At 41.4% G+C, this 56,991-nt stretch carries 63 protein-coding genes, 1 other RNA gene and 1 riboswitch (2 of these 65 only partly in view); of the genes, 16 read left to right on the forward strand and 48 right to left on the reverse strand.

Going from position 1 to position 56,991, the window contains the following annotated elements; all coding sequences use genetic code 11:
• The 3 genes in view from ACN6NB_RS15345 to ACN6NB_RS15355 are tightly spaced (at most 20 nt apart) and all read right to left on the reverse strand, a layout consistent with a single transcriptional unit that may run on beyond the window.
• Positions 1-592: the 5' portion of an ABC transporter ATP-binding protein gene (locus ACN6NB_RS15345; RefSeq protein WP_268502986.1), read on the reverse strand. The gene continues 224 nt to the left of window position 1, outside the view; the window shows 592 of its 816 coding nt (coding positions 1-592); the start codon lies at positions 590-592; the stop codon falls past the left edge of the window.
• A gap of 20 nt (positions 593-612) precedes the next feature.
• The gene (locus ACN6NB_RS15350; protein WP_052196534.1) at positions 613-1,635 is read right to left on the reverse strand and encodes a FecCD family ABC transporter permease; all 1,023 of its coding nucleotides are present in this window, start codon (positions 1,633-1,635) and stop codon (positions 613-615) included.
• Positions 1,636-2,688, reverse strand: a complete 1,053-nt coding sequence (locus ACN6NB_RS15355) for a FecCD family ABC transporter permease (protein WP_039181376.1) — start codon at positions 2,686-2,688, stop codon at positions 1,636-1,638.
• Between the two features lie 259 nt (positions 2,689-2,947).
• On the opposite strand from ACN6NB_RS15355, the gene ACN6NB_RS15360 reads away from it, so the two are divergent.
• Positions 2,948-3,886, forward strand: a complete 939-nt coding sequence (locus ACN6NB_RS15360) for an iron-hydroxamate ABC transporter substrate-binding protein (protein WP_039181380.1) — start codon at positions 2,948-2,950, stop codon at positions 3,884-3,886.
• 35 nt (positions 3,887-3,921) lie between these two features.
• Here the strand turns inward: ACN6NB_RS15360 and ACN6NB_RS15365 are convergent, their stop codons facing one another.
• The 3 genes from ACN6NB_RS15365 to ACN6NB_RS15375 form a co-directional block, all read right to left on the reverse strand.
• On the reverse strand, positions 3,922-5,328 hold the full coding sequence (locus ACN6NB_RS15365) for an amino acid permease (protein ID WP_099663700.1): 1,407 nt from the start codon (positions 5,326-5,328) through the stop codon (positions 3,922-3,924).
• Between the two features lie 191 nt (positions 5,329-5,519).
• Positions 5,520-5,698, reverse strand: a riboswitch (Lysine riboswitch).
• A gap of 122 nt (positions 5,699-5,820) precedes the next feature.
• Positions 5,821-5,964 carry a small acid-soluble spore protein SspJ gene (sspJ, locus tag ACN6NB_RS15370; RefSeq protein WP_041088277.1) on the reverse strand — a complete coding sequence of 48 codons (144 nt, stop codon included), beginning with the start codon at positions 5,962-5,964 and terminating at the stop codon, positions 5,821-5,823.
• Between the two features lie 81 nt (positions 5,965-6,045).
• Positions 6,046-6,474, reverse strand: coding sequence for a MarR family winged helix-turn-helix transcriptional regulator (locus ACN6NB_RS15375; RefSeq protein ID WP_024423455.1), 429 nt, complete (start codon positions 6,472-6,474; stop codon positions 6,046-6,048).
• A gap of 171 nt (positions 6,475-6,645) precedes the next feature.
• Here ACN6NB_RS15375 and ACN6NB_RS15380 point away from each other — a divergent pair, with 171 nt between their 5' ends.
• The 4 genes from ACN6NB_RS15380 (at position 6,646) to modB (ending at position 10,663) form a co-directional block, all read left to right on the forward strand.
• Entirely contained in the window at positions 6,646-7,131 is a 486-nt protein-coding gene (locus ACN6NB_RS15380; RefSeq protein ID WP_047202394.1) for a metal-dependent hydrolase, read from the forward strand.
• A 123-nt stretch (positions 7,132-7,254) separates the two neighbouring features.
• Positions 7,255-9,105 carry an LTA synthase family protein gene (locus ACN6NB_RS15385; RefSeq protein WP_126682309.1) on the forward strand — a complete coding sequence of 617 codons (1,851 nt, stop codon included), beginning with the start codon at positions 7,255-7,257 and terminating at the stop codon, positions 9,103-9,105.
• Between the two features lie 116 nt (positions 9,106-9,221).
• On the forward strand, positions 9,222-9,998 hold the full coding sequence (gene modA / locus ACN6NB_RS15390) for a molybdate ABC transporter substrate-binding protein (RefSeq protein ID WP_474253423.1): 777 nt from the start codon (positions 9,222-9,224) through the stop codon (positions 9,996-9,998).
• Positions 9,998-10,663, forward strand: coding sequence for a molybdate ABC transporter permease subunit (modB, locus tag ACN6NB_RS15395; RefSeq protein WP_058838157.1), 666 nt, complete (start codon positions 9,998-10,000; stop codon positions 10,661-10,663). Before modA ends, modB begins: the two co-directional genes overlap by 1 nt.
• Before the next feature lie 29 nt (positions 10,664-10,692).
• On the opposite strand, the gene ACN6NB_RS15400 is transcribed toward modB, so the two are convergent.
• The 10 genes from ACN6NB_RS15400 to ACN6NB_RS15445 all read right to left on the reverse strand — a co-directional run bounded on the left by ACN6NB_RS15400 (position 10,693) and on the right by ACN6NB_RS15445 (position 21,616).
• Positions 10,693-11,655, reverse strand: coding sequence for an ABC transporter permease (locus tag ACN6NB_RS15400; protein ID WP_126682311.1), 963 nt, complete (start codon positions 11,653-11,655; stop codon positions 10,693-10,695).
• Positions 11,630-12,292 (reverse strand): ATP-binding cassette domain-containing protein, encoded by a 663-nt coding sequence (locus ACN6NB_RS15405; RefSeq protein ID WP_058838159.1) that lies wholly within the window; start codon positions 12,290-12,292, stop codon positions 11,630-11,632. The genes ACN6NB_RS15400 and ACN6NB_RS15405 overlap by 26 nt, the downstream gene beginning before the upstream one ends.
• A gap of 110 nt (positions 12,293-12,402) precedes the next feature.
• On the reverse strand, positions 12,403-12,906 hold the full coding sequence (locus tag ACN6NB_RS15410; RefSeq protein WP_126682312.1) for a hypothetical protein: 504 nt from the start codon (positions 12,904-12,906) through the stop codon (positions 12,403-12,405).
• 237 nt (positions 12,907-13,143) lie between these two features.
• A complete protein-coding gene (locus tag ACN6NB_RS15415; RefSeq protein ID WP_039181397.1) occupies positions 13,144-13,989 on the reverse strand; it encodes an aldo/keto reductase in 846 nt (281 codons plus the stop codon).
• A 69-nt stretch (positions 13,990-14,058) separates the two neighbouring features.
• Positions 14,059-14,928: an ROK family protein gene (locus ACN6NB_RS15420; protein ID WP_058838161.1), complete on the reverse strand. Its 870-nt coding sequence runs from the start codon at positions 14,926-14,928 to the stop codon at positions 14,059-14,061.
• 63 nt (positions 14,929-14,991) lie between these two features.
• The gene (locus tag ACN6NB_RS15425; RefSeq protein ID WP_058838162.1) at positions 14,992-17,007 is read right to left on the reverse strand and encodes a Na+/H+ antiporter; all 2,016 of its coding nucleotides are present in this window, start codon (positions 17,005-17,007) and stop codon (positions 14,992-14,994) included.
• Between the two features lie 312 nt (positions 17,008-17,319).
• On the reverse strand, positions 17,320-17,931 hold the full coding sequence (locus ACN6NB_RS15430; protein ID WP_058838163.1) for a trimeric intracellular cation channel family protein: 612 nt from the start codon (positions 17,929-17,931) through the stop codon (positions 17,320-17,322).
• Between the two features lie 347 nt (positions 17,932-18,278).
• A complete protein-coding gene (locus tag ACN6NB_RS15435; protein ID WP_047202387.1) occupies positions 18,279-18,692 on the reverse strand; it encodes a disulfide oxidoreductase in 414 nt (137 codons plus the stop codon).
• Positions 18,689-19,375 (reverse strand): DsbA family protein, encoded by a 687-nt coding sequence (locus ACN6NB_RS15440; protein WP_058838164.1) that lies wholly within the window; start codon positions 19,373-19,375, stop codon positions 18,689-18,691. The genes ACN6NB_RS15435 and ACN6NB_RS15440 overlap by 4 nt, the downstream gene beginning before the upstream one ends.
• 141 nt (positions 19,376-19,516) lie before the next feature.
• The gene (locus tag ACN6NB_RS15445; protein ID WP_058838165.1) at positions 19,517-21,616 is read right to left on the reverse strand and encodes a heavy metal translocating P-type ATPase; all 2,100 of its coding nucleotides are present in this window, start codon (positions 21,614-21,616) and stop codon (positions 19,517-19,519) included.
• Between the two features lie 413 nt (positions 21,617-22,029).
• On the opposite strand from ACN6NB_RS15445, the gene ACN6NB_RS15450 reads away from it, so the two are divergent.
• Genes ACN6NB_RS15450 through ACN6NB_RS15460 form a run of 3 tightly spaced genes read left to right on the forward strand, consistent with a single transcriptional unit; the run spans position 22,030 to position 24,597 of the window.
• Positions 22,030-22,773: a metal ABC transporter ATP-binding protein gene (locus tag ACN6NB_RS15450; RefSeq protein ID WP_058838166.1), complete on the forward strand. Its 744-nt coding sequence runs from the start codon at positions 22,030-22,032 to the stop codon at positions 22,771-22,773.
• Positions 22,773-23,645 (forward strand): metal ABC transporter permease, encoded by an 873-nt coding sequence (locus tag ACN6NB_RS15455; protein WP_058838167.1) that lies wholly within the window; start codon positions 22,773-22,775, stop codon positions 23,643-23,645. Before ACN6NB_RS15450 ends, ACN6NB_RS15455 begins: the two co-directional genes overlap by 1 nt.
• A gap of 13 nt (positions 23,646-23,658) precedes the next feature.
• Positions 23,659-24,597: a metal ABC transporter substrate-binding protein gene (locus ACN6NB_RS15460; RefSeq protein ID WP_039181414.1), complete on the forward strand. Its 939-nt coding sequence runs from the start codon at positions 23,659-23,661 to the stop codon at positions 24,595-24,597.
• Positions 24,598-24,634: 37 nt separating this feature from the next.
• Here ACN6NB_RS15460 and ACN6NB_RS15465 read toward each other — a convergent pair whose 3' ends face one another.
• A complete protein-coding gene (locus ACN6NB_RS15465; protein ID WP_039181417.1) occupies positions 24,635-25,183 on the reverse strand; it encodes a hypothetical protein in 549 nt (182 codons plus the stop codon).
• Positions 25,184-25,271: 88 nt separating this feature from the next.
• On the opposite strand from ACN6NB_RS15465, the gene ACN6NB_RS15470 reads away from it, so the two are divergent.
• Positions 25,272-25,877 carry a TetR/AcrR family transcriptional regulator gene (locus ACN6NB_RS15470; protein WP_058838168.1) on the forward strand — a complete coding sequence of 202 codons (606 nt, stop codon included), beginning with the start codon at positions 25,272-25,274 and terminating at the stop codon, positions 25,875-25,877.
• 19 nt (positions 25,878-25,896) lie between these two features.
• Here the strand turns inward: ACN6NB_RS15470 and ACN6NB_RS15475 are convergent, their stop codons facing one another.
• From ACN6NB_RS15475 to ACN6NB_RS15520, 10 genes are all read right to left on the reverse strand, one after another.
• Positions 25,897-26,829, reverse strand: coding sequence for a response regulator (locus tag ACN6NB_RS15475; protein ID WP_034280916.1), 933 nt, complete (start codon positions 26,827-26,829; stop codon positions 25,897-25,899).
• Positions 26,826-28,142: a sensor histidine kinase gene (locus tag ACN6NB_RS15480; RefSeq protein WP_144490081.1), complete on the reverse strand. Its 1,317-nt coding sequence runs from the start codon at positions 28,140-28,142 to the stop codon at positions 26,826-26,828. Before ACN6NB_RS15480 ends, ACN6NB_RS15475 begins: the two co-directional genes overlap by 4 nt.
• Before the next feature lie 116 nt (positions 28,143-28,258).
• The gene (gene aspA / locus ACN6NB_RS15485) at positions 28,259-29,704 is read right to left on the reverse strand and encodes an aspartate ammonia-lyase (protein ID WP_039181426.1); all 1,446 of its coding nucleotides are present in this window, start codon (positions 29,702-29,704) and stop codon (positions 28,259-28,261) included.
• An 18-nt stretch (positions 29,705-29,722) separates the two neighbouring features.
• Positions 29,723-31,000 (reverse strand): cation:dicarboxylate symporter family transporter, encoded by a 1,278-nt coding sequence (locus tag ACN6NB_RS15490; protein ID WP_039181428.1) that lies wholly within the window; start codon positions 30,998-31,000, stop codon positions 29,723-29,725.
• Positions 31,001-31,175: 175 nt separating this feature from the next.
• Positions 31,176-31,310 (reverse strand): hypothetical protein, encoded by a 135-nt coding sequence (locus ACN6NB_RS15495; RefSeq protein ID WP_257218418.1) that lies wholly within the window; start codon positions 31,308-31,310, stop codon positions 31,176-31,178.
• Complete coding sequence (locus ACN6NB_RS15500) at positions 31,307-33,742, reverse strand: heavy metal translocating P-type ATPase (protein ID WP_059377605.1); 2,436 nt, start codon at positions 33,740-33,742, stop codon at positions 31,307-31,309. The genes ACN6NB_RS15495 and ACN6NB_RS15500 overlap by 4 nt, the downstream gene beginning before the upstream one ends.
• Before the next feature lie 80 nt (positions 33,743-33,822).
• Positions 33,823-34,029, reverse strand: a complete 207-nt coding sequence (copZ, locus tag ACN6NB_RS15505; RefSeq protein WP_024423475.1) for a copper chaperone CopZ — start codon at positions 34,027-34,029, stop codon at positions 33,823-33,825.
• 72 nt (positions 34,030-34,101) lie between these two features.
• Positions 34,102-34,407 carry a metal-sensing transcriptional repressor gene (locus ACN6NB_RS15510; protein ID WP_012011272.1) on the reverse strand — a complete coding sequence of 102 codons (306 nt, stop codon included), beginning with the start codon at positions 34,405-34,407 and terminating at the stop codon, positions 34,102-34,104.
• Positions 34,408-34,514: 107 nt separating this feature from the next.
• On the reverse strand, positions 34,515-34,970 hold the full coding sequence (locus ACN6NB_RS15515; protein WP_144490077.1) for a DUF6376 family protein: 456 nt from the start codon (positions 34,968-34,970) through the stop codon (positions 34,515-34,517).
• 261 nt (positions 34,971-35,231) lie between these two features.
• A complete protein-coding gene (locus ACN6NB_RS15520; RefSeq protein ID WP_039181438.1) occupies positions 35,232-36,833 on the reverse strand; it encodes a histidine kinase N-terminal 7TM domain-containing diguanylate cyclase in 1,602 nt (533 codons plus the stop codon).
• 245 nt (positions 36,834-37,078) lie between these two features.
• Here ACN6NB_RS15520 and ACN6NB_RS15525 point away from each other — a divergent pair, with 245 nt between their 5' ends.
• A complete protein-coding gene (locus ACN6NB_RS15525; RefSeq protein WP_099663688.1) occupies positions 37,079-37,318 on the forward strand; it encodes a hypothetical protein in 240 nt (79 codons plus the stop codon).
• 91 nt (positions 37,319-37,409) lie between these two features.
• Here the strand turns inward: ACN6NB_RS15525 and ACN6NB_RS15530 are convergent, their stop codons facing one another.
• The 9 genes from ACN6NB_RS15530 to ACN6NB_RS15570 all read right to left on the reverse strand — a co-directional run bounded on the left by ACN6NB_RS15530 (position 37,410) and on the right by ACN6NB_RS15570 (position 44,116).
• Complete coding sequence (locus tag ACN6NB_RS15530; protein ID WP_039181445.1) at positions 37,410-37,979, reverse strand: hypothetical protein; 570 nt, start codon at positions 37,977-37,979, stop codon at positions 37,410-37,412.
• Between the two features lie 7 nt (positions 37,980-37,986).
• Positions 37,987-38,460: a hypothetical protein gene (locus ACN6NB_RS15535; RefSeq protein WP_039181448.1), complete on the reverse strand. Its 474-nt coding sequence runs from the start codon at positions 38,458-38,460 to the stop codon at positions 37,987-37,989.
• 298 nt (positions 38,461-38,758) lie between these two features.
• Positions 38,759-39,122: a transfer-messenger RNA gene (ssrA, locus tag ACN6NB_RS15540) on the reverse strand.
• A gap of 174 nt (positions 39,123-39,296) precedes the next feature.
• On the reverse strand, positions 39,297-39,767 hold the full coding sequence (gene smpB / locus ACN6NB_RS15545) for an SsrA-binding protein SmpB (protein WP_012011279.1): 471 nt from the start codon (positions 39,765-39,767) through the stop codon (positions 39,297-39,299).
• A 139-nt stretch (positions 39,768-39,906) separates the two neighbouring features.
• A complete protein-coding gene (rnr, locus tag ACN6NB_RS15550) occupies positions 39,907-42,249 on the reverse strand; it encodes a ribonuclease R (protein ID WP_025094047.1) in 2,343 nt (780 codons plus the stop codon).
• 19 nt (positions 42,250-42,268) lie between these two features.
• Positions 42,269-43,015 (reverse strand): alpha/beta hydrolase, encoded by a 747-nt coding sequence (locus ACN6NB_RS15555; RefSeq protein WP_039181462.1) that lies wholly within the window; start codon positions 43,013-43,015, stop codon positions 42,269-42,271.
• Between the two features lie 127 nt (positions 43,016-43,142).
• Entirely contained in the window at positions 43,143-43,376 is a 234-nt protein-coding gene (gene secG / locus ACN6NB_RS15560) for a preprotein translocase subunit SecG (RefSeq protein ID WP_003212746.1), read from the reverse strand.
• A 186-nt stretch (positions 43,377-43,562) separates the two neighbouring features.
• Positions 43,563-43,853 (reverse strand): AbrB/MazE/SpoVT family DNA-binding domain-containing protein, encoded by a 291-nt coding sequence (locus ACN6NB_RS15565; RefSeq protein WP_047202977.1) that lies wholly within the window; start codon positions 43,851-43,853, stop codon positions 43,563-43,565.
• Positions 43,854-43,882: 29 nt separating this feature from the next.
• Entirely contained in the window at positions 43,883-44,116 is a 234-nt protein-coding gene (locus ACN6NB_RS15570) for a helix-turn-helix domain-containing protein (protein WP_024719830.1), read from the reverse strand.
• A 154-nt stretch (positions 44,117-44,270) separates the two neighbouring features.
• Here ACN6NB_RS15570 and ACN6NB_RS15575 point away from each other — a divergent pair, with 154 nt between their 5' ends.
• From ACN6NB_RS15575 to ACN6NB_RS15585, 3 genes are all read left to right on the forward strand, one after another.
• Positions 44,271-44,675, forward strand: a complete 405-nt coding sequence (locus ACN6NB_RS15575; protein WP_034660010.1) for a helix-turn-helix domain-containing protein — start codon at positions 44,271-44,273, stop codon at positions 44,673-44,675.
• 130 nt (positions 44,676-44,805) lie between these two features.
• The gene (locus ACN6NB_RS15580) at positions 44,806-45,207 is read left to right on the forward strand and encodes a helix-turn-helix domain-containing protein (protein ID WP_126682592.1); all 402 of its coding nucleotides are present in this window, start codon (positions 44,806-44,808) and stop codon (positions 45,205-45,207) included.
• An 81-nt stretch (positions 45,208-45,288) separates the two neighbouring features.
• Positions 45,289-45,609, forward strand: coding sequence for a winged helix-turn-helix transcriptional regulator (locus ACN6NB_RS15585; protein WP_024423485.1), 321 nt, complete (start codon positions 45,289-45,291; stop codon positions 45,607-45,609).
• 80 nt (positions 45,610-45,689) lie between these two features.
• Here ACN6NB_RS15585 and ACN6NB_RS15590 read toward each other — a convergent pair whose 3' ends face one another.
• Genes ACN6NB_RS15590 through ACN6NB_RS15605 form a run of 4 tightly spaced genes read right to left on the reverse strand, consistent with a single transcriptional unit; the run spans position 45,690 to position 49,147 of the window.
• Positions 45,690-46,379: an ABC transporter permease gene (locus ACN6NB_RS15590; protein ID WP_034280931.1), complete on the reverse strand. Its 690-nt coding sequence runs from the start codon at positions 46,377-46,379 to the stop codon at positions 45,690-45,692.
• A 21-nt stretch (positions 46,380-46,400) separates the two neighbouring features.
• Positions 46,401-47,318, reverse strand: coding sequence for an osmoprotectant ABC transporter substrate-binding protein (locus tag ACN6NB_RS15595; protein ID WP_039181479.1), 918 nt, complete (start codon positions 47,316-47,318; stop codon positions 46,401-46,403).
• Positions 47,319-47,331: 13 nt separating this feature from the next.
• A complete protein-coding gene (locus tag ACN6NB_RS15600) occupies positions 47,332-47,985 on the reverse strand; it encodes an ABC transporter permease (protein WP_025094045.1) in 654 nt (217 codons plus the stop codon).
• 13 nt (positions 47,986-47,998) lie between these two features.
• A complete protein-coding gene (locus ACN6NB_RS15605; protein ID WP_039181485.1) occupies positions 47,999-49,147 on the reverse strand; it encodes a betaine/proline/choline family ABC transporter ATP-binding protein in 1,149 nt (382 codons plus the stop codon).
• A gap of 269 nt (positions 49,148-49,416) precedes the next feature.
• On the opposite strand from ACN6NB_RS15605, the gene ACN6NB_RS15610 reads away from it, so the two are divergent.
• Positions 49,417-49,953 (forward strand): GbsR/MarR family transcriptional regulator, encoded by a 537-nt coding sequence (locus ACN6NB_RS15610; RefSeq protein ID WP_024426065.1) that lies wholly within the window; start codon positions 49,417-49,419, stop codon positions 49,951-49,953.
• Between the two features lie 55 nt (positions 49,954-50,008).
• Here the strand turns inward: ACN6NB_RS15610 and ACN6NB_RS15615 are convergent, their stop codons facing one another.
• Positions 50,009-50,641: a MarC family protein gene (locus ACN6NB_RS15615; protein WP_058837609.1), complete on the reverse strand. Its 633-nt coding sequence runs from the start codon at positions 50,639-50,641 to the stop codon at positions 50,009-50,011.
• 118 nt (positions 50,642-50,759) lie between these two features.
• On the opposite strand from ACN6NB_RS15615, the gene ACN6NB_RS15620 reads away from it, so the two are divergent.
• Positions 50,760-51,224, forward strand: a complete 465-nt coding sequence (locus tag ACN6NB_RS15620) for a hypothetical protein (protein ID WP_126682317.1) — start codon at positions 50,760-50,762, stop codon at positions 51,222-51,224.
• A gap of 14 nt (positions 51,225-51,238) precedes the next feature.
• Positions 51,239-51,703 (forward strand): GNAT family N-acetyltransferase, encoded by a 465-nt coding sequence (locus ACN6NB_RS15625; RefSeq protein WP_251181283.1) that lies wholly within the window; start codon positions 51,239-51,241, stop codon positions 51,701-51,703.
• A gap of 22 nt (positions 51,704-51,725) precedes the next feature.
• On the opposite strand, the gene ACN6NB_RS15630 is transcribed toward ACN6NB_RS15625, so the two are convergent.
• The 7 genes from ACN6NB_RS15630 to gpmI all read right to left on the reverse strand — a co-directional run.
• Positions 51,726-52,007, reverse strand: coding sequence for a hypothetical protein (locus ACN6NB_RS15630; RefSeq protein WP_039181498.1), 282 nt, complete (start codon positions 52,005-52,007; stop codon positions 51,726-51,728).
• Positions 52,004-52,372: a hypothetical protein gene (locus tag ACN6NB_RS15635; RefSeq protein ID WP_126682319.1), complete on the reverse strand. Its 369-nt coding sequence runs from the start codon at positions 52,370-52,372 to the stop codon at positions 52,004-52,006. Before ACN6NB_RS15635 ends, ACN6NB_RS15630 begins: the two co-directional genes overlap by 4 nt.
• The gene (locus tag ACN6NB_RS15640; RefSeq protein ID WP_126682320.1) at positions 52,369-53,766 is read right to left on the reverse strand and encodes a hypothetical protein; all 1,398 of its coding nucleotides are present in this window, start codon (positions 53,764-53,766) and stop codon (positions 52,369-52,371) included. Before ACN6NB_RS15640 ends, ACN6NB_RS15635 begins: the two co-directional genes overlap by 4 nt.
• Positions 53,738-54,505 carry an ATP-binding cassette domain-containing protein gene (locus tag ACN6NB_RS15645; protein WP_047202985.1) on the reverse strand — a complete coding sequence of 256 codons (768 nt, stop codon included), beginning with the start codon at positions 54,503-54,505 and terminating at the stop codon, positions 53,738-53,740. Before ACN6NB_RS15645 ends, ACN6NB_RS15640 begins: the two co-directional genes overlap by 29 nt.
• A gap of 58 nt (positions 54,506-54,563) precedes the next feature.
• Entirely contained in the window at positions 54,564-54,833 is a 270-nt protein-coding gene (locus ACN6NB_RS15650) for a hypothetical protein (protein WP_041107838.1), read from the reverse strand.
• A 256-nt stretch (positions 54,834-55,089) separates the two neighbouring features.
• Positions 55,090-56,382: a phosphopyruvate hydratase gene (gene eno / locus ACN6NB_RS15655; RefSeq protein ID WP_474253424.1), complete on the reverse strand. Its 1,293-nt coding sequence runs from the start codon at positions 56,380-56,382 to the stop codon at positions 55,090-55,092.
• Positions 56,383-56,412: 30 nt separating this feature from the next.
• Positions 56,413-56,991, reverse strand: the 3' portion of a protein-coding gene (gene gpmI, locus ACN6NB_RS15660) for a 2,3-bisphosphoglycerate-independent phosphoglycerate mutase (RefSeq protein WP_059377572.1). It continues 957 nt past the right edge of the window; only the last 579 of its 1,536 coding nucleotides appear in the window; its start codon lies beyond the right edge, outside the window — the gene reads right to left on this strand; it ends in the stop codon at positions 56,413-56,415.

Raw genomic sequence — 56,991 nt, forward strand, 5'->3', positions numbered from 1 at the left:
GGATGACCATCAACACAGTTCGCCCCTGCTCTCTATTTAAGCGTTCTAACAGCTGAAGAATCTCGAGCTGATGTGCAAGATCCAAATACGTCGTAGGTTCATCCAATAGGAGCAGCTCTGTTTCCTGGGCAAGTGCCATCGCAATCCATACTCGCTGGCGCTGTCCGCCGGAAAGTGCTTCAATTGGTCGATCATGAAAAGCGATCATTCCCGTTTCCTCAAGTGCCCATCTGATGATTCGTTTATCTTCATTTGATAAGCGACCAAACCCATTTTGATGTGGGAAACGTCCATATGACACAAGCTCATACACTGTCAGTCCACTAGGTGCTTCGGGTGTTTGCGGTAAGATCGCCATTTGTTTTGAAATTTCTTTTGTCGGCGTCTCATGGATAGCCTGGCCATTTAAATAAACAGCTCCTCGATTGGCCTTCATAATACGAGACATCGTTTTTAAAATGGTTGATTTCCCGCAGCCATTCGGTCCAATCAGTGTTGTCACCTTGCCTTTTGGGATACTGACATTCAAATCTTCTACAATCAAACGGTCTTGATAACCGATACAAAGCTTTTCTGTTTCGAGCGATTTCATATGTTGTCTCTCCTTCCTCATTAGTTCGATTTCATCAATAAGTAAATGAAGTAAGGTGCGCCTAAAGCAGAAACGACAAGGCCAACTGGCACTTCTGATGGTGCAAGTATGACGCGGCCAAGTGTATCCGCCAATAATAATAACAGCGCCCCAATTAACGCGGAGGCCGGTATCATTCCTTGATGCTTTGGCCCAACAAGCTTTCTCGCCAAGTGCGGTGCGGCTAACCCTAGGAAAGAAATACTCCCTGCAACAGCAACACTCGCACCAGCTAATGCAACGGCAATCAGCATGAACAAGCTTCTTTCTTTATGAACTGAAATACCCAATCCATAGGACAGCTGATCACCCAAATTCATGATATTTAAATAGCGTGATCTGACAATCGCGAATATAAGGAAAATCACCATCCATGGTAGAACAGACAGGACATACGTCCAGCTTGAGCCATAAATACTTCCAGATAACCACACGATGGCTTGGTTAAAATCATTTGGGCTCATTTTCAATTGAATGACCACAATCGCTGCTGAAAACGCAGCATTCACACCAATACCAGTTAAAATCAATCGAACAGGTGTGATGCCTTTTTTCCACGCTAACACATAGATGAGAAATGCAGCAAAGGCTGCACCTACGAACGCGAAAAGCGGCAGTACAAAAATCGTGAAATCACCTAAATTCGTCATCGTGCCTTGAAATGCAAAGATAAATAGCACAACGGCAAAGCCAGCGCCGGCATTGACGCCGAGAATACCTGGGTCAGCTAAACCATTTTGAGAAACGCCTTGCCAAATCGCGCCTGATACAGCGATAGAAGCACCGACAAGTAAAGCGATGACCATTCTTGGAAGTCGGAATTCGAATAATACGAGCTCATCCATCTCACTTCCGAATCCAAAAAGTGTTTTCAATGTATCCATCGGAGAGATCCGAATTTCTCCGGTATTTAAACTAATAAGGAACACAGCTACGATCGCGAAAAAGATCATGAGCATCGTTCGTTGATATTTCTTTTTCTTTGCTTGCTGCACCATTTCCATTTAGATTCCGCTCCTTTCACGTCTAGCTAAATATAAGAAGAAAGGAACGCCTATAATCGCCGTGATGGCACCGACTGGCGTTTCAAACGGAGCGTTGACCAGCCTCGCAGCAATGTCTGCATAAATTAACAAAGTGGCCCCTAAAATAGCGGAGCATGGGATAATCCAGCGGTAGTCCACTCCAACCAAGAATCGAGTGACATGAGGGATCACAAGCCCGATAAAACCAATAGAGCCCGCTACCGACACGGCAGCACCCGTTAAAAGAATAACAACCAATACGCCAAGCACCTTGACCGTTTTCGTATACTGTCCAAGTCCTTTCGCCAATTCTTCACCTAAGCTCAGAACCGTGATCGAACGGGCAAGGATCATTGCAATGATTAGTCCTGCAATGGCAACTGGAATGATGATATGAATGTTGCTCCAATTCACACCTGCCACTCCGCCAGCATACCAAAAGCTCATATCTTGAGCGACGTCAAAACGAATGGCAATGGCTGAAGAAATTGAGCTCAAAAGTGCTCCAACCGCTGTACCAGCTAGTGCGAGTTTAACCGGAGTCAGTCCCCCTTTTGACATAGTACCGACACCAAATACAATAGAGGCACCGAGTGCGGCTCCAACAAATGACCAAAGAATTAATGTGAAAGAAGATTGGCCAGGGAAAAATGCTAATGCAATGGCAATCGCAAATGCGGAGCCATTTGTCACACCCATAATCTCCGGTGACGCCAGCGCATTTCTTGTCATTCCTTGCATAATGGCACCTGATACGGCTAAAAAGGCACCGACGAGCGCGGCTCCAACTGTGCGCGGCAGCCTCAATTCCCGAATGATTTGATGTGAAGTTTCTTGTGGATCAAAATGAAAAACGGCTTCCCATACAGTCTGTAGATGAATGTTTGCCGCTCCTAATGATACCGATAAAAAAAGACCAAATGATAAAGCGATGATTCCTATGATGATAACAGCTGCTGTTCCAAAAGGCTTCGTGACAATATCGATCGTATCATCGCTGGCTGGCAGCTGTTTATTCGATTGTGAGCCCAAAACCAGTCTCTTCCTTTCCGTTCATGTTTATTCTTTATTAGTGATAATGATTATCAATCTCGAAGTCTAGTATATCACTTTCTTTTCTTTTTGAAATCATTGTTCTGATAAATTTCTTTATTTTCATCAAAAAACTGTGAGAATTTCATCATTTTTCTTTAGGCCTAAATTAGCCAATGCATTTTTGTTCCTATCATGTTACGATAAAAAATGAAATTGAGAATCATTATCAAGGAAAAATGAATAGGAGAGAACTTTTGTGAAAAAACGAACTGGATTTCTTTTGATTTCTTTATCGATTCTTATGATCTTTACAGCCGCTTGCGGCAGCACTTCAAATAAACAATCTGCAGCGAAAAAGAATGACATGATGACATATCAGGATGCAAAAGGTGAAGTGAAGCTTCCGAAAAATCCGAAACGAATAGTGCTTCTTGCAGAAAGCTATTACGGGGACCTCGTCACACTCGGCAAAACTCCGGTTGCTACAACATCACCCATCTTTAAAAACCCTTTTTATAAAGGGAAAACAGATGGAGTGGAAAATCTCGGAAGGACCCCATCGGTCGAAAAAGTAGCCGCTTCGAAGCCAGATATGATTATTGCTTGGGGGGAAGATGAGAAGTTTGATCAATACAAAAAAATCGCCCCAACTGTAGCGGTAAAATACAATCAATATTCTTTCAAAGACCAGCTAAAAGAATTCGGTAAAATGACAGGTACACCAAAAAAAGCAACAGAATGGATCACAAAATGGGATACCAAAATTGCTGAGGTGAAACCAAAGGTAACCAAAGCTGTTGGCAGCAAAACGGTCTCGATCGTATCGCCATTTGATAAAGGCATTTATATCTTCGGAAACACCTTTGCCCGCGGGGGCGAAATCATTTATGACGAGCTGAAATTAAAAGCACCGAAGGCTGTCAAAAAAGAAGCGATCGACAGCGGTGTTGGCTATGCGAATATTTCTCTTGAGAAGTTGCCAGAATTCGCAGGCGACTATATTTTCACAGGTCCATGGAGCGGCTCAAAAAGTAAAGGTGACCAAGTGTATCAAAGCAGCATTTGGACATCACTTCCTGCCGTCAAAAATAAACATGTATTCGAAATAGATCCAGTCGGTTTCTTCTTTAATGACCCAGTGTCACTAGAAGGTCAGCTAGAGTTTATTGTGGATCGATTGACATCTGCATCATAAAAAAACGTTTCTCCAGAGATGGAGAAACGTCTTCCTTATACCGTTCCTTTGGCAAATCCTTTTGACATGAATGGATAAAGCAAAATACCTACTAAGAATAGACCGATTCCAAGACCAAAAGTTTTCAAGTCGGCTGTTCCTGAAATAATGACCCAAGCTGAATACCCCATGGCAACAAGTGCAATGATGCCGTCTCTCGTTCGATTTCCTTTTTGAAGCTCATACGTGTCACCTTGCATAATGACCTTAAAGCTGTAGATGGAAGACACAATATACGGAATAAGATACGCAAGTGTCGCTGATGTAGTTAAAAAGGTAAAAGCTTCATTAATCGTACGTGACATCACAGAGAAGATAAACAGCTGTGACATAATATTTGTAACAGTCAAAGCGAAAGCAGGGCTTCCTTTTTTGTTTGTTTTTGCAAATACTGCTGGAAAATCACCAGCCTTTGCTGCTTGATACGGTACTTCTGAACCAAGTAAAATCCACCCAAGCATCGAACCAAACAAGCAAATAATCGCCAGCAGAGCCATGACAATTCCGCCAGCTGGCCCAATTATAAGCTGAAGCACGTCTACAAATGGTTTGTCAGAGCCTTGCAATTGATCGTGCGGCAGAACGCCCATCGTAATCAATGTGATAATCATGTAGATCGATAGTGCGATTAAAAGACCTGTAATGGTCGCACGTTTCACATCACGCTGTGAGGATGCTCTTCCTGATAAAATGACAGCTGATTCAATTCCAATAAATGCCCATAGTGTGGAAATAGCCGCATGATGAATTTGACCTCCAAGGCCAAGCACTCCTTCGCTGCCTGTTTCAACCGGGAAGTAGTAATGTTCAAATAATGCCGTTTGAAATGCAAATAATCCCGCAACAATAAAAAGGACGAATCCAAGCACCTTTGAAAAGGTCGTAATAAAATTCAATTTACTTGCAGCACTTAAGCTTGTAATTAAAATGGTATGTGTTCCCCATAGAAGAAGGGTACATACGATAAACGTCATGAGCTGACCAAGCGTGACCGCTTCTTTTCCAAAGGTAAAAACTTCAGTCTTCACTGTGAGAACCGGGAAAAAAGTCGTTAAATAACCAGCAAGACTTGTAATAATTGCGACATTACTAATCCAACTTGCCACCCAATATCCCCACACCATTGTAAATCCAGCTGCTTTCCCTTTTTTCGGATCTTTAAAAAGCGCCCTTGCATAACTTTGTGGTCCAGCTGTCAGCTGCGGCTTATGAATGGACAAATGCCCAAATACAAGCGCAATCATCAGCACACCGCCGCCTGTGACAAGCCATGCCATCGTCACACCTAAAGGACTTGCGTGCTGGGCAAGCGTACTTGGCAGCATAAAGATGCCTGAACCTACCATATTTCCGACGACAAAAGCCGTCAATAACCAAAAACCCCATTTTTTTGTCTGTTCCATTTCCGTACCTCCGTTTTATTCACTTTGGACCAGACCCGGCAGTATCTTCATTGATATATTTGTGAAGCAATGACTTGCATTCTTTATGTTCATAATGGATTACTTTTTAACAGCATACCCTTATTTTTGTGACTCAGAACATAAAAAAAAGCCTGAACAAAAGTCCATGCTTTTCAAAACATACACCTTGATCTCCGGATAGCCCTCCACGCTTCAAAGACGTGGCAGTCCTGCATTTATTCAATGCAGACCCAGCATAAAGAAAGTTGGAGCTCTCTCTACACTTCGGCGCTGATGCCTTTTTTCTCATGATCTACGATTCCATCTCTCCTATGAGTGACTCATCATCCGCGCAACCTCTACCTCACTGAGACATAGCGTGAGGATTTCTATTCATTTTTACTACACGAAGGTTATCAAACATTCTCACATCTGTCAAAGGTAAAAACATAGAAAAAAGGCAGAGAACTGTTTCTCTGCCCTATACCTTGCTTATTGATCGTTGTTTTTCTTCTTTTGTACAGCTTCCTGAAGCGGATCGCCTGCTAGCTCTTTACTTGCTTCCTCTAACAGCTGATCTACCTGCTGATGGTTTTTCTCACTTTTCGCTTTTTTATCCTTTTGGAAAAATGACATCGCTGTTTCCTCCCTTTTCATATAATGCGGTTGCCTGTTTAATTTGTGCTACAGCGCTCAGCATTATACAAGGGAAGAGGCTCAATCATCATGAAAGGTCTGCCTCATTTTTTGCAAGTACGACAGAAAGGTTTTTAAATCATCCTTTGTGAAGTCTGACATCATATGCTGAATCACCTTTCCGAAAAGACGAGTATGCTTTTCATAAATGGCCATCCCTTTTTCCGTGACTTCTAAACGGACAAGTGACGAATCGTCCTTGTCCCGTTCTCTTTGAATATAACCCTGCTCACATAATTTATTGAGTGCAATAGAGGCTGCACCAGGGTTTAAAGAGAGTCTTTGCTTCAGCTCTTCGGCATGTGATACTTTGCCTTGTATCAAAATAGAAAGAGCATATATCTGTGGGGGCGTGATGTCTTTCTCTAACTCAAGTAACTTGCGGTTTAATTTACGGCTGACTTCATAATGTACAAGAACAATTTCTTTTAAAATGTCTGCATTACCCATCCGAATCGCATCCTTATCGTTAGTATCAACATGACTTCCCCCTTATTATAGAATGTTTTTCCATTCAGCCAACCCTTTTGGCCTCTTTTTCTTTAGAAATAAGCCTTGCTGAATGAATCTACCCTTGATATAGTGAGTACTTGAACTAAAGATAGAACAGGAGTACGCATCATGACAGGAAAAACACACATCATGGGCGGAATTGCCGCCTCCACAGCCGTTGCCTACTATTATGGATTCGACCCAGTGACGATGGCTGCTGCTGGATCAGCAGGTGCTCTGATCCCTGATCTTTGCCATACAAAAAGTAAAATCGGCAGAAAATTCCCGCTGCTCTCGACACTGATCAGCAGTGTGTTCGGTCATCGCACATTTACACACAGTTTATTATTTTTGCTGATCATTTATTTTCTAGCAACAACATACATTCCAAATGACAGCCTAAGTATCGGTTTACTAGTCGGGATGGCAAGCCATCTCATTCTGGATGCAGGAACAGTGAATGGGATTAAATTTTTATTTCCGGCTTCCATTAAAGTGCGTCTTCCCTTCTATGTCAAAACAGGCAGCACAGGAGAACAAGTCGTACTAGCTGCTCTCACCGTCGTTACCTGCTATTACATCGCTGTCCTCTGCGGCATCTCCATCCCATTCTAATGAATCAGAAAGAGTTTTCCGAAAAACACAGGATATGAATTGATCATTCCTCATTTTTTTAGTAGGTTTAAGATAAGTGTTTTTGCCTTGCAGCTGAATACAGAATGGTGAGGAGCTACATAAATGAAAGCGTTTTTCAAAAATCACTGGTTTTTAGTGTACTCCATCCTCTTCATGTGGATGAAAACATACATCATTTATCAATTCGGATTTCACATACGAACGGCCAATCTGTTTCATGAATGGCTGCTTTTGATCAATCCACTTAGCTTTTTGCTCCCTTTGTTTGGGATTGCTCTTTTTTTAAATGAAACGAAACAAAAAGTATTTTTATTAACCGCAAATTTGATTTTGACGGCGATTCTCATATCGAATACGATCTTTTATGGATTTTATATTGATTTCATTACAATCCCTGTCTTATTTCAAGCGAAAAACATGGGAGATATGGGCAGCAGTATGACAGAATTGTTCCACCCGCTGTTTTTACTGATGCTCATTGATTTCGTGGTGCTGGCGTGGCTGTTAAAGCGCAAACCTTTAGCGCCAAAAGCCTCCTTTAAAACGATCAAAACATATTATGCGGTGTGCTGCAGCTTTCTATTGTTTCATGTCAGTTCAGCCATGATGGATCACCCTCGCTTTCTGACAAGCTCTTATGATCGAGAAGTGATTGTACGAAACCTTGGGCTGTTCCAGTTCCACCTGTATGACGGCGCTGCCCAAACAGCGCGTATTGGACAAAAAGCCTTTGCAGATGAAGATACACTTTCAACCGTAGCAAACTACACAAAGGCTGATTACAGTGCACCAAACGAAGAGTACTTTGGACTTGCTAAAGGCAGGAACGTTGTGTTCATTTCACTAGAATCAACACAGCAATTTGTCGTTGATCAAAAGGTGAATGGACAATACATCACCCCCTTTTTAAATCAACTTGCTAAAAAGAGTTTTTATTTTGATGAATTTTATCAGCAGACTGAGCAAGGAAAGACATCGGATTCAGAGTTTATTGTCGCAAATTCCCTCTACCCATCTAGCAGCGGCGCTGTCTTTTTCACAGCGAGTGACAACGAATACGACACGTTATACAAGCAGTTGAAAAAAGAGAACTATCAATCCGTCCAATTTCATGCGAATAATAAAACGTTTTGGAATCGTGATGTGATGTATGAGTCGTTTGGGATTGACCGCTTTTATGATGTCGATTCGTATCAGGTCAATGAACAGAATTCAACTGGCTGGGGCTTAAAGGATATTGACTTCTTTGACCAATCCATTGATTATTTAAAAAAGTTGAAGGCGCCTTATTACAGCACGTTTATTACCTTGACCAATCACTTTCCATTTGAAATCGATCCAAAGGATCAATTGATTGATGAATATGATTCGTCCAGCGCCATTTTAAACCGCTATGTGACGACCGTCCGCTATCAGGATGAAGCCATTAAGACATTTTTTGACCGCATGAAAGAAGAAGGACTGTATGAAAATACAATGTTTGTCCTCATGGGGGATCACTATGGTATCTCCGAGGCACATCATCAGGCAATGGCAGAGCTGCTCAAAAAAGATGAAATCACACCGTTTGATGCTGTGAAATTGCAGCGGGTGCCCTTTTTAATTTACATTCCGGGGGTCACAGATCAAGCACCGCAGACAATTTCTGAAACAGCTGGGCAAATCGACGTGAAACCGACACTCCTGCACTTACTCGGTATTGAAACGAAGGATGCCATTCAATTTGGCAATGACTTATTTTCAAACGAACGGACGCCTTTTGCTGTTTTGAGAAACGGGAACTTTATTACAGATGATTATCTCTATACAAAGAACACCTGCTATGATCAAAAAACAAAAGAACCTGTTGAACAGGATGAGGTGTGTCAGCCTTATATCGAAAAAGCCAATAAAGAACTTTCCTTATCAGACAAAGTGATCAATGGGAATTTGCTGCGTTTTTATCAGCATTAAAAAGTCGCCATCTGGCGGCTTTTTCTTTTCTCTTTTTACTGAAAGCCTATGAATGGTCAAATAAGTTTGCTTATAATATAGGATACATATGATATTGAATAATAAGAGGTGTGAACATGAAGTATGCGTTCTTCCCCATCATCGCCATCTGCTTGCTCCTGAGCGGGTGTCAAACAGAGATGAAGTCATCGGATACAAGCAAAAAAACAGAGCTTGTCATTTCAGCAGCGGCAAGTCTTCAAGATGCACTAAAGGAAATCGAATCCGCCTTTAATGATGAGCATCCGAATGTGACATTAACAAATAATTTCGGGTCATCCGGCGCATTGAAGCAGCAAATCGCACAAGGGGCAAAAGCAGATCTCTTTTTCTCAGCAGCTGAAGCGCCCTTTGATGAGCTTGTGCAATCTGGAGATATCGATCAACATTTTATCAAGGATGCCATCCAAAATGAGCTTGTACTCATTGTGCCAAATGATCATTCTTCCTCTATTAAAAGCTTTCAAGACGCCCAGCACATAAAAGGGAAGATTGCTCTTGGCACACCAGAATCCGTTCCTGCTGGTACATACGGCAAAGAGATTTTCACAAAGCTGAACATCTGGGATCAAGTGAAAAAGAACGCTGTGTACGGCAAGGATGTGCGGCAAGTTTTAAGCTACGTAGAAACAGGAAATGTGGAGGCTGGTGTTGTGTATAAGACAGATGCCCTCGTTTCCAAAAAAGTAAAAATTGCGGATGAAGCCAATCAGGACATGCATTCCCCGATCATTTATCCAGTAGGAATCGTCAAAGGGACAGAACATATAGAGGAAGCCAAGTCCTTTTTTCAATTTCTTCAATCAGAAACAGCCAAATCAATTTTTAAAAAGTACGGCTTTCAAGTGAATTAATGCCTATGATGACTGAAGAATTCCTATCTCCCATTTGGCTGTCCGTGCAGGTTGCCGTTGTAAGCGGGCTGCTGGCAACTGTTTTTGGTACATTGATTGGCTATTGGATGGCGCGAACATCATTTAAGGGAAAAATGATCGTAGAAACGCTCTTGATGATGCCGCTTGTCCTTCCGCCAACGGTTGTAGGTTTTTTATTGCTCGTCATATTCGGAAGGCATAGCATGATCGGGGGCGCGATTGAATGGATCTTTCACCAGCCGGTCATTTTCACTTGGTGGGCGGCAGTTATTGCATCAACAGTTGTGGCATTCCCGCTTATGTATCAATCTGCAAAGGCTGGATTTTCTACGATTGAGTCAGACATTGAAGGGGCTGCAAAAGTAGATGGTGCTCATTCATTCCAAGTCTTCGCCTATATTACAGTACCACTTGCCCTGCCTTCCCTCTTATCAGGCAGCATCCTCAGCTTTGCAAGAGCCCTTGGAGAATTTGGGGCGACCTTAATGTTTGCCGGCAACATCCCAGGAAAAACGCAAACACTCCCAACCGCTATCTATGTGGCGATTGATTCCGGACGAATGGAGCTTGCTTGGGCTTGGACGATTTGTATTGTGATTCTATCTTTTATCATGCTGTTGGCTGTACGCCGAAGCAGTACGTAAAAAATCCCTCTATGTGAGAATAGGGGGATTTATACTACATATTTACTTTGCCGTTTTGCTATAGTATAAGTCAGCAAGGACGACAAACAGATAAGCAATGAAATGCAGATCAGAATTGTGGTTATATTCATGGAAATAGGCATAAATAATTGATAGTTCCCTTTAAAAGAAAACAGGTGCAAAGCTAAGTTGGCAATCATATTTTTTAAATCAAATGCACCTAAGTTAGGGATCAATAAAAAATAGACCATATAGATAACCAAAGATAAAATAAAACTTCGACATATACTACCTAAATAAAAAACAAGTGTACTAAATAACCAGCTTGTACATACAACAAACATTAATTGAAGCAGTATAGAATGTTCGGTACTATCTTTATATGTAAACAATTGAACAGATATATCTTTTGATATGACATAATAAAAGATATGACTAGCCATGTATGAAATAAGAGAAAGAATAGGAATTAAACATAGAATGATTACATAAAGAGACAGTTGCTTTGAAAACATAATATCGTTCCACCGATATTGAACCGCTTTAATTTTCATCGTTTTATATTTCACATCATATGTCGCTAAATAGATCGCATATAAACCAAATACAAGTGGATAAAAGATAAAACCCATCCATTCTAAATTAGTTGAAATGGCTTGAGTTGGCTCCATCAAATGAAGTGATTGAATAAACTTCTCGTAATCATATTTTAAGACATTTTCTACGACTTCTCCTTCAGCACCTGATAATTCTCCTTCTTCTATGTTAACTGGCATCGTCAAAGCCTTTTTTATATCAATACCTAGCTCCTTATATTCACTTTCTGTTTTTACATATTGGGCATAGTTTGATTTTGTCGTTTCATATTGAGAATATACATTCCATAACGAAATCAGCATCAATGGAATAAACAAGATAAGAAATGTTTTAGCATAATATTGATATAAAAACTCTTTTTTCACTAACTTAAAGATATGCTTGATAAATGTCACCCAAATCCTCTCCTTTTTCCTGAAAGTCATGGATTTGAATCATTGATTTGTCTTTTAAAATAAACAATTCATCAACAATTGATGAATAAAATTCAAACTGATGACCTGTAGCTATAATGGTCATGTCTTTAGACCACTTCTTAATCATTGCTTTTAATTCCATCATTGTTCCATAATCTAAACCATTTGATATCTCATCTAAGAACAAATAAGTTGGTTTTGTTAATGCAATCAATATGAAACTTAATTTCTTTTTTTGGCCATAAGAGTAATGTTTGACCTTCTTCTTGAGGATCTCATGTGGTAGATATTCCTTTGCCAGTGTATCACATCTTTTTTGGTCAAAAGGGCTATTTAACAATAATCGTATATTTTGATAACCGTTTAGATTCAAATAGAGTGGTGAATCATCGTACATTACCTGAATTTCATTCCTTACTTGATCAATTGGCTGATGATTATACAAGATCTCCCCTTCATACTGTTCTAACTGAAGTAAACATTTCATAAAAGTTGTTTTGCCAGATCCATTTTTCCCCATGATGAAATTTATTTTTTGATGTTGTATTTGAATATGTAAATCTTCAAATACAGGCTGCTGTCGATATGTTTTTGTCAATCCTTTTACTTGGATCATTTTCCAAAAACTCCTCTTACTATTTTTTGAGATTATTTATAATATTTAAACAGCGCTACTATGATTTGTAAATAGATCTTAAGTAGCGCCTTTTCTATTAATCTATACTATTAATCCCAACCATGTTTTCCTTTTCCATTAACCCAAACTCGATCTGTAAAAGAGTTACTCACAAAGGTAACATCTCCCCACGGAGTAGGTGTTCCAAATTTAAGGGTTGTTTTATGTGCCCATTTATGAAGATTGGCTCCCTTATAGTATCTTTTAGAACCATTTTTCACCACTTTGTTAGGGAAGACGTAACCCGCATCTTGAGAACCAGAACTCGATTTAACTTTACCCGAAGAATATTTCCAATCAACATATGATTTTGACCACGCCATAAAGCTCCCTCTAGATGTGGTTAACCTTTTCGCATACACTTTCGAAGCACTTGTAGACATCTCACCTTTATTCGTTTCCTTTATTGTTTGTACATACATGGTACTACTAGAATAATCTTCTTGAATTACTTTTTGCTCATTACTCAAATCAACATTTGTTGCTCCGGCAAATGTCGTAGGTAGGATCGTAGCACCCAAAGTTAACGACAAGCCTAGTATGACTTTTTTCATATAATAAACCTCCTTTTATTTACAATTAGTAATTTACCATAAAATTCATTATAGTTCCATAAATTTCATGATATTTAAGCTAGATTTAAGGAATTCTTCTCGTTTTTCAAGATAACTTAGTAGCATAGAATGTCTTCAATGTCTTTTATTCATAGAAAAAACACCTATTCATTAGTCATGGAAGTGTATCACTTCTACGCCTATCGAAAGGTGTTCTATAATTATTCAATTTCTTTATTATTCAAACCCAACCGTCATCGTCTCTGGATTCGAGCCGACACGTTCGTTATTGTTTAATGCATCGATTTTTTCCATGTCTTCTTTAGAAAGCTCGAAGTCAAAGATGTCTGCATTTTGTTTAATACGTTCTTCATTGATAGATTTAGGAATTGTCACGACACCGCTTTGCAGATCCCAGCGCAAGATAACTTGAGCAACAGATTTATTGTAGCGTGCAGCAATGTCTTTCAAAACGTCATGATCTAATAGCTTCCCTTGCATCAGAGGAGACCATGCCTCAATTTGAATGCCTTTTTCCTTTGCATATTGACGCAGTTCAACAAGTGTCAGTTTCGGGTGAAACTCCACTTGGTTCACAGCTGGAACAACCTCAGCATCTTTTAACAGCTCTTCTAAATGCTGAATATAGAAGTTGCTGACTCCAATGGCTCTGACTTTCCCGTCTTTATAAAGCTTCTCAAGTGCGCGCCATGTGTCTTTAAATGTATCTGCATTTGGTCCAGGCCAATGAATCAAATAGAGGTCTAAGTAATCAAGACCTAATCGGTTTAAGCTTGCGTCAAACGCCTCAAGCGCTTTATCATAGCCTTGATCTGTGTTCCATACTTTAGACGTAATGAATAAGTCTTCTCGTTTCACGCCAGATTCTTTAATCGCTTTTCCTACGCCTGTCTCATTTTTATAAACAGCTGCCGTATCAATGCTGCGATATCCGTTCCGTATGGCTGCTTTTACGGCATCTACCACTTGATTGCCGTCCTCCACTTTGAATACACCTAAACCAAACCAAGGCATTTCTACTCCGTTATTCAGTGTTACGGTATCATTCAAGCTTTTGACCATTTTAACAACCACCTTTTTTATAGATTCCATCTCTTTCATTATCTCATGTTGTGCTTCAAAACTCTATTATCAGGCGTTTCTCTTCGCTTCGATGGCTAAGAGCAGCGCACCAGTCATGCCAGCCTTGTCCTCAAGTTTAGGGGAGACAATGTATGTATCAAGCGGCGGCAGGTCTACATAATCATTGACATAAGCAGCTAGCTTCTCTCGAATGAGTGGGAATAGTTGCTTTTGCTTCATGACACCTCCGCCCATGATGATGCGCTCTGGGCTTAAAATGAGCGAGTATTGCATAAGCGCTTGCGCTAAATAATCCGCTTCAAGTGCCCAAACCGCTTCATCCTGCGTCAGCTCTTTGGCAGGTTTCCCCCACCTTTTCTCAATCGCTGGTCCAGCTGCCAGTCCTTCTAAGCAATTTCCATGTGTCGGGCAGACACCTGCAAATGGATCAGATTCATGCTGCCTGACAAGGATATGCCCCATCTCAGGATGTGAATGACCGTGTAGAAGCTCATTTTTCACAACAGCCCCCGCACCAATGCCTGTACCGACCGTGATATACAAACAGCTGCTTAGCCCTTTGGCTGCCCCTTTTGTTAATTCACCTAGTGCTGCGGCATTGACATCAGTTGTAAAAGATACGGGGACACCTAATTGCTTCTCAAGCTCAGGAATGAACGGGTATTGCTTCCACTCCACTTTCGGTGTGTTCATGATATAACCGTATGAAGGATCGTCCTGTTGAACACAAATGGGTCCAAAGGAGCCAACCCCTAATGCTGCAATGTCATGCTGCTTGAAAAATGGAATGAGCTTTTGTATTGTTTGATCCGGGTGCTCTGTTGGAATCGTCATTTCCTCTAAGATGTCTCCATGCTCATTACCGATTGCACAACAAAATTTTGTACCACCAGCTTCAATTGCTCCATAATAGGCCATCATTGATCTCCCCCTGCTCGTTCTCTTTCTTCATCATAAAACATGGGGGAGAAGATGACAACATCACGTATTGGTGAGCAGAACAGCTTCCATGTCATTAATATACTCTCTTAAATGATGGGCAATATCACGATTGATCTCACCATCTTCATATAAGGTTTGTATTTCATTTCGAATCGTCTGTACAGCTTGGAAGTTAAGCTCTTTTTTCTTTCGGTCAAATGAACGGTCTTTTTGCTGGAAGAAGCTTGGACCGTGTTCACAGCGGAAAATGACTTGGTTGTAAAAACCAATGACTTGGTGGCACGTTTGCTGGTTTTCATCTGTCATATGCTGTTTGATCGAGTCTACCGCAGCCTCAGCCGTTTTCTTACGGATTTGTTTATACGAGTCCTCTTTTTCTAAAATACCGTTTGAAATGTGCTGATTCGGCCGCCATAATTGCAGCCATTGAAGCAAGCGGAGAAACTTCACCTTTGAAAAACGAATTTTGAATGAGTTTGAGTACAGCATTTCCAGCTCATGAAATCTCTCTTGCAGCTCATAAGCTTCTTCCTTGTCAATTTTCTCATCATCAATTAATTGTTGAAGTTTCATCTGTTCTGCTTTGATACCATGCAGTCTGATTTTTTTCTCTTGTCTTCTCATCCCGAATTGGTATGGTTCACGCTGGATATTTCTCAGCTTCATTCGGTAATCATTGATGAGTGCAAGGGATACTTCCCTGTTGTCCTCATTCATCCCTTCTTTTAACGTTTTAATAGCACTTCTGAGCAGCTTCCGTTTTGCATGCTGAATCTTTGTATCCAAGTCCACGTCGACCTGCTTGTCTTTTTTCTCAGATAAAAGAGGCAGTAACACACTAGCTAAAATGAGTGTACATAAGATCACGCCTGCTGCGAGGAAAATAATCAAGTGCCGCTCTGGAAATGGTGATCCGTCCGCAAGCGTAAATGGGATAGAGAAGGCACCGGCTAATGTCACAGCCCCGCGGACACCAGAGAATGTCATCAGCATCGAGGCGCGAAACTTCGGCTTTTTCACATTTTGCTTTTTTGTTGCACTCCATTTTCCTGCCCAGAACAGCCATACCCATAAGAACCGCAGCACCATGAGACATAGTGTAATAATTAAGATGTAGCCAATCACCTGCATGTTGTTAAAGGATTCATCTTGGAAAATGACTGTAGAAACATCCGGAATCTGCAACCCAAGTAAGACGAAAACAAGTCCGTTTAAAATAAATAAAATAATATTCCATGTGTTTGATGAAGCAATTTGCAGTTTGGCTAAATTCGCTTCCATTCGATCTTGCTCAATAGCATGCGTCACACCACCGGCCACAACGGCTAAAATTCCGGATACACCAATTTCTTCTGCTGCTAAATAAATCACAAATGGTGTAAGGATTTGCAGGATGATATGCATCGTGACATCGTCCATTCCTAAACGGCGGAGAAAATAGCGAAAACGAATGATAAAGAAGGATAGAATAAATCCAGTTAATAAACCACCTGCGGCAATGAGTACAAAGCTAAAGGATGCCTGAGCAATTGAAAAGGCTCCCGTCACTGTTGCGGCAATGGCAAATTTAAAGGCGACAAGTCCTGATGCATCGTTCATCAGCCCTTCGCCTTCCAGCAGTCTCATGATGCCCTTTGGCATATTCACACGGCTGGATAAAGCACTTACTGCCACCACATCTGTCGGTGATAAAATCGCTGCAAGCGCAAATGCGGCTGGAAGCGGTATGCTTGGAATCATCCAATGAATGGTATATCCCGCTACAACGACAGTCGCAAACACTAAACCGAGCGCTAAAAGAAGAATAGGTGCTCTTAATTTCCATAGCTCGTCCCTTGGGGTACGCTTCCCGTCATTAAATAACAGCGGCGCAATAAATAGAACGAAGAAGAGTTCAGGATTTAAAGAAATATGTAAACCTGAAGGAAAAGCTGCCACCAATATTCCTAAGCCCACTTGAATTAACGGAACAGGAATAAAGGGGACAAAACGATTGATAATATTAGATGCTGCAATGAGTGCCAGTAGTACGAGCACTGCCAAAAAAATCTCCACTAGTACATGTCCCTCCTCTGTATATTTTTCGTCAAGTTTTGCTTACATGCAAAGATGTGTTCATTTCATCCATCCGTCCGATCAGAAGTGCTTCTTTAGTATTCCGCAAAAAGTGAAACCAACACATAACAATCCATCTAGGCAAAAAAAGGCTGAATCCAGATATTCAGCCTGCTGACAAAATTTTCATCATATGTATTGTTCAAATGATGAACAATAGACCTTTTTTTATTTTACACGAAAACTCCAACATCTGCTGACATTGAGCTCTTAATAAACAAAAAAAAAGAGCGGAATCGCCCTTTTTTCGTTTCACCCTTTATTTAAAAAATAAGACCTGGCGGGAAGACGCCATTTGAATAAGTAGGAACAAACCCTGCATACGACGAGGATGACAAACAGCAGATATAAAGCAAGCTCGCCTTGCGCTAAGCCGAGTCCGACGAATAAGCCGCCAAGTGCTGCCCATACGGCGTAAATTTCTGCTTTTAGCACAAGCGGCTTTCGTCCTGCTAATAAATCACGCACAATTCCGCCGCCGCTTCCAGTCAAAACGGCTGCCACAATGACCGCACTGAGCGGAAGTTCTCTTTGCACAGCAAATAGTGCGCCTTGAATCGCAAACGCTGCTAAACCGATCGCATCCGAGAAATTTCCCCATGTGCTCCAGTGCTTAAGCAAAAGCTTTGGAAAAAGAAACACAATCGTAATAGATACAAGGGCAATGGTAAACATTTTGCCCTGTGACCATAAAGCAGACACCGGAAGACCAATTAATAGATTCCGAATCGCTCCACCGCCAAATGCTGTCACAATCCCTAAAATGTACACACCAAGAATATCGTACTCTTCCTCCATTGCCACAATCGCACCACTAATGGCGAATGCGACAATGCCAATGATACTTAAGACTTCCCATGCCATTTTCCGCTTATCTCCTTACCATTATCTAATCATCTAATACTACTCCCTTAATGTATATCTGACACAGGCGAAAAGCAATACAAATTTTCTTTAAATTTTATCTTTTTGCAAAAATAAAAAATAGCCCGCTTATAAGCAGACTACAGATTGTTGACAAAGGGCTAAAATGATCTTTATTTTAGCTCTTTGTCTTCTTTTCAGCGTGATAGAAAACCTTTGAAGTCTAGGAAGGACGAGTACTGGAGCGGAGCGAATTTGACATTCGTGAGCACCAGCGCGCAGGACTGACAACGAATGCGAGGGTTTGTCTACACGCTGATAGCCCGCTTATAAGCAGGCTATCTCCTTCAATCTTCTTTTGCATTTAACAGCAGCATACTAATGATGATGAGAATAAATGCAATAAGGGCTAGTAGTGGAATGGTGATAAAACCAAACCAGTTCAAATAATCAACAGAACAAGGAATACCGCTCAGGCAAGGGCGAATCGATGCAAAGCCAGGTATCTTTTGTTCCATATAATGATAGATAGAAAAACAAGCGCCAATCACAGCCAAAGGCAGGACATAATATTTTATTTTGACATCGCCTCTGAATGTCGCAATTCCAAGTAAAAGCACAAGCGGGTACATGAAAATGCGCTGAAACCAGCACATATCGCATGGGATAAACTTTTTTACTTCACTTAAATACAGGCTGCTCATCGTCGCAACGATAGAGACGATCCAAGCACTGTATAAGTAAACAAGCTTATTCTTCATGATTTTTTCCCTTTGAGCTCTTGATCAATTAATTCTTTGATTTCATCATAGTCATAAAAGTTTTGGACTTGTTTATTGTTAATGAAAAGAGTTGGTGTTGCATTCACTTTATATTGGTTCACAAGCTGATCGTCTGTGTTCAGCTGCGGCTGATATGTTTTCTTCGATAGGTTATCTTTAAGCTTGTCCGTATCTACTTTTGTTGTCTTTTTCGCTAGCTCCGTCAGCTTAGCAGGCGTGACCCATTCTGCTTCACTATCTGGCTGTGCTTGATAGACAGCTTCATGAAATGCCCAAAAGTTTTTCGGATCTTCCTTCCACACTTCTTCAGAAGCTAGTGCTGCTAATACAGCGCCATCTCCATGAACAGGAAGTGGCAAGTTAATAAACGAAAATGATACATCGCCTTTATCTATGTAGTCCGCTTTCAGTTTTGGGAAAATGTCTGTTTCAAATGATTTACATGAAGGACATTTATAATCCCCAAACTCGACAATTTGCACGGCTGCGTTTTTATCTCCCATGACAGGCTGTCCTTTAATAGAAGGCTTACTGTCAACCGTTTGTGCTTCTTTGCTGTTGTTGTTCCCAATGACGACGAATAATCCGATGAGAAGAGCTGCGATAATGGTTAAAATAACAGCAAATTTAATGGATGAAGATTGATTATTTTTTTTACTCACAAAAGCACCTACCTTATCTTTTTCATTCCTTCAAAAGAAAAAGGATAATAGCTTAGAATAATGCCATTATCCAACTTCTTCTATTTTAACAAGAGGGGATTCATTATGAAAGATGGTATTCATGAATTTTTCCTTACAATTTTATTTCATCACCCTCATGGCATTTAAAACAGCGAGTACGGTCACACCGACATCCGAGAAGACGGCTTCCCACATGGTCGCAATACCAAATGCACCGAGTAATAGGAAAACCCCTTTAACCCCAAGAGCAAATGCAATGTTCTGCCAGACAATCCTTCTTGTTCGTTTAGCGACAGCGATGGCTTCTGCAACTTTTGACGGTTGGTCTGTCATAATGACGATATCAGCCGCTTCTACCGCTGCATCTGAACCAAGTCCGCCCATCGCAATACCTATGTCTGCTCTGGCTAATACCGGTGTATCATTAATGCCATCCCCAACAAATAATAATTTTTCTTGAGGCGCTTTTTTCTGATCAATTTCTTCTAATTTTGTTACTTTATCCTGCGGTAATAATTCTGCATGTACTTCATCTATGCCAATTTGCTGGGCGACCGCTGTTCCGACTTGTTTGGCATCACCAGTCAGCATGACAGTTTGAATGCCAGACGCTTTTAGAGCGGAGACAGCTTCAATTGCATCATCCTTTAATTCATCTGCAATCAAGATCGATCCGGCAAACTCACCGTTAATCGCCATGTACACAACCGTTCCGCTTCGTTTTTCTTTTTCATATGAAATGCCTTCTCGTTCCATCAAGCGATGATTTCCCGCCAAGACTTGTGAACCACTGATGGTCGCTTTAATTCCATGTCCTGCAATATCCTCATATGCTTCGATCTGGCTTTCATCAAGCGGAGAACCATATGCCGCTTTAATTGATTCAGCAATCGGATGTGAAGAATGAGCTTCTGCTAAAGCTGCAAAAGAAAGCAGCTCCTCTTCTGACCACTTTTCGCTAGCTGTCACGATATTGGTCACCGTAAAGTTTCCTTTTGTGAGTGTGCCCGTCTTATCAAATACAGCATAGCTCACAGAGTTCAGTGCTTCTAAATAGTTACTGCCTTTTACAAGGATGCCTCGTTTAGAAGCTGCCCCAATTCCCCCGAAGAATCCTAATGGGATGGACACGACAAGCGCACACGGACATGAAATAACAAGGAAAACGAGTGCCCGGTAAACCCAGTCAGACAATTGTGCTGATGGAATGAGAAGCGGCGGCACAAAGGCAAGCAGTAATGCCAATACAACAACAGCCGGTGTGTAGTATTTTGCAAACTTTGTAATAAAGTTTTCTGTCTGCGCTTTTCGGCTGCTCGCATTCTCAACCAAGTCTAAAATTTTCGTCACTGCCGATTCGCTAAGTCCTTTTTGCACTTCAATTTCAAGAATCCCGTTTTGATTCACAAACCCTGCAAGAACTTCCTTCCCTGCTTCTACATCCCGCGGCACAGACTCCCCTGTTAATGCGGAGGTATCCACGAGTGAAAAGCCTTCAATGACGAGGCCATCAAGTGGAATTTTTTCGCCTGGTTTCACGACGATACGGTCACCGACTTTTACTTCTTCCGGCTTCACTTTTTTCGTTTCATTTCCTACTTTGAGATTCGCATATTCAGGGCGAATATTCATTAATTCACTAATGGATCGTCTTGAACGATTCACTGCTGCCCCTTGGAACAGCTCTCCAATTTGGTAAAACAGCATCACTGCCAGTGCCTCTGGATATTGCTGAATCACAAAAGCGCCAGCTGTTGCAATGGTCATTAAGAAGTTCTCATCAAATACTTGGCCGCGCACGATATTTTTCAGCGCTTTAAAAACAACATCACCGCCGACTAGTAAATAGGCTGCGAAAAACGTGATGAATTTTAGTAAGCCATCTTCTGGTATGAAATAAGCCGCTGTTCCAATGACTGCACCGCCAATTAATTTCAGCACAATCGCTTTTAAATTCTTTGTCCCATGATCATGATCGTGATGATGGCCTTCTTCTTTTGGTGATACACTCACATGAGGTTCGATGGACTGAACCGTTTTTTCAATACGCTTTGACATCGTTTCTTGCTTATCTGCATGTGTGACAGTCAATGTCCCTGTCGCAAAATTAACGGAACAAGCTTCAACGCCATCCATTTTGCTGACACCTGTTTCAATTTTACGTGCACAGTTTCCACAATCAAGACCGTTTAATACGTATTCATCCTTCATTTTTTTCATGTTCTCACCTTTTTTCTATATGATAAGTAACGTTCCCTGGATCGATTAAACCTATTAAAAATCAAAAACTTTATATATGAGCATATATTCATATATTGGATTACCTTTATTATATGAGGAGTTCTTGTCTTCTGTCAATCATTTATGAAGAAATAATTGGTTTTTTTGTGTCCGATTCTGTCATACGGATTTTCAATAAATCAAGCTCATGTCCCCTGCTCCCCGCATAACATAAAAACGATCGTTTTCAGTTTTTCTCTTTACAAAAGAAGGACAGACGCTTAGAATAAAATAAAAGTTTCCCTAAGGAAACAAATTAGCATTAGAGAATCATTTCATCCTTTAGTCAAAATTATTTATTTTATGCATATATCTTTAGGAAGTGCAATCATGATTGAAAGGGGCCGCAAGAGATGTCAAATGCTTTAACAATCGACCGTCTTCATGTCTCATATCACGGACAAGATGCATTAGAGAACGTCTCTCTTTCCATACAGGAAGGGACAATGACAGGAATCATCGGTCCAAATGGTGCTGGTAAATCGACGTTACTCAAGGCATGTTTGGATTTAATTGAAAAAGATCAAGGGGATATTCGTTTTTTTGAACAGCCCTTTAAACAAGTGAGAAAACAGATCGCCTATGTACCGCAGAGAAATGATTTAGATTGGACGTTTCCCATTCATGTACTGGATACCGTACTACTTGGAACATATCCGAAGCTCGGACTAATGAAACGTCCAAAAAAAGAAGACCGGGCATATGCGTATCACTGTTTAGAAAAAGTCGGAATGCAAGACTTTGCCAAAAGACAAATCGGTGAGTTATCCGGCGGGCAGCAGCAGCGTGTCTTCCTTGCAAGGGCTCTTGCTCAAAACGCACAGCTCTTCTGTTTGGATGAACCGTTTGTCGGGATTGATATGGCAAGTGAAGAAACGATGGTGCGCATTTTGAAGGAATTACGAGATGAAGGAAAAACCATTTTGGTTGTCCATCACGATTTGAGTAAGGCAGATGATTATTTCAGCCATCTTGTTCTGTTAAATAAAAAACTCATCAAAGCAGGGTCTGTACACGACATCCTTCGCCCAGAGATCATGCTGGAAGCATATGAAACACAGCTGCCATTCTTAAAATCAGCAGGAGGAGACGTGTAATGGAATTTTTAACCGGACTCTTTGAATATGCTTTTTTACAAAAAGCGCTATTTACATCCGTTATGGTAGGCATCATTTGCGGCGTTATCGGCTGCTTTATCATTTTACGCGGCATGGCCTTGATGGGAGACGCCATTTCACACGCCGTACTGCCAGGTGTCGCCATTTCTTATATGCTTGGAATTAACTTTTTCTTCGGTGCCGTTTTAACTGGCGTGTTAACAGCGATTGGAATCGGTTACGTGAGTCAAAACAGCCGCATAAAAAATGATTCAGCCATCGGCATTGTCTTTACAGCCTTTTTCTCAATCGGGATTATTTTGATCACATTTTTGAAAAGTTCGAGTGATCTATATCATATTCTATTTGGAAACGTACTAGCTGTTCGATCAGCTGATATGTGGATTACACTTGGCATCGGCATTTTTATTTTGCTAGCCGTCATCGTTTTCTACAAGGAACTGCTCATTAGTTCATTTGATCCGGTGATTTCTTCGGTTTACGGTTTGCCGAATCGTATGATTCATTATTTTCTCATGACCTTATTGACCCTTGTAACCGTTGCATCACTGCAAACCGTTGGGATTATTCTTGTCGTTGCCATGCTGATCACGCCGGCAGCCACCGCTTATCTCTTGACAGACCGGCTCTGGATCATGATTTATTTATCTGCTTTTTTCGGTGCTGTATCTGCTGTCGTAGGCCTAGGGCTTAGCTTTACGTATAACTTATCGTCTGGTGCTTCCATCGTGCTGGTCGCCACCATTTTATTCGGCAGTGCCTTTATCTTTTCACCAAAGCAAGGCATTCTATGGAGATCATTAAAATCTAAACGAAAACGAACGCACTTAAAAAAGGAAGCGTCTATGTAAAAGGAGGACATATATGAAGAAGGTATTTGCAATCCGTTTGACCGCAGTATTCATTGCCCTTATGATCATCGCAGGCTGTTCGACCCAGCAAAGTAATTCCGGTAAAGATGACGGCACATTAAAAGTTGTCACGACCTACTCCATTCTTTATGACATTGTGAAGGAAGTAGGCGGGCAGCATGTCTCTATTCACAGCATTGTTCCCATTGGTACAGACCCACACGAATTTGACCCACTGCCAAAGGATGTTCAATATACGACGGATGCAGACCTTGTTCTATATAATGGCTTGAACCTTGAAACAGGAAACGGCTGGTTTCAAAAGCTGCTTGAATCGAGCGGCAAGGACGGGGATGATGCACCTGTAGCCGAGCTGAGTAAAGGCGTCAAAGTGAAGCATTTGTCTTCAAAAGGGCTCGAAAGCCAGCAGGACCCCCACGCATGGCTGAATGTTGAAAATGGGATCCTTTATGCCCAAAATGCCCGAGATGCGCTTATTCAAGCGGACCCTGAGCATAAAGAGGATTACGAAAAAAATGCAGAAGCCTATATCAAAAAGCTTCAAGCGCTTCACGATGAAGCAAAAGACAAGTTTGATCAGCTGCCAAAAGACAAAAAGCTCCTAGTCACAAGTGAAGGAGCATTCAAGTATTTTGCAGAGGCGTATGGACTGAAAGCCGGCTACATTTGGGAGATCAACACAGAAAGTGAAGGAACACCAGGACAAATGAAGCGCATCATTCATTTTGTCAAAGATCATCAAGTTCCTGCTCTCTTTCTTGAAACAAGCGTTGATAAACGAAGCCTTGAAAGCCTCTCTGAGGAAACCGGGGTTCCAATCAAAGGAAAAGTCTTCACTGACTCTATTGGAAAAAAAGGTGAAGATGGAGACAGCTACTATAAGATGATGAAATGGAATATTGACACCATTTACAAAGGGTTGTCATCATAAGGAAAGACAGGTGGAGTGAATCCGCCTGTCTTATTTGTCAGCCTGCTATATTTTCCGGATGTTTTTTCGGCCAAATGACGTAGCTGATGCTAATGACAAAATCAATGGCTAGGATCATTCCCCATGTATTGACAAGCTGCATCAGCGCTTCCGTCCGCTCTGGTGCTTGGATGAGATAGGTCAAACCATATAACAGCCCCGCTCCGATGACATAAGAAATGACATGCCGAGCCCAGCCGACCATTTCATACATAGACCGCTCTTTACCGTACTTTGGTTTTCCCTTTGGCTTAGGGCCACCTGCAAAACGATAAGCAAACTTAGCATCTGCCCATTTCACCATTTGATGTCCAAAGGCCAGACTCACACCAATATAAACAGCCGCAAGCCCGTGGATGACAGTCGCCACAGCCCCCTGTCTTAAATCTATATAAGTAGCCGCAAGAAGGATGAGATCTAAAACCGGCGTACAGACAAGAAAGAAAGCACCCCACTTTTTCTGTTTAAACACATAACGAAGCGTTAAACCCATTAAAATAAACAGCCAAAAACCAATTTCACATGCCACAATCAGTAACCCGACCAATTTCCCCACATCCTTTTTAACACAATTGTATTAAATAAAAAATAACACAGATGTGTTAAAAAAACAACAGCTATGCTAAAATCAATGTATGCCAAAAATCGTTGATCACCATAAACAAAAACAAAAGGTCGCTCAAGCTGCAATGAGAGTGATTAAACAAGAAGGTTTGGAAAGCGCTTCTGTACGAAAAATAGCAGTAGAAGCTGGAATTTCAGCCGGCTCTATGCGTCATTATTTTTCCACACAGCAAGAGTTGTTTCTATTCTCCATGAATTTAATTCAGGAAAGAGTCAAGGAGCGGATTACAGGGCTTCCATTAAACGGTTCAACGGAGGAAAATGTCATCAATTTATTGGAGCAGGTTCTTCCACTTGATGAAGAACGAAAATTTGAAATGGAGGTGTGGCAGGCTTTTTCCGTCAAGGCACTGACTGAACCAGATCTACAGCCGCTCAATGCAAAGATGTATGACGAACTTTTCCAAACCGCCCAATATTGTTTAATGAAATTGAAAGAGGATGGGCTGCTGCTAGATGATATCGATCTTTTATTAGAAACTGAGCGGCTTTATGCGGTCATTAATGGGCTTGCATTGAATGGAATTGTACAGCCTCATCGGTTACCGCCTCAGCTCATACGCTCCGTGCTGCAAATGCACCTGCAATCCATCACAAAAAAAGACATGTCTCCCTAATTGGAGAGCATGTCTTTTTTTAATCTTCCATAAAAATACGTTTTGCTTCGTAGTAAAGCACCTGCACAAATTTCTTCACATTGATACGGGTGTGTTCTTCTCTTCCGCTCATCTCTTTCGTCAATTCACTCATTTTCTTTCGCACGATGGTGAAATCGAAAAATTTTGATGCGTAATTTTCAAATGTTGGATGGGAAAAGTCGGTTAGCCCAAGTGATGCGATATGTTTCAATGATTGGTTGATCGCACGTCTTACCCGCTGCTCGGCTGCCTTTGCTTCTCTTGCGATGTCTGCCGATGTGTAGGGCTCACTTAATTTATCCTCCGTAATCCCAGTGAAAATGATCTTTAAAGAAGGAAAGGAATCATGATGATCAGCATGCAGCGCTAAATACTGGTCTGTAAACAGGATCATATCTAATAAATCTTTAGACCCCTTCTCACCAACAATACCAAGCTCCGCCAGCAAAAACTGCCCTGCCTCTGCAAGACTTTTCCCCCGCTGCTTCGTTTTCGTCTGACCGCGCTGCTGAAATTGCATGACCGATTTAAGTGAGTGCTGAATATTTTCAATTGAATGCTCTAAATGAAGGCGTTCAATCATGAGATGGAGAACGCTTAAGACCTCTACACGATTGATCGGCTTTGTCACATAATACTCAACGCCAAGTGTATACGCCTGTCCGATTAATTCCTTTGTTTCAACCTGTGACAGCATTAAATATTTCCCGTGAAACTCATCCTTGATTGCTCGAATCGTTTCAAGCCCGTCTCTTTCCGGCATCAATAGATCAATACATAAAATATCAATGTGCAAATCATTTAAGTAGCTGGCTGTTAACTCTGCGCCATCCTCTGCTTCTCCGGCCACAATACCAAGCTCTTCATCTTCAATGAGCTGAGCCAGTGAAGAACGAACGGCTTCATCATCATCAACAATAAAAAATCTCATCTCCCAATCCCCTCTTTTCTACTGACTTGATCTACTGGTATCGTTAATGTGAAAATCGTTTGTTTATTTGGGATACTCTTCATCTCAACACTCCCACCAAGCTTCTCCGCTGTATCCTTTACATACGCAAGCCCGATACCGCTCGATGGATTCCCAACCTGGTCGTATTTTAAAGTGAAGCCTGGTTTAAAAATAACATGATGATTTCGTTCTTTAATGCCAGGCCCGTTGTCGCTGATTTGAAAAATCACCTGGTTTTCTTTCTGTGAAATAGAAAGTGACACCTCTCCTTCTACAGGAATGGCTTCAACAGCGTTGGATACGATGTTATTTAACAAAGATAGAATGGTATACACGTGATAGGCGGGGTGCTGCCCATCTTCATCATAATGAAAGACGATGTTTTTTTTAAGAGCTTCAGCATAATTTTCATGAATGCGAATGACAAGCCCAGCGATATGAGAAGGACTCTCATAAGCCTGGAAATTTTCCTCATGAATCAGCTTTGATAAGGCAGAAAAAATCCGCTGGTTATCCTTTTTGATTTCATGCACCTCTCCTGCAATTTGCAAGGCGGTTTTACCGAGCTTTTTCAAATCCAATGATTCCGCGTCCTTTGCATGGTGAAGAGATTGATACAATTGATAGGATGTAGCCGTAATGTGCTCAGCATGTGCGAGTGTTTTATGAAAATATGTAGATTCCGTGTAAAGGTTGGACAGGAGCATCAGCAGATGTTCCTTTTCCTTTTTCATCTGACGCTCTCTCGCCTGCTCTTCATATAAGCGAATCATTGTATAACAAGCTAACACGAAAAAGCTTCTGAAAATCGCCAAAACAAATAATTGAAACAGCGTCCGCCCCGTTAAAATTTCATCCATGGTGCCTCGAAGTGCAATGATCTCAACAACGCTTGCGCACAGCTCCATGATGATGCCTGTTGCTCCAATCAGCCAAGGCCGGTCGCGGAAACGTCTGACCTTCAATAAATAAAAGAGTGTGCCATAGACGACATAATAAAGCAGGGAAGGAAATCTTAATGAAACCGCCTCTTCCAGCGGAAGATGCCCTGTCACGGCTGTATCAAGCAGCACGCGAAACGCAAAAACAGATATCCCAGCGATGATGCCGCTTGCCCATGCAGGAAATCTTTTCATTTGAAGCAGGATAAAGAAAAAGACAACGGTTCCAAAGCTGACCCGAAAGCTGTCCTCAAATGGATAAAATTTAAATTCTCCGCCAATCGGCGTCAGTACAATGAGCAGCACAATTAAATAAGGCTCTGTATTCAGCCATTTTTTCAGTAGATTCAAACGCAGTCACATCCCTAATAATTGACGATAGTATACTATGTGAGCTAAAGAAAAACAAACCTCCATGAAAAAGCGCACACCGGAACTTTGCCGGTGTGCGCTTCTCATGATGCCGCTTAATCTTCTAAACGATCTTTTTCTAAAAGTGATGCGCCAGCAATACCTGGTTTTGTCATTTCAAAAGGATTTAAGATGACATCAAGCTCTTCCTCTGTTAACACATCATTTTGCAGACAAAGCTCACGTACAGATGCGCCTGTAAGGATGGCTTCTCTTGCAATTCGTGCAGCCGCTTCATAACCAATGTGCGGGTTCACCGCCGTCATGACACCGGCACTCTTTTCTACATATTCTTTTAATCTAGATTCATCTGCTTTTAGGTCACGCAAGCAGTTGTCCACGAAGGACTCGAATACATTTTTCATCATGCTGAGAGATTGAAGCAGGTTGAACACCAACACTGGTTCCATCACGTTCAGTTCAAGCTGGCCAGCCTCTGATGCAAGACAGATTGTGTGATCGTTCCCAATGACTTGGAATGCCACTTGGTTCATGACCTCAGGCATAACTGGGTTAACTTTCCCTGGCATGATAGATGAACCTGGCTGTCTCGGCGGCAAGTGAAGCTCACCAAAGCCTGCTCTTGGACCAGAAGCCATCAGACGAATATCGTTCGCCATTTTAGACATGTTCATCATACATACTTTAAGCGCAGCAGATACTTCTGTATAAGCATCTGTATTTTGCGTTGCATCGACTAAATCTTCAGCACCAACTAACGGTAATCCGCTAATGTCAGATAGATAGCCAACCACTTGGCGAATATATTTAGGATCTGCATTCAATCCAGTTCCGACTGCTGTTGCACCCATATTGACTTCATATAAATGCTGTCTAGACTGCTTGATACGTTTAATATCACGAGCAAGAACTTTTGCATACGCACTAAACTCTTGTCCAAGTCTGATTGGAACAGCGTCCTGAAGATGCGTACGTCCCATTTTGATGACATGATCGAATTCCTGCGCTTTTTCAGTCATGACTTGATGCATGTTTTCCATCGTATAAAGTAGTTTTTCAATCATATTCAATGTTGAAATATGAATCGCTGTTGGGAAAACGTCGTTTGTTGACTGCGACATATTCACATGCGTGTTTGGACTTAGCTCAGTATAAGCGCCTTTTTCCTTTCCTAGTAGTTCAAGCGCTCTGTTTGCAATGACTTCATTGGCATTCATATTCATTGAAGTGCCAGCCCCGCCTTGAATTGGATCGACAATAAATTGATTGTTCCATTTTCCTTCGATGACCTCATCTGCCGCTTCAACAATTTTTTCTCCAAGGCCAGAATATAGTCGCTGTGTATCCATATTTGCAAGTGCGGCTGCCTTTTTGACAATCCCTAATGCTTTGATGAGTTCCTCATGAATACGGTAGCCTGTAATTGGAAAGTTCTCCACTGCACGTAATGTTTGAATTCCATAATATGCTTGAGTGTCTACTTCCTTTTCACCTAGAAAGTCTCGTTCGATTCGAACTTGCTTGTCCTGTAGCTTCGTCATTTGAAAAGATCTCCTTTTTTACGCTGCTTTTGTTTGTTGTTTCAATTCCTCAATATACTTCTTCGATTTCTCTTGATCAAATACTTTTTCCCACTTAGACATGACAATGGCTGCAAGTGAGTTACCAAATACGTTCACTGTTGTACGAACCATGTCAAGAAGTCGGTCGATCCCAACGATGAAGGCAAGTCCTTCAAGCGGCAGTCCCATAGCACCAAGAGTTGTGATGACAACAACGATCGATGCACCTGGTACACCAGCCATTCCTTTAGATGTCAGCATTAAAATTAATAGTAACGTAATTTGCTCATAGATGGAAAGCGGCATGCCGTACATTTGTGCAACAAATATCGCAGCAATGGATTGATAGATGGCACTTCCATCTAGGTTAAAGGTATAGCCTGTTGGAATAACGAACGACGTGATCGCTTTCGGGCAGCCGAACTTCTCCATTTTGTCCATTAATCTAGGCAGTACAGCTTCTGAACTTGCTGTTGAGAATGCAAGAATGATTTCTTCTTTTAATACTCTAAATAGTGTAAAGACGCTTGTTCCAGCCATTTTAGCAATAATGCCAAGTACAACAATGACGAAGAATGCCATTGTACCGTAAACGACAAGTACCAGTTTACCTAGCGGGAGAAGCGCTCCGACCCCGAATTTGATCACCGTCACACTGATGAGCGCGAATACACCAAATGGTGCAAACTTCATCACTTTATTGGTCACCCAGAACATGGCTTCGAGTATACCCTCAAAGAATCCTAATACTGGTTTTCCTTTATCTCCTACTGCGGCAATTCCTAATCCGAATAAGACTGTAAAGAAGATGGTTGGTAATAGATCACCTTCTGCAATAGATTGGAAAACGTTTGTTGGTACAAGATGAACCAACGTTTCAGAGAAAGTCGCTTTTTCAGAAGAAGCCTTAGATGTCTCTTCATATTTAGAGATATCGCCTTTCTCCATGTTGCTCATATCAATTCCTGTACCAGGATGGAAGACGTTTGCTGCAAGCAGTCCAACTGCTAATGCAATCGTTGTCACAATCTCGAAGTAAAGAATTGTTTTTCCGCCGAGTCTTCCGATCGTTTTCATATCGCCTACACCTGCAACTGCTACAATCAATGCAGCAATAACAATTGGAAGAACGATCATTTTAATTAAATGGATGAATATATCGCCAATCGGCGTTAACACATTAATAACGGTTTCATTTTGATAAAACAGCGCTCCCACGACAACACCCAGAACAAGTGCAATGAGTATTTGAGAAGCTAACCCTAACTTTTTCATACGTGAACCCCCTTTTTTTGATAACGCTTTCTTTGTTGCTTAATCGCATCTTAACGACGAACCTACAAAAAACGACAAAAAGGAACAAAAAGAAGTGAATTTTTTATGAAAAATCTTTAAAAAGGTGGGTTTTTCCACAATATTGTTAAAAAAAGACTTCGCTTTTGGCGAAGTCTTAATGATTTTGCATTTGTTCACTTGGTGTATCTTGTTGTGTAGAAAATCTATCGTACATCGCATATCCAATGAGGACAAGAACAACGTAGAACAATGCACTAATCGTCCAAACCCATTTGACATTCATCTTCATTCTGCCACTCCTTCTCTGACTGGCTTCAATCGCTGCAATCTGAGCGCATTCAGCACAACGGACACGGAGCTAAAAGCCATTGCCGCTCCTGCAAGCCATGGCGCAAGGAAACCAAATGCAGCGATCGGTATCCCAATACAGTTATAGGCAAGCGCCCAAAATAAATTTTGCTTAATGTTTCTCATTGTTTTTTGACTAAATTCCAGCGCATCTGCAATCGCATGGAGATCTCCTGTCATGAGCGTAATATCTGCTGCTTCCATGGCAACGTCTGTCCCTGTTCCCACAGCCATCCCAATATTCGCTGTTGCAAGAGCTGGGGCATCATTGATACCGTCTCCGACCATGGCGACTTTTTTTCCTTGTTTCTGAAGCGCTGCAATATGAGCCGCTTTTTCTTCAGGCAGCACTTCAGCAATGACATGATCAATGCCTGCCTGTTTCGCAATCGCCTCTGCTGTTAGTTTATTATCACCTGTCATCATCACAACGTGAATCCCCTGCTCTTTCAGACGAGCGATGGCTTGATGAGAGGATGATTTGATCGTATCTGCGACCGCGACAATGCCAGCGACTTCGCCGTCAATCGCGACAAGCATAGCCGTTTTTCCTTGCTCCTCCAGCGTTGTGACGGATGATTCGACTTGATCATATGGGATATGATGTTTCTGTAATAGCTTACGCGTTCCAATTAAAAGCTTGTGTCCTGCGGCATTTGCTTCAATTCCATGACCTGGATCTGCTTGGAAGGCTTCAACTCCGACTGCTTCAAGACCTTGTTCCTTCATTCCATCTGTGATCGCTCGGGCAAGCGGGTGTTCCGACTGCTGTTCTGCCGATCCTGCTAGTTGCAGCACCGCATCTTCTGTCCAATTCGCGTATGCCAACACATCTGTCAGACTCGGCTCCCCTTTTGTCACAGTTCCTGTTTTATCTAACACCACCGTGTCGAGTGATTGAGTCACTTCTAAATGCTCTCCGCCTTTAAACAGAATGCCTGATTCAGCCGCACGGCCGCTGCCAGCCATAATAGAGGTAGGTGTAGCAAGTCCGAGCGCACATGGACATGCGATAACAATGACGGCTATAAAGGTTTCAAGTGCTGACGTCACATTCCCAGGGTCGACAAAGAAAAACCATATGAGGAATGTGAGCACAGCAATTCCTACAACGATGGGCACAAATATCCCTGATATTTGATCTGCCATTCTTTGAATCGGTGCTTTTGAGCCCTGCGCTTGTTCTACGACTCGGATAATCTGGGAAAGCGCCGTCTCTTTTCCGACTTTTGTCGCTTTTATTTTGATGAATCCATTTTTATTGATCGTTGCTCCGATGACCATATCTCCTGCTGTTTTATCAACAGGCAGGCTTTCTCCTGTAATCATGGACTCATCTATTGCGGTTGTCCCCTCTATGATCTCTCCATCTACCGGCACTTTTTCACCCGGTTTGACAAACACAAGATCATTCACTTTCACGTCAGAAATAGGCACAGTCATCTGTTTGCCATCTCGTTCGATAACCGCTTCTTTCGCTTGTAAGCCCATCAGCTTTTGAATCGCTTCTGATGATCTTCCTTTTGCTCTTGCTTCCATTAATTTTCCGAGCACGATCAATGTAATGAGGACAGCACTTGTTTCATAATAGAGGGCTGCCTCATGTGTGCCTCGAATCGCTGACTCGATGCTTTCATATAAACTATAGAAAAACGCGGCAGATGTCCCAAGTGCGACAAGAACATCCATATTGGCGCTTTTATTTCTTAAAGCCTTATACGCGCCTACATAAAATGGCCAGCCGACAATAAACTGCACAGGCGCTGCTAACGCCAGCTGAACCCATGGATTCATGAACGCTTCAGGCAGCCATATAAAGGATGTGAAAGAAAAATGGCTGACCATTGCCCAAAGAAGCGGCAGTGACAAAATCATTGAGAATAAAAAGCGTGCCGTCTGCTTCTCTATTGCTGCTTGGCGGTGATCTTTTTTTCCTCCCTCTGCTTGATCTACGTCTGGTTCAATTAAAGAATACCCTATAGACTGCACTGCATCTTTTATATCATTTGTAGACGTTTGGCCCGGATGATATGTGACCTGAAGTGTCTCTAGCGCAAAGTTTACAGACCCGTGATCGACACCGTCCATTCGGTTAATTTTTTTCTCGATTCGGTTTGCACAAGCCGCACAAGTCATTCCCTCTATATCAAATTCTGCTTTCTCTATCACCACATCGTAACCAAGAGATTGGACTTTTCGCTTCAAATCATCTGGTGTTAACTGCTCTGATTCGTAGATGATATGGGAAGTTTCAAGCGCCAAATTCACACTGGCATCCTCCACACCTTCCAGCCTGTTCAATCCCTTTTCGATGCGGCCTGCACAGGCAGCACAGGTCATCCCCGTAATTTGAAAGTCAATTTCCTTTTTCATTGATCTCACCTCTCCACATACTCCATGGGGGTATTATATTTTGAAAAAAAGACGTGCTGTCATGCAGCACGTATGTTCATTTATACGACATCATATCCCTGTTCTTCAATCACATCAGAGATACGGTGTAATGTGACTTGATCCGGGTGAAATGAAACCTCCACCTGTCCTTTGTCTAAATGGACTTTCACAGATTCCACACCTGCTAATTCTCCTACATTTCCTTCGACTGCTTTCACGCAATGTCCGCAAGACATGCCCTGCACTTGAAGTGTTGCTTGTTCCACTTCTCATCGCCTCCATCAATCATTTTCTATAACTTACTATACCCTAGTAGGGTATCAATGTAAACATAAATGCTACGATTTTGTCAGTTTCGTAAAGACCGTCATTAACTCTTCAATGGCTTCATCCCCATTGCCGCTCTTGATAGCATCTGCTACGCAATGATGTGTATGCTTTTCCATCAAATGCAGACTGACTTTTTTCAAAGCCGCATTGACTGCGGAAATTTGATTCACAACATCTATACAGTAACGATCGTTTTCAATCATTTGCTGAATCCCGCGAACTTGTCCTTCCACTCGTTTCAAGCGATTGATCAATTGGTCTTTTTCCTTCTCGGCTCTTGGCGAAGCCATATGTCGTTCTTCATGTTCTGTCATGTGTGATCACCTTTTTCTATTATGACTTTTCATTACCTAAATTAAAGCATATCTCCACCGGAAAAGGCAAAGATATGCTGAGCATCGCATATAAAGCTATGTTTGTCCTAATTTGTTAATTGTTCGATATCCTGCAAAAGATTGACGGATTGTTGAAGCTGTTTCATCAATCCCTGCTGATCCTCCAGTATGGAGGCAGCATCAATATCGCCTGCTTTCAATTGCTGTAAATACGTTTGGATTTCCTCTGACAGCACTTTATTTTTTTCAATGATTTGTGCATGCAGGTCTTCTGCTATTTTTGGCGCTGTGACTTCATTAAAATCTTGAATATCTGCCTTCAATGATTCAAGCTGCTGCGTTAATTCTGCTTTTTTGGCGGCATTTTGCACAGCTTCTTCAGCGAGTTTTGGAAAGTCCTCTATAAATTGCTGAATGTCTGTCACATAGTCATTTGCCTCAGTGACATATGTCGTTGTATCGTTGACTTGATCAAGCAAGCCGGAGCACCCGCTTAATACAAGCGTTCCGGAAAATAGGAAAGCCATCACATATTTTTTCAAGATCGATCATCCTTTCATCTGTAGGATTAAAAGCATCATTTGTTCCGCTTCCCTCTATATCACACAGATGCAAAAAGACCTTAAAAATAGCCAGACCTTTGCCTCATGTGTGATAGGCAAAGGTCTGGCTAACATTGTTCATGCCGGAATGACCGAGAAACAACGAATGTTTCTGTAATGACGACCAGACCGTAAAAGCTACTCCCCTTTTAGGAAACCGTTCAAATGTTATGTTTATCATATCGAATGTCGGGACAACAGTCAATTCGGGAGGTCCTGCTCATGATACAGCACATGGCCCTTACCAGTTGATGCATAAATCCGGTTCCGTCCTTGGCGTTTTGACATATACAAGGCCTGATCCGCTTCAAATAGAAGTGTTTCTAATACACAAGGATCATTGGCTGTATGAGCAATTCCAAAGCTCGCTGTCACTCGCACTTTTTCCTCATCATTCGTAAAGAAACTCGCTTCAAACGAATGTCTTATTTGTTCCGCGATATGACATGCCTCTTTAAATGACTGATGCGGCAGACAAATGGCAAACTCTTCTCCCCCATATCGTCCAAATAAATCATCCATTTGTAAATGCTCCTGACAAATAGAGACAACATGACGCAGTGCTTCATCTCCAATATGATGTCCGTGTGTGTCATTAATTTGTTTAAAGAAATCAATATCAAACAGCATAACCGCCGTATCCTGCGCATCCTCTTCCAAAATCAGCTGCGTTCGTTCGATGAAAGAAGAACGATTGAAAATATTCGTCAAACCATCGATATACGCACGACGCTCCAGCTCTTCCTGCAGCAAACGCTGCTCTGTTACATCACTGATCACTATTTGCCTGCCCTCGATCTCTCCTCTTTTATTAAATAGAGACGAAGCGGTCAGATGATAATAGCAGGACTGGTCTTTTTCCTTTTTCCACATTAGATCATATTGCGAATGATCCTGCGGAGAGCGCAGCCACTGAATGAACGCTGAATCTTTGATGATTCCAGAGAAAATATCGTCGACTTTATAGCCAATTCCCTTTTTATTCGCAAGTGTCGGAATGATCGATGCTGCAGCGGGGTTGTAATCAATGAGTGTCCGATATCGATCTAAAATCAGAACCCCTTCAGACATATGCTCAAACACACGCTCCATTGCAATGGGAGAGATTTTAAAGAGCTGGAACGACATAATCGCCCATAAATAGAGTGCGTTAGTCAGAAACATCACCACAGGGACCGGATCAATATGAAAAGGAGTGACGCCTAATAAATAGATAAAAGAAGTCATAATGGGTAATAACATTCCCACTAACAGTATCAGAATCTGCTTTAAATATTCTTTTTTTGTGACACGTAAAAACCAAACCAGCATAAAAATAGCGAGCATCGAACAGCCAAACGTATAAACGCCATGGATGATATACCAATAGCCAATCGTAAAATCAGCCAATAAAAAACCATCTACTGGATTTATCGTGATGTCTCGATAAAAGAGCGAATGTAAAGAGTTGGTGAACACCAAAATGGTTGTGAGAGTTGGAATCAATAAGATGAGAAGCACGCGGCGCTTTGTGAAATATTGATGGAATCCCGTAAATTGCAGCACAATCAGCAGACTGAGCGGTGCGATAAACGGAAGACCTATGTATTGAAAACAAACCCAGAACATGATTTCTCCAGGGGTACGAGCCAATAATTCAAACGTATGCCCAAAGATATAAATCGCAGTTGCTCCAGACATGTACATAAACAATTGACAGCCAATATACCGATGGCGGTTTGCATGAGCAATGATTGATAATATCACGGACAGAATGCCAGAAACACTCATGATCACAATAAAATGTAAAACAATCGAATCCATGTAAACGCCCCAATTTCAGTCATTTAGAACTAGTCTAATCTTACTATATATGAGGACGTCACAAATGGGAAGATGTGATTTTGAATTGGTTGGAGGTTTTTTGTAAAATTTCAGGCGTTACTGTTCGTGCCCCCTTATATTTTCACTACTTTTTGCTTAATTTGAGGGAGAAGTATGTTGCGCCCAGAAAAATATATGTACAATGTGGGGATCAATGGAGAGGAGACTCGAAAGGAGAAAGGAATATGACTTTTTGGATGATCATAATGGGGCTGTTTATGCTGATTCTTTTGGAAAAACCGTTTGAAAAGAGAAGTTCTGGAGTATTATTTTTGATCAGTTACTTGCTGCTGATTGCGATTTATGTGATTCAGACTACATTTGTGGAACTTGTGTCAGATGGATTTTTGATGCTGATTGCGGTGGTTGTCGTTTTTCCTTTGTTTGTTCGGTTGGTGGTGTCTTCTATGAGAAAGGGTACATAAGAAAAGAGATGCCAGATGTGGCATCTCTTTTTCTGTTGTGATCCAAGTTCGGTGTATCTCCCTTAAAAAGTTCCAGCATCATTTTTTAAAATCAAGATTTTGATTTGTCCTTTGGTGTATCTTTAGCTTTCTCATCTTCAATTTTACTAACTTCTGTTTTTGCAAGAACCATCTCTTCTAATGCTTTCTTCATTCTAGAATCTATGAAATTCAAATCATCATCAACGACCTTATCTTGCTTTGTAACCTTTATGATATCTTTGAAAACCGGTTCTAATTTGTCATCTGTTTTTACTAAGTAACTATTTACTTTTTTATACGTATCAGGAACTTTGTTTTCGTTTTCTTTGGCTTCGCTAAGTAATTCTCGCAGGCTATCAATTTTCTTCTCAAGTTCACTAGCCCATTCTTTATCATAAACATTATCCATTGGAACTAATGAAAAAAAGAAAGGCATAATTCTATCTTCAAAACGTTTTAAATACCCCTTATACCATGCAGCATATTCTTTATCGGTCATCTTTTCAATTTTTTCTTGTTTTGCCGGCGTTTTATTTGACGATGAACCGTTTGCTGCTTCATTTTTACCGCATGCTGTGCTCATCATCAATGTAAATACTAGAAGAAATACTGAAATCATTGTCCTTTTATTTGTCTTCATGTGTGAATTACTCCTTATCCTTTGAGACTTTTTCTACTTCGTCATCGGCTTTGGCTGTTTGATCGTATGCTTTGTCGAGACTTTTCGAAATGTTATCCAATGATTCAAGATCAAGATTTTCAAGTGCTTTCGGTGTTTCTTCTACGGCATATTGATATCCTTTGTTTGCTTTTAGCAAATACTCATGTGCTTTTTTATAAGCACCAGGAACGTTTTTCTTTTCATTACCCTCATCAATGACTTTTTGTACATCAAAAAGTGACTTCTCGACAGATCCAAGCCATTCATCATTACCTGCATCAATGGCCACCATCTTTTTAGCAAACACGAGCATTGTGTCTTCGATATCACTTCTGTAGTTCTCATACCACTCGGCATATTCTTTTTCTGCTTTTTGGTTGCTGCACGCTGTACCGAATACCATCAGCACAGCAAGCATGATCATCGTTGCGAATAGTGATTTAGTCTTTACTTTGTTCACTAAGATAAACTCCTTCTGCATTCCTGCTGTTATTTTCAAGCTTTAAATTTAATGAAATTGCCACTTGTTTATGGTGTAACATTCCTACATTTCATCGGTTAAATAGTAGTTATATTTAGCTATTCATTCAATTTATTAGTAAATAGATCCTCATTTGGCTTTTCTGTTAAAAAATTATAAAAAGCATAAAAAAAAGACGCTATCAATAGCGTCTTCTTGTATTTAATCTCAATTTTCATGTTGCCAGTCCCGCATCAAGAGCTTTCAAACCCTTGATACGACTGCATTCTAAAAGTTTTGATGGAGACGGTGGGAGTCGAACCCACGTCCAGAGACATCGATTACTTAAGCGTCTACGAGCGTAGTCAACATATTTACGTGTTCACTCATCCTCATGCCTGCTGACGGGCGCTTGGAGAGCTAGTCTGATGGATCTCTTCTTACGTCCTCAGACGGAAACGTAAGCGTAGCCTACTTCATTGGGCTCCTCACAGACACATAGGCGATGTCAGGAAGAGCTCGCTGCGCTTATTAGGCAGCTAGTGCTAAGTTTTGGTTAAAACTTTTAGTTTTGCCAGTTACATTTAAGTGCGTGTTAACGAGATCGCCTCTCGGCTCGCAGCCTAAGCTCGAACCATCCCTGTCGAATCCGTAACGTCCCCTTGTAAAAGGGATATACGGGATGGAAGTTCAGCTTCACTGCTTCCGTATATAACTATTATAACAATCTCATCGCTCGAAACAACTGGTGGTTTCTGTCAAAACAGCGAAGATTGTTTTCTGCATAACATATTGTAGCATAATGCTTCCGCTCTCAGCAAGCCATCTGCATCAGGCTAGAATTGCTTTTGACGATCGCGGAAGGCACGTTCGATTTCACGTTTTGCATCTTTTTTCTTCAGATCTTCACGCTTATCGTATTTCTTCTTCCCTTTTCCGATTCCGATCAGCACTTTGGCAAAGCCATTTTTCAAATATAGTTTCAGAGGCACAAGTGAATAGCCTTCTTCCTTTGTCGCACCAATCAATTTGCTGATTTGCTTGCGATGAAGCAGCAGCTTTCTCGTTCTCAGCGGATCATGGTTATAACGGTTCCCCTGTTCGTATGGGCTCACGTGCATGTTGTGAAGAAACACTTCTCCTCGCTCGATTTTGGCAAAGGAATCTTTTAAATTCACTTTTCCAGCACGAATCGATTTGATTTCAGTTCCTTGTAATACAAGGCCGGCTTCGTAAGTTTCTTCTATAAAGTAATCATGATTTGCTTTTTTGTTTTGGGAAACAACCTTTCCCTCTCCCTTTGGCATTGGCGTACACCCTCCTTTTGACACAGACACGGTTCAAATCGTACGGATTATTTTATCAAACAATCCACCTTTCGACAATGCTGACGCCATGTGGTCAAAAAGCAAATAGAGCGTGATGCCCTATTTGCTTTTTGGCACGTTACTTTTTCTTTTTCCGTTTTTGTTTCGGTGCGTTTTCAAATACACGTTTTTTCTTTTTCTTCTTCTTACGGCTTGTGAACCAGTCACTTCCGCTTTTATCCTCTTTGCCTTTTTCCCCAGAGGCTTTTTGACCTCCACGCCCTTTTTTCGCTGGTGGATCTGTCCGTTTTTTGAACTTGAAATCTTTTGGTGATTTACGGCGAGTGCCCTTCATACCGACGATTTCAAAATCAATCGAGTGCTCATCTTTATTGACATTCACGACTTTGACAGTGATTTCATCACCGATACGGTAGACATTTCCTGTCCGTTCACCGATCATGGCAAAGTGCTGCTCATCAAAGCGATAATAGTCGTCAGTCATGTAGCTGACATGGACAAGACCTTCTATCGTATTTGGCAGTTCAACGAATAGTCCGAAGTTCGTCACGGAACTAATCATGCCATCAAACTCTTCACCGATTTTATCTAGCATAAACTCTGCCTTCTTCAGATCATCTGTTTCACGCTCTGCATCGACTGAGCGGCGCTCCATCGTAGATGCATGATCTGCGATTTCAGGCAGCAGCTGGCCCCACTTTTCTAAGGTCGCTTCATCTGTCTTTTTCTGAATCAAATAGGTTCTAATCAGTCTATGCACGATTAAATCCGGGTAACGTCGGATCGGTGATGTGAAATGTGTATAGAATTCCGTTGATAATCCAAAATGGCCAATGCTTTCTGGATCATACTTCGCCTGTTTCATAGAGCGAAGCATCACAGTTTGAATGACGACTTCTTCTGGTTGATCCCTGACAGCATCGAGGACACTTTGAAGTGCGCGCGGGTGAATATTCGTTGACGTTCCTTTTACAATGTAACCAAACGTCGTCACGAACTCTAAAAAGCGCTGAAGTTTCTCAGGATTTGGTTCTTCGTGAATTCGGTAAATGAACGGAACATTCATCCAGTGGAAATGCTCTGCAACTGTTTCGTTTGCAACAAGCATGAATTCTTCAATTAATTTCTCTGCAACGGAACGCTCACGAATGACAACATCTTTCGCTGCGCCTTCATCATCTACAAGTACTTTTGCTTCCTTGAAATCAAAGTCTACAGCTCCGCGCTCCATTCGTTTGTCACGTAGAATCTCTGCAAGCTTCTCCATCTCTTGGAACATCGGAACAAGCGGCTCATATTTGTTTAGAAGCTCTTCGTCTTGGTCGACTAAAATCTTATTTACATCGGAATAGGTCATTCTCTCTGTCGTTTTGATCACACTTTGGAAAATCTCGTGTTTGACGACTTTCCCGTTACGATCAATGACCATTTCACAAGACAGGGTGAGACGATCGACCTTTGGATTTAATGAACAAATACCGTTTGACAAACGATGCGGAATCATCGGAATGACGCGATCGACGAGATACACACTCGTTCCACGTTCATAAGCTTCCTGATCAATCGGCGAATTCTCTGTGACATAATGAGAAACGTCTGCAATGTGCACGCCGAGCTTATATTTGCCATCATCCAGCTTTTGCACGGTTACGGCATCATCTAAGTCCTTCGCATCTGCACCGTCAATCGTCACGATCGTTTCATTGCGCAGATCACGTCTGCCTTCAAGGTCTTTTTCATCAATCGTTTCCGGTGTGTCCGCTGCCTGCTGAAGTGCTTCTTCTGGGAATTCACCTGGCAGACCGTGTTTATGAATGATCGACAAAATATCAATGCCAGGGTCATTTTTATGACCAAGGATTTCAGTCACTTCACCCTCTGCACTCATTCTTCCTTCAGGGTAGCTTGTCAGCGTCACAACGACTTTATGACCTTCAACCGCTCCGTTTTTAGCGGATTTCGGAATGAAGATATCGTTTGTGATTTTTTTATCATCAGGAATGACAAAGCCAAAGCTTTTCGTTTCAGTATAGGTACCGACAACCGTCTGAGTATTACGCTCCAGAATGCGGATGACAGTTCCTTCTTTTTTCGTGCCGTTTGATTTGTGGCTGACACGAACCATGACAGTATCGCCATTCATCGCTGTGCCTAACTCATTTGGGGGAATGAAAATATCATCCTGTCCAAACTCTTCTGGCGTTACAAATGCAAATCCTTTTGCATGAGCAGACAGCTTTCCTTTTACTAAATTCATTTTTTCTGGTACACCGTAACGGTCGCTGCGCGTGCGAACGATTAGTCCTTGATCTTCCAGCGTCACAAGTGCTTTGACGAGCTCTTTATAATCATCAGGATTGGTAATCTCCATCATGACTTCCAGCTCTTGAACGGTTAACGGTTTATACGCTTCTTCTTTCATAAAAGCGAGTAATTCATCCATAAATTCTTCTTTTTGCACACTCTAACCCCCTATATATTTAAATTGACCAATCAAGTGATTCTAAGAATGCATAGACATCCTGATGAACCTTCTCCCGCTCTTTATCAAGCGTGATGACATGGCCTGATTCTTCATACCATTTCAGATGCTTATCATCTGTCTCTACTTCGTTATAAATGATATTCGCACTGTCTGTATTAATCATATGATCGTGACGTGCCTGCACAACAAAAGTAGGTGAATAGATCATGTCGACATTGTTTCTGACATCTGCAATCAGTTCTTGCAAACTCTTGAGAGTATCCATTGGTGTTTTCTTGAACGCTTCCATTTCTTGTTCAATTTGGTCCTCTGACTTACCCTCAAATTTCTTATAGTTACGGGCATAATCTAGTACACCCTGGTACATGACTTCTTCACTTTTTATGTACATAGGTGCACACATAGGTACAATTCCCTTTACAGGTACAGTGTAACCTAATTTCAATGAAAAAACTCCTCCGAGGGATAGTCCGCAAACCGCAATCTCTTCATAGCCCTCATCTTTTAAGAATTGATAGCCTTCTTCTACATCTTTCCACCAGTCAGCCGGGCCTGTATGGACAAGCTCTTCTGGCGGCACACCGTGACCTTTATATTGAGGTGCATGACATGTATATCCTCTTTCGTTCAAATAACGGCCAAGCATTCGAACATCGGCTGTATTCCCAGTAAAACCGTGAAGAAGAAGCACCGCCTTTTCTCCACCTTTAAACGTAAATGGTTTTGGTGTAACAACTTTCATGATGATGTGACTTCCTTTCCTTCTGATATGGTTTATATTTTCCACTTGTATGTATGAAACAAACACAAAAGAGTGCTGATAATAAAAAAAGGTCTGAAAAAAGATCAGACCTTCTGTTACTCGCGCTTTACACGCCTAAATATGCCAATGCAAGTGTTAAGATGAAGAAAAGCACTGACAAAATAACCGTTAATCGGTGAAGAATCAAGTCAAGGCCTCTCGCTTTTTGTTTACCGAAAAGCTGCTCGGCTCCACCTGAAATAGCGCCTGACAGTCCAGCACTTTTACTTGATTGTAGTAATACAACGATGATAAGTGCGATACTGACAATTACGAGTAATGTGATAACAAATGCGTGCATGAAAACACCTCCAGACAAACTGGTACACATAACTTTATTTTACATGAAAACAAGGTGCATGTCACGAAACATCAAAATAAAGATTTCCTATATATTGTCGACTTGATTCGTTATTTTGATACAATTTCGTTCCAAAGTGCTGGCTGCAGCATTTTTATATGCAATTTTCCGGTTAAAAACTCATTTTTAATGAGTTGCTTCTTCCTTCAATAGCTGTTTTAATTCTTCTAACAAACGTTCAGCTCCTTCAGGACTCAGCATCACGCTTCCATTTCCATAGCTTTTGTTGTACTTCGTCACTTGTCCCGTTAGCAGGCAGCTCTTATCTGCATCATATTTTTTCAGCATAATGGTTTGATCTTCAATGAAAATTTCTAACAGCTGCTCTTCTTTAATATTGAGTACCTTGCGCATTTCTGAGGGCAGAACAATTCTGCCGAGAGAATCAATTTGTCTGACCATCCCAGTCCTTTTCAATGACATTTCCTCCTTGGTGATGATATGAATCATTGACTTTTGTCAACATTTTCATAGTAAAATAGATCTTCAAATTTTTTATCAAAGTAATGAATCATTTTGCCAATGACAAGCTGTCCTGGTTTCCGGTGACCATTTAATACCCTGCTAAGAGTGGCAGGAGAGATGCCAATTTCATCAGCGAGCTGATTTAAAGACATATCGTTCTCGATCATATACTGCATGACAAAAGCCCGCCTGATCTGAATCTTTTCGACCATCATTACAACCTCCTATGGAATCAATATGTACAACATGTAAGGCTCTCACATCAAGCAGATTCATTAACTTATGTCAACACTTTTACCCCTCTGCTATTTCCTTTGGTCAATGATCATACTAAAATAAGTCATATACTGAAATGTGAGGTTCGATGTCATGAATCACTTTGGTGAACAATTACGCATTTTAAGAGAAAATAGAAAAATGTCGGTCAATCAACTTGCCATGTATTCAGGTGTAAGCGCTGCTGGTATTTCTCGTATTGAAAATGGAAAGCGCGGTGTGCCAAAGCCTTTAACCATAAAAAAATTAGCACACGCCTTGAAGGTGCCTTATGAGGATTTAATGCTGCTTGCCGGTCATATTGAACAGGAACAAGTTCATGAAATGAAACCGAAATATGAGTCCATGTTAAAAATCTATCAAACGGCGCTTCAAAAAGATGTAGAACATCTTCCCATTTTTGACGGGGACAAATGGGAAAGGCTCTCCGCACAAGACATCAGCCAGCTGAATGAATACTTTCTCACGCTCATCAACCAAAAAAAGGCGAACAAATAGCGGGGCATAAACCTAATGTACATCCACCATTAACTAATGTCAATATTTTCATGGTATACTTATTGCCAATAGTCAACAAATCAAGTAGAATAGACATATCGAATCTATAACCATGTGAGGTTTTGCGTTGATGAACTTTGGTGCATATTTAAGAGCATTACGTGAAGAAAAGAAGCTTTCAGTGAACCAATTAGCGATGTATTCTGAGGTCAGCGCTGCCGGTATTTCTCGTATTGAAAACGGGAAACGCGGCATTCCGAAACCTCCTACGATTAAAAAGCTAGCTGGTGCGTTAAAGGTACCTTATGAAGACATGATGCAGGCTGCGGGCTATATTGAGGAAGTCTCTCCTGTCCATCAGATCAAGGAAGAGGATCTGGCTTTATCCAAAATAAAGGAAGCCTCAGCGAAATATGAACTTGATGATCTCGAAATATTTGATGGTGACATATGGTCGACCCTTTCGAAAAAAGAAATAGAGGACCTCAACCGCTATTTGTTATTTATGTTAAACAGCCGATCATCCTCATAAATGTTTTCATCATTAACAAGCTTTTTACGCCGATTTATGACAGATTTACGGTATAATGGGTTCAGATTGGAGTGAAGAAAGATGAATCAATCTGACATGTGCCCGCGGTTTGAAAAAGCAGTTGAGTTATTGAGCAAACGCTGGGTGGCACTGATTGTTTTTCAGCTTCTCTCAGGTCAGCAGCGCTTTAGTGAAATTGAGGCAGCCCTGACAAATTTAAGCGGAAGAGTATTATCTGAGAGATTAAAAGAGCTGGAGGCAGCAGGTATTGTAAAACGGGAGGTTTTTGCTGAAACACCCGTGCGCATAGAGTATTCTTTAACAGATATGGGACGTTCACTTGCACCCGTTTTTGAAGAAATTGCGAAGTGGTCCTCTGAATGGATCACGCTTGAATCATAAAATACATGCATGTGAACTGTCTGATCATCATAAAACAACCTCCCTTACAGATGTAAGGGAGGTTTTGTCTTTTCAACCGCTTAAGCAGATGTGATGTTTTTTTCAGCTAACGCTTTTCTTTCTTTTTTCTTGTTTGTCGGGCTTAAATAGCGTTCGAGCCAGCCCATGACAAGGTCAGCAATGATAGCCATGAGTGCCGTTGGGATCGCACCTGCTAAAATGATGGCTGTTCCGTTTGTGGCGTTTGATCCTCTGATGATGATATCACCAAGACCTCCCGCGCCTACAAATGTTCCAATCGCTGTAATACCGATGGCGATGACCAGTGCGGTTCTTAAACCTGCCATAATGACTGATAAAGCAAGCGGTAATTCAACCATTCTCAGCACTTGCCATTTCGTCATGCCCATCGCTTTACCTGATTCTAAATAGGCATGTTCAATGCTGACAATGCCTGTATACGTGTTTCGGATGATCGGCAGAAGCGAATACAAAAAGAGTGATAGGATGACTGTATTTGCGCCAAGTCCTAATACAAGCATCAACACGGAAAGCATCGCTAATGCCGGTATCGTTTGAATGACGTTGGTAATGGCGAAGACCCAATTGCTCAGCTTGCGGTAATGCGCCACAAAGATGCCTACTGGAATCCCGACAATCGCCGCAAACAACACCCCATACGCCGACATGAGAAAATGCCGATAAAATTCTTCTAACACATATGAACCGTTCTGCTGATAATACGTCCATAATTGCTGCAGTGTGTCCATCAGCCGTGACACCTCCCCATCTTACTCAAAGTAATTGTGTTTTTTCAGGAAATTCTTCGCAACGGTTGCTGGTTCTTGAAGCTCGCCGTCGACTTGATAGTTCAACTCTTGCATTTGTTCTGTATCGATTTTTCCGATCAGCCTGTTGATCACCTTATTAAGCCCTGGATTTTCTTTTAAGACTTTCTCCGGGACTACTGGCGATGCATCATATGGCGGGAAGAAACGTTTATCATCTTTTAAAATTTTAAGGTTATAGGCCTTGATTCGTCCATCTGTAGAATAGGCAAGCACAATATCCATTTTTTCATTTTTTAATGCATCATAGACTAAACCAATTTGCATCGGATATGTGCTGCCAAATTTAATTCCGTATGTTTTCACAAACCCTTCATAGCCGTCGCCTTTCTTTTTGAGCCATACGTTATCGACACCAAAACGGTAATTGTTCGCATTCTTTTTCAAATCAGAAACCGTTTCTAACTTGTTTTCCTTCGCCATCTTCTGCGTCACGGCAAAGGCATACGTATTATCAAATCCATAAGAATCAAACCATTTGTAATCATATCGTTTCTTAAATTCTTTTTGGACAATCTCCATCGCACGCTCCGGGTCTTTTTCTGCATCCATTCCAAGCGTACTTGTTAAATCCGTGCCTGAATATCTTGTGGCAGAGATGTCAACGTCTCCGTTTTCCATTGCTTTCTGCTGCACAGTGTTGGAGCCTAGGTTTTTCACAATGGTTGTCTTTTTATCTGTGTAATGTTCGATCATATCGCCAACCATATAGGCCATAATTTCTGATTCGGTAAAGTTTTGTGCTCCGATTCGCAGCGTGCCCCCTGAGGAGCCGGCTAGTCCAGGAAGTGAACAGCCGCTTATCAATAGCAAGCATCCGGCAAGCAGTGCACTGATCCATTTTGTTTTTCGATTCTTCACATAAGCCAACTCCTTATGAAACTTCCTTCAATCCTTTTAAGCCTTCTGGTGTTACTTTTTTCTCCAGCTTCATTAATGATAGGTCGATGATGACTGCTAAAATCGTGACTGGGATCGCACCTGCAATAATAAATTCCGGCTGATACAGCTGAAGTCCAATCAAAATGTAGTCACCTAGACCGCCTCCACCGATAAAGGCTGCAAGTGTTGTCCAGCCAATTAAATAAATCGTTGACGTTCTGACACCTGCCATAATGACCGGTACAGCAAGCGGGAGTTCAACAAGACGAATTTGTTCCCATGTTGTCATCCCGATTCCTTTACCGGATTCAAGCAAGTTTTTGTTCACACCTTGGACCCCGGCATACGTATTTCTTAAAATAGGTAAAACCGAATAGAAAAAGAGAGCAACGATTGCAGGTATTTTCCCAACCCCCAAAATAGGAATAAAAAAAGCAAGAATCGCTAAACTAGGGAGTGTTTGAAAGATATTCACGATACCGATGATAAAACCTGCGCCTCGTTTCATTCGTGTGAGAACCACACCTAAAGGAACGGCAACGATAATACCAAGCACAACAGCAATTAAGGAAATATATAAATGCTCCCACATTTTTGTGAGGAGTTCCCCACCATTTTTCTCTAGAAAGTCGATGATTTGATCCATGTGTACACCTCCCTTAATTCATTTCAGTGACAGCCGCCGGCGTATCGTCTCCCCAAATGGAGTCGTACACAACATCTACAAGACTTGCACGTGTCACAATGCCTTTTAAGTGCCCTTCTGCATCCACAACCGGTACATATTTAATGCCGCGTATTAAGATTTTCCGGACAGTGTCTCTTAGAAGTGCGCCTTCTTGTACGGTATAGAACTCTGTATTTAAAATATCACCAACAAAAGCTGCTTTTCTGCGGTTCGCATCGATTGTTTCAATGTCGATATAGCCTTTTAGCACATGATGTTCATCTACTACAAGCAAGGAATCGACCCGCTTTTCTCTCATGATGTAGATGGCATCTGTTAATGTTTTTTCAACTGTAATGGTGACTGGTGACGTGTTCATCATTTGTTCTACACGTTCCATATTCGGATTTGATTGAAGCAGACGTTCTTTTCCGATGAATTCTTCTACGAATTCATTGGCAGGGTTGCGCAGAATATCGTCAGGCGTACCTACTTGGACAATCTCTCCATCTTTTAAAATCACAATTCGATCAGCTAGTTTAATGGCTTCGTCCATGTCATGTGTGACGAATACGATGGTTTTATTTAACGTTTTTTGCAGTTTCTTAAATTCTTCCTGCAATGAATCTCGTGTGATTGGATCAAGTGCGCCAAACGGTTCATCCATGAGGATCAGAGGGGGTTCCGCTGCTAGTGCGCGAAGAACACCGATGCGCTGCTGCTGTCCTCCGCTGAGTTCATGAGGGTAGCGTTCTAAATATTCTGGTCCCATGTCGACAAGCTTCAGCAGTTCACGTGCCCGTTCTTTTCGTTTTTCTTCCGGCCATTTTAACAGCTTTGGAACAAGTGAAATGTTTTGTGCGATGGTCATATGGGGGAACAGTCCAATTTGCTGAATCACATAGCCAATTTCTCTTCTTAATTGAACTGGATCTTTTTTCATAATATTTTCTCCCTCGATGAAGATGTTTCCTGAGGAAGGTTCGATGAGTCGGTTGATCATCTTCATGGTTGTTGTCTTACCACAGCCACTCGGTCCAATAAAACAAATAAATTCTCCTTTTGCTATTTCTAAATCAATATTTTTTACAGCTTTTTTTCCGCCTTTATACGTCTTAGATACATTCTCTAGTTTCAGCAAATGAGACACCTCCAATTAGTCGGATCAATATTTTCAGAAAATTTACACCTTATTTATTATAGTGCAAACTTTATAAAATAAAAAGTTTACGATGTGTTTGTATTGCATAACATTTATTTAAAATTTTCAGTTAACGTCCTGCTAGATAGAGATCTCTCCTTTTTCCTCCAAATTACGAGCAAATACTCAATATTTATTGTTTTCATCAACAAACAGGTATATGATATATTGTGTTACAAATTGTCAGTCGTGAAGGGATGAATCGGGGAGTGGACAAGCAAGCGTTAGGCGCCATTCAAAAAGCACAGGATCATTATATTGAAAAAGCTGCCGAGAACATGAATGCCTTTGGTCTTTCTTCTACAGTAGGTAGAGTGCTTGGTATCATTCACATGAACCGTAAACCAATGACGCTTGGAGAGCTATCAGAGGCGACAGGCATGAGCAAAACGAGAATGAGTCAAGTCGTTCGAGAAATGCTCGATTTGAATATTGCGGAAAAGGTTTATGAAAAAGGAATACGTAAAGATCTTTATGACGTTGAGCAAGATCAATACCAAACGTTTATTTCCTTGTTTGCAGCCAATTGGTCCCGAGTTGTCAGCAAAAACCGCAAAGCACATAAGAAAACGTGCAAGGAATTGCTGGAATTGCTTGAACAGGACGACCTGCCAGAAGAGACAGAGGATAAAATCAATCTGCTTCTTTCAGAAATCAAGGAAAGTCTTGATTACTATGATTGGATTAGCCGCTTAATTGAATTCTTTGAGAGTGAAGAAGTATTTAAGCATGTGCCGAAACCTTAAAAAAAGCTGTTTTATTTTACATCATTGTAGAAAAAAACAGCTTTTTTATATACACTTATGACATAAACATCGGAAACATCCCTTTTAAGCCCGCACCAATCATTTCAACTGCCACTACAGCAAGAATTAATCCCATTAAGCGCGTCACGACATTCATCTCTGTTTTCCCCATTTTTCGCATAATGAAACTTGAATAATGAAAGGCATAAAAGGTCATCGCCAGTACGATGACAATGCCGATTAAAATCGCAAACATGTGAAGCATCACTTGACTTCCCGGGGTTAAGCTCATCACTGTAGCGATTGTACCGGGACCAGCGATGATCGGAATCGCCAGCGGCGTAACGGAGACATCAGCCTTTTCTTTGCTTTCTGCCTTTTCCTCAGAATGAGGGTTTTGGACATGTGACTCCTTTGCATTCAGTAAATTGTAAGCGATACCAAAAATGAAAATACCTCCGGCGATGCGGAGTGCATGAATATCGATCCCAAACAATTTGAAAATGAGCCTCCCTGCCAATAAAAAGGCAACCAAAATAATGAAAGAGACCACAATGGCTTTTTTGGCTGTTTGGGAGCGTTCTTTCTCTGTATATCCTTCAGTTAAGGTGATAAAAAGAGGCACGTTTCCAATAGGGTTTGATACAGCAAATAATGAGACCACGACATGAATCATAAAGGAAATCAACAGACACCCTCCTTTTTTCTTAGTGTCTGCCAATCTGATGTGAATATTCCCTTGTGATGTTAAAACCTGTATATATTTAACCGATGATAATAAAGGTTTAAAGAAAGGGGAATGACACATGAAGAAAACGATCACCATCATCCTTTTATGTGCTGTGGTTTTAGGAGCAGCCGGCTGGATTGTTTGGCAGCAGCAGTCCATCAAAGCAGCAGAGGAAAAACATCAGCAAGAAAGCAAAACAAACACTGAGCAGCTTTCGAAGTTAAAATCAAATCAAGCAGATATGAAGCATAAAAACGAAGATCAAAAAAAGAAACTGTCTACCATCACGAAAAAGCTCAAAAAAGAAAAGAAAGCCTATCAAAAAGAAGTCAAACAGCGTAAAGCGCTTGAGGCAAAAATCGACCAGCTTCAAAAAGAGCTGACAGCAGCGAAAGCCACTGCTCAAGCGAATAAGCAGACTTCACAGACTCCAAGGAAAACAACTGTCAAAAAAGACCCAAATGTCACCCACAATCCGCCCTCACAATGGGTACAGGATCAATATGATTGGGGTGTGAAACAAGGATATATTAAAGAATAGAAAGGATGAAAAACATGATACACATTCGGCCATTGTCAGGTGATCATGCTGTCCCTATGGACCTTTTACTCTTAGCTGATCCTTCAAAGGAAAAGGTTCTTGAATATGTGCAATCCGGTACTTGTTATGCCGCTTATCATGAACAGGACGTGATTGGTATCTATGTGCTTTTATCTCTGTCTCAGCAGACAGTCGAAATAATCAACGTCGCCGTGAAGGAATCATGGCAAGGAAAAGGAATTGGAAAGCAGCTGATCCGCCATGCCATTTCTGAAGCGAAAGCCGCCGGCTTTCACACGATTGAAATCGGCACAGGCAACTCGAGCATTCAGCAACTCGCACTTTATCAGAAGTGCGGCTTCCGCATGACATCTATTGACCAAGATTTCTTTCTTAAGCATTATGATGAACCGATTTTTGAAAATGGCATTCAGTGTATGGATATGGTACGGCTCTCACTCACTTTGCAAGCAGACTGATGTTTTGTTCCGTCTGCTTTTTTTATGTTCTGCGCTTTTTCACCACATGCTTCACATATTGAATGAAAAAATAGAGCACGGCGCCAGCTAAAAAGCAGACCACACATCCAAAGAGCGTCGCCTCTGAACTGAATTGATACTCTTCAATTTTCATGATATAAAATGGCATGCCAAACATTGATGGACTTGATTCAACATGATTGACCTCTAGCAGCAGTAAAAAAACAGGGGTCATAAACACAGCAAATACATACAGCATCGCAAGTGTTAAACCGCTGGAAAACGAATGAAATACTTTAATCATCTCTTTCTCTCCTTCATCTCTTTTAAACTGGCTGTGATATTTTTTCCGTCAGGGCAAGCTGGATGCAGCATCACCGTATTTAGTAAAGAAAAAAACAGCAGTTGATGACTTATCGGATGCTTCCATATCATAAAAAGCACAATCGAACAAAGCACCGGAAAGAGCGGACCTGCAAGTGCCACCATCATATTGAAGCTCGGACGGACAAATTTCTCATGGACCAGCGCCACATGCTTCCAATCAATCGTTATCACAAAATCAAAGAGCGGCCTTTTTTCGATTTTGTTACACACCATGATCATCAGCATATGACCGAGTTCATGTATCAGCACAACCAATAGGAAACTACACACAAGCTCTATCATCGCAAGACAGGCCTCTTTAACATGACCGCATATATACAGCTAAAAAATGCAAGTGAACCTAGCAGATAGGCGGTGGTGAGAAGATACACATCTGTTGAAAGCCACTTCAATAAAAGCATATCGATGAAGCTGAATACAGCAATCATCATTACGATGACAAACAGTTTATTAAACTCACTGATCTTCACGATAAATCCGGTACAGGCCGCCATGGCAGTGATCAACAAAATGGACAAACTTGCAAGGACATGGCCTTCACTTTCAATGCCTATCACTATAGATGCAAACCCAATAAACACAAAATATAGCAACAAATTAATAGCGTAATAAAATAAAATTCTCGACAACAAATAAGCGCCCTTTGATGTATTTAACATAAAGATGGCCCTTTGATTCATATGATATTCTCTGCCAATCATCAGCGGAAGCATGATCAATATTTCCTTTAACGCATACTGAACAATAAAGGCATACAGCCAGCCGATTTCTACCGGTGTAAAAACAAAAGGCAGCCCCGCCGTCAAACAAACGAGAAATAAAAACAAAATGCCCTGTTCTTTAAAAACAGCTGAACGGCTGAAATAGACCAATTCCTGCCGCAGGTGCGTCAGAAAGGAAGATTGCGTTCTGATTTTCTTATAAGAAAACGACTTCACCTCTGTTTTCAGCTGCAAAAACATCCAATGGACATAAGAAGCCGCTAACCCCTTCAGCCATAGCCAGGCAGCGCTTAGAAGGATCATTAGAAATATGAGATAGACTGATGGCCATACGCGGATCATCTCCATTGCTTTTTGCAAAAGGAGAAACACCAATAGATTCAGCACCGCAAAGCCGAGCGTTTGCAGCAGCAAATGCTCTTTTGTTTTTGATACGAAATGGCTCACAGCAATCCGCATCACCATCCAAGAAGCGAGTGCAAACAGAGCCAGTACACAGCAAGTCATGCATACAACCGTTATCCAATAAAGAGATGGCGTAACACCGCTGATCAAAAGGCCTAATACAATCGGTAAAAAAAGCAGTCCAACCACGAGGAAACAAAAGAGCATCGGAAAGAAATATACACAAAGGACAAATGGCACACTTTGTATCGCACTATTCAAAAAGTAGAATTGATATTCCTGGCGCTTTAATTTATTGCGGGATAACACAATGCCTGCGCTTAAAAGTAAAAGCGTCATTTTCATCAATTGGAGGTATAGAGTAGCCGGCTCGCTTTCTCCTGCCTGCATGAAAAAGCGCAGGCTGATAACGACGTATATCGCATACATGAGCAAGAAAAAAGCCGCGGCTGCGAGAAGCTGTATTGGGTACTTTTTTGCGAGCTGCTTTCCTTTTGCTGTCAGCATCCCCCATTCTATTTTATGAAGAACGTGTCGTGTCCAGATCATTGAGTAACCTCTCCACCTGCATATAGTAATCTCGATTCACTTCTTTATAAATCTCTTCAAGTGCCTGATGAGGAAATGTCTGATTCGTTTCTTGGCGGGACATATCCAGCTTGACGTCACCATTTCTCAAGATCATGAGATGGTCATAAAGCGTATCACCAAAACTCAAATGATGGGTTGAAATGAGAATGCCAGCGCCTTGCTCTCTCAGCTTCATGAGCACCTTTTTTAAGATGATCATCATATCTGGATCAAGTCCGTTCGTTGGCTCATCAAACACATAATAATCACATGGCCTGAGGAGCTGTGAAATGATCTGCGTTTTCTTTTGATTGCCATGAGACAGCTGAGCGATAGGCTGATCCATATACGACCCCAGCTCAAACAGATCAATGAACGTCTCTTCCCGTGTGACATCTTGCTCATTTGGCAGCTGAAGTAATTGAAAGTATTCCCTCGGCGATAAATAATCGAACAACGAATGGTCATCAGGAATATAGGAAACATGTTTTTTCAACAAGGAGATATGTTCTGAGGATTGAAGGTTCAGCTGTTTACCATGTAAAGTGACGCATCCTATAAATGGCGTCAGCCCAAACATGGATTGGATCATCGTCGTCTTTCCCGCACCATTATGCCCCAAAAGCAGCAGCATCTGCCCTTTCTCGACACTTATTTGAATATTGCGGAGAGAGAAGGTGCGGCTATATGTTTTTTCTTTTAATTGTAATGTCAGCATCATATCCCTCCGTTTGATTCAGATAGAACAGATGACCTTGCATCTGTTCTCATCCCTGTTAATAACCACACTGGATTTTAACGTACATGCCTAATAATTTGAACTCTCCTAAAAATTTCGAGCCCCGTCCAAATGTCTTGCATGCCCAAATCAATGCTCCAAGTGAAATAATGCCCAATATAGCGGCAAGGACATAAATCCAAAATGCGTTTTTCTGTACATTCTTAGAAGTTAGAATTCGTTGCTTCCTTTCATCATATGCCGCCAACAGGTGAAGGACATACATATACACACCTACTGGAAAACGAAGGCTAAAAGGATTCAGCATCTCATCACCCCCTAATATATGTAAAATGATACCACCCCCTTACAGAAAGCATAAGTTCATTTCAGATCATATTTTTAGACGAATTTTCATGATTTAGTGCTTATAAATGGAGGGGGTTTTGACTTCTTCTCTAACTGAAGGAGGAGGTTTTACAGAAATAGGATAAGTCAAATGAATTAGCCAGCGGATTTCGCTCAACAAAAAAAACGCTGCGTCCCGCTCTCATGAAAGAGTGGAACGCAGCGCATAGCTGACATTATTTATTCAAGTTATAGAATGTTGCAATGCCATGATATTGTGCTGTTTCAGCCAATTGATCTTCGATGCGAAGTAATTGGTTGTATTTCGCCACACGGTCCGTACGAGACGGAGCACCTGTTTTGATTTGTCCAGCGTTTGTTGCAACTGCGATGTCTGCAATTGTGCTGTCTTCTGTTTCACCAGAACGGTGAGAGATGACTGCTGTGTATCCTGCGCGTTTTGCCATTTCGATTGCATCAAATGTTTCAGTTAATGTACCGATTTGGTTTACTTTGATCAGGATTGAGTTACCAACGCCGTTTTTGATTCCTTCAGAAAGCTTCTTCGTATTTGTAACGAACAAGTCGTCTCCTACTAACTGAACCTTGCTGCCAAGGCGCTCAGTTAATAGTTTGTGACCTTCCCAGTCGTTTTCATCAAGGCCGTCTTCGATAGAGATGATTGGGTATTTCGATACCATATCTTCATACCAGTCAACCATTTCAGCAGATGTTTTCACAACACCTTCGCCTGATAAATGATATTTACCGTCTTCTTTGTTGTAGAACTCAGAAGATGCAGCATCCATTGCAAGTTTCACTTCTTCACCTGGTTTGAAGCCAGCTTTTTCGATCGCTTCAACGATTGTTTGAAGTGCTTCTTCGTTAGAACCAAGGTTTGGAGCGAATCCACCTTCGTCACCTACAGCTGTGTTTAAGCCTTTTGCGCTTAATACAGATTTCAGGCTATGGAAGATTTGAGCGCCCATGCGAAGTGCTTCACGGAAGTTTGGAGCACCTACAGGCATAATCATGAATTCTTGAATGTCTACGTTGTTATCCGCATGCTCTCCACCGTTGACGATGTTCATCATCGGTACTGGAAGCGTTTTGGAGTTAAATCCACCAAGGTATTGATAAAGTGGAATTTGTAAGAAATCAGCAGCCGCACGTGCTACAGCGATAGATACGCCAAGGATTGCGTTTGCGCCTAATTTCCCTTTGTTTTCTGTTCCGTCAAGTTCGATTAACATTTTGTCGATCGCTACTTGTTCTGTTACATCAAAGCCTAAAAGCTCTGGTGCAATGACTTCGTTTACGTTGTTTACAGCTGTCAGAACACCTTTTCCAAGGTAACGGTCTTTGTCTCCGTCACGTAGTTCTACTGCTTCATATTCACCAGTAGAAGCACCACTTGGAACAAGCGCACGGCCAAAGCCGCCAGATTCTGTGTAAACTTCTACTTCAACTGTTGGGTTACCGCGAGAGTCTAATACTTCGCGTGCATATACGTCAACAATGTATGGCATTTTTAATTTCTCTCCTTTTGAATCAATTTGTTATTTTTGAATCAATGATGTTCCTGTCATCTCTTTTGGTTTTTCAAGACCAAGTAAGTCTAAAAGCGTTGGAGATAGATCGGCTAAAATGCCGCCTTCTCTAAGCGTCGCACCTTTTTTCGTCACGATGACTGGCACAGGATTCGTTGTATGTGCAGTATGCGGCTTTCCTTCTTCGGTAATTAGCACGTCTGCGTTACCGTGGTCTGCCGTGATGATGGCATGTCCGCCTTTTGCCAGGATTGCGTCGACTACAGCTCCTAAGCACTCATCTACTGCTTCAATGGCTTTGATTGTTGGCTCAAGCATACCTGAATGACCAACCATATCCGGGTTAGCAAAGTTCAGAATGATCGCATCATGCTTGTCAGCATTGATGTCTGCAACAAGTGCATCCTTTACCTCGTAAGCGCTCATTTCTGGCTTGAGGTCATAGGTTGCGACATCTGGTGAATTGATTAAGATGCGGTCTTCACCAGGAAATTCTTCTTCACGGCCACCGCTCATAAAGAACGTCACGTGAGGATATTTCTCTGTTTCAGCAATCCGCAGCTGTTTCAATCCGTTTTGAGCAAGCAC

This window comes from Bacillus sp. 11B20, assembly GCF_056098985.1.

Bases quoted from the DNA above. Each gene is read 5' to 3' on its own strand.
- ACN6NB_RS15645 (WP_047202985.1), bottom strand. From the start codon at position 54,505: ATGCTGACATTACAATTAAAAGAAAAAACATATAGCCGCACCTTCTCT.
- ACN6NB_RS15365 (WP_099663700.1), bottom strand. From the start codon at position 5,328: ATGGAACAGACAAAAAAATGGGGTTTTTGGTTATTGACGGCTTTTGTC.
- ACN6NB_RS15470 (WP_058838168.1), top strand. From the start codon at position 25,272: ATGCCAAAAATCGTTGATCACCATAAACAAAAACAAAAGGTCGCTCAA.
- ACN6NB_RS15640 (WP_126682320.1), bottom strand. From the start codon at position 53,766: ATGATCTGGACACGACACGTTCTTCATAAAATAGAATGGGGGATGCTG.
- modB (WP_058838157.1), top strand. From the start codon at position 9,998: ATGCCTATGATGACTGAAGAATTCCTATCTCCCATTTGGCTGTCCGTG.
- ACN6NB_RS15430 (WP_058838163.1), bottom strand. From the start codon at position 17,931: ATGGCATGGGAAGTCTTAAGTATCATTGGCATTGTCGCATTCGCCATT.
- ACN6NB_RS15585 (WP_024423485.1), top strand. From the start codon at position 45,289: ATGAATCAATCTGACATGTGCCCGCGGTTTGAAAAAGCAGTTGAGTTA.
- ACN6NB_RS15525 (WP_099663688.1), top strand. From the start codon at position 37,079: ATGACTTTTTGGATGATCATAATGGGGCTGTTTATGCTGATTCTTTTG.
- ACN6NB_RS15575 (WP_034660010.1), top strand. From the start codon at position 44,271: ATGAATCACTTTGGTGAACAATTACGCATTTTAAGAGAAAATAGAAAA.
- ACN6NB_RS15590 (WP_034280931.1), bottom strand. From the start codon at position 46,379: ATGGACACACTGCAGCAATTATGGACGTATTATCAGCAGAACGGTTCA.
- ACN6NB_RS15555 (WP_039181462.1), bottom strand. From the start codon at position 43,015: ATGAAAGTTGTTACACCAAAACCATTTACGTTTAAAGGTGGAGAAAAG.
- ACN6NB_RS15530 (WP_039181445.1), bottom strand. From the start codon at position 37,979: ATGAAGACAAATAAAAGGACAATGATTTCAGTATTTCTTCTAGTATTT.
- ACN6NB_RS15570 (WP_024719830.1), bottom strand. From the start codon at position 44,116: ATGATGGTCGAAAAGATTCAGATCAGGCGGGCTTTTGTCATGCAGTAT.
- ACN6NB_RS15450 (WP_058838166.1), top strand. From the start codon at position 22,030: ATGTCAAATGCTTTAACAATCGACCGTCTTCATGTCTCATATCACGGA.
- ACN6NB_RS15385 (WP_126682309.1), top strand. From the start codon at position 7,255: ATGAAAGCGTTTTTCAAAAATCACTGGTTTTTAGTGTACTCCATCCTC.
- aspA (WP_039181426.1), bottom strand. From the start codon at position 29,704: ATGACGAAGCTACAGGACAAGCAAGTTCGAATCGAACGAGACTTTCTA.
- ACN6NB_RS15495 (WP_257218418.1), bottom strand. From the start codon at position 31,310: ATGAAGATGAATGTCAAATGGGTTTGGACGATTAGTGCATTGTTCTAC.
- ACN6NB_RS15630 (WP_039181498.1), bottom strand. From the start codon at position 52,007: ATGATTAAAGTATTTCATTCGTTTTCCAGCGGTTTAACACTTGCGATG.
- ACN6NB_RS15380 (WP_047202394.1), top strand. From the start codon at position 6,646: ATGACAGGAAAAACACACATCATGGGCGGAATTGCCGCCTCCACAGCC.
- ACN6NB_RS15420 (WP_058838161.1), bottom strand. From the start codon at position 14,928: ATGGCCTATTATGGAGCAATTGAAGCTGGTGGTACAAAATTTTGTTGT.
- ACN6NB_RS15520 (WP_039181438.1), bottom strand. From the start codon at position 36,833: ATGGATTCGATTGTTTTACATTTTATTGTGATCATGAGTGTTTCTGGC.
- smpB (WP_012011279.1), bottom strand. From the start codon at position 39,767: ATGCCAAAGGGAGAGGGAAAGGTTGTTTCCCAAAACAAAAAAGCAAAT.
- ACN6NB_RS15600 (WP_025094045.1), bottom strand. From the start codon at position 47,985: ATGGATCAAATCATCGACTTTCTAGAGAAAAATGGTGGGGAACTCCTC.
- ACN6NB_RS15625 (WP_251181283.1), top strand. From the start codon at position 51,239: ATGATACACATTCGGCCATTGTCAGGTGATCATGCTGTCCCTATGGAC.
- modA (WP_474253423.1), top strand. From the start codon at position 9,222: ATGAAGTATGCGTTCTTCCCCATCATCGCCATCTGCTTGCTCCTGAGC.
- ACN6NB_RS15490 (WP_039181428.1), bottom strand. From the start codon at position 31,000: ATGAAAAAGTTAGGGTTAGCTTCTCAAATACTCATTGCACTTGTTCTG.
- ACN6NB_RS15620 (WP_126682317.1), top strand. From the start codon at position 50,760: ATGAAGAAAACGATCACCATCATCCTTTTATGTGCTGTGGTTTTAGGA.
- ACN6NB_RS15445 (WP_058838165.1), bottom strand. From the start codon at position 21,616: ATGAAAAAAATGAAGGATGAATACGTATTAAACGGTCTTGATTGTGGA.
- sspJ (WP_041088277.1), bottom strand. From the start codon at position 5,964: ATGTCATTTTTCCAAAAGGATAAAAAAGCGAAAAGTGAGAAAAACCAT.
- ACN6NB_RS15500 (WP_059377605.1), bottom strand. From the start codon at position 33,742: ATGAAAAAGGAAATTGACTTTCAAATTACGGGGATGACCTGTGCTGCC.
- ACN6NB_RS15455 (WP_058838167.1), top strand. From the start codon at position 22,773: ATGGAATTTTTAACCGGACTCTTTGAATATGCTTTTTTACAAAAAGCG.
- ACN6NB_RS15405 (WP_058838159.1), bottom strand. From the start codon at position 12,292: ATGATCCAAGTAAAAGGATTGACAAAAACATATCGACAGCAGCCTGTA.
- ACN6NB_RS15375 (WP_024423455.1), bottom strand. From the start codon at position 6,474: ATGGGTAATGCAGACATTTTAAAAGAAATTGTTCTTGTACATTATGAA.
- ACN6NB_RS15580 (WP_126682592.1), top strand. From the start codon at position 44,806: ATGAACTTTGGTGCATATTTAAGAGCATTACGTGAAGAAAAGAAGCTT.
- ACN6NB_RS15435 (WP_047202387.1), bottom strand. From the start codon at position 18,692: ATGAAGAATAAGCTTGTTTACTTATACAGTGCTTGGATCGTCTCTATC.
- ACN6NB_RS15410 (WP_126682312.1), bottom strand. From the start codon at position 12,906: ATGAAAAAAGTCATACTAGGCTTGTCGTTAACTTTGGGTGCTACGATC.
- ACN6NB_RS15635 (WP_126682319.1), bottom strand. From the start codon at position 52,372: ATGATAGAGCTTGTGTGTAGTTTCCTATTGGTTGTGCTGATACATGAA.
- ACN6NB_RS15350 (WP_052196534.1), bottom strand. From the start codon at position 1,635: ATGGAAATGGTGCAGCAAGCAAAGAAAAAGAAATATCAACGAACGATG.
- secG (WP_003212746.1), bottom strand. From the start codon at position 43,376: ATGCACGCATTTGTTATCACATTACTCGTAATTGTCAGTATCGCACTT.
- ACN6NB_RS15415 (WP_039181397.1), bottom strand. From the start codon at position 13,989: ATGGTCAAAAGCTTGAATGATACCGTAACACTGAATAACGGAGTAGAA.
- ACN6NB_RS15510 (WP_012011272.1), bottom strand. From the start codon at position 34,407: ATGACAGAACATGAAGAACGACATATGGCTTCGCCAAGAGCCGAGAAG.
- eno (WP_474253424.1), bottom strand. From the start codon at position 56,382: ATGCCATACATTGTTGACGTATATGCACGCGAAGTATTAGACTCTCGC.
- ACN6NB_RS15650 (WP_041107838.1), bottom strand. From the start codon at position 54,833: ATGCTGAATCCTTTTAGCCTTCGTTTTCCAGTAGGTGTGTATATGTAT.
- ACN6NB_RS15475 (WP_034280916.1), bottom strand. From the start codon at position 26,829: ATGAGATTTTTTATTGTTGATGATGATGAAGCCGTTCGTTCTTCACTG.
- ACN6NB_RS15460 (WP_039181414.1), top strand. From the start codon at position 23,659: ATGAAGAAGGTATTTGCAATCCGTTTGACCGCAGTATTCATTGCCCTT.